This is a genomic window from Streptomyces sp. NPDC059255, assembly GCF_042752355.1.
In the GTDB taxonomy this organism is placed as follows: Bacteria; Actinomycetota; Actinomycetes; order Streptomycetales; family Streptomycetaceae; genus Streptomyces.
In genome coordinates, this window is the sequence record NZ_JBHYZP010000054.1 from 1 (window position 1) to 45694 (window position 45694).

Annotated in this window: 30 protein-coding genes and 2 pseudogenes; 16 read left to right on the forward strand and 16 right to left on the reverse strand. The window is 71.7% G+C overall.

All coding sequences use genetic code 11. From position 1 onward, the window contains the following. Positions 1-184: 184 nt before the first annotated feature. Genes ACFXKG_RS38170 through ACFXKG_RS38190 form a run of 5 tightly spaced genes read right to left on the reverse strand, consistent with a single transcriptional unit; the run spans position 185 to position 5622 of the window. Complete coding sequence (locus ACFXKG_RS38170) at positions 185-1495, reverse strand: DUF58 domain-containing protein (protein WP_384849229.1); 1311 nt, start codon at positions 1493-1495, stop codon at positions 185-187. Between the two features lie 12 nt (positions 1496-1507). Continuing rightward, on the reverse strand, positions 1508-2509 hold the full coding sequence (locus ACFXKG_RS38175; protein ID WP_384849231.1) for an AAA family ATPase: 1002 nt from the start codon (positions 2507-2509) through the stop codon (positions 1508-1510). Next, positions 2506-3741 carry a DUF4350 domain-containing protein gene (locus tag ACFXKG_RS38180; protein WP_384849234.1) on the reverse strand — a complete coding sequence of 412 codons (1236 nt, stop codon included), beginning with the start codon at positions 3739-3741 and terminating at the stop codon, positions 2506-2508. Before ACFXKG_RS38180 ends, ACFXKG_RS38175 begins: the two co-directional genes overlap by 4 nt. Then, positions 3738-4424, reverse strand: coding sequence for a DUF4129 domain-containing protein (locus tag ACFXKG_RS38185; protein ID WP_384849237.1), 687 nt, complete (start codon positions 4422-4424; stop codon positions 3738-3740). The genes ACFXKG_RS38180 and ACFXKG_RS38185 overlap by 4 nt, the downstream gene beginning before the upstream one ends. A 4-nt stretch (positions 4425-4428) precedes the next feature. Then, entirely contained in the window at positions 4429-5622 is a 1194-nt protein-coding gene (locus ACFXKG_RS38190; protein ID WP_384849240.1) for a hypothetical protein, read from the reverse strand. Between the two features lie 476 nt (positions 5623-6098). Between ACFXKG_RS38190 and mtnA the strand changes: the two genes are divergently transcribed. The 7 genes from mtnA to ACFXKG_RS38225 all read left to right on the forward strand — a co-directional run bounded on the left by mtnA (position 6099) and on the right by ACFXKG_RS38225 (position 15674). After that, positions 6099-7244 carry an S-methyl-5-thioribose-1-phosphate isomerase gene (gene mtnA / locus ACFXKG_RS38195; RefSeq protein WP_384849243.1) on the forward strand — a complete coding sequence of 382 codons (1146 nt, stop codon included), beginning with the start codon at positions 6099-6101 and terminating at the stop codon, positions 7242-7244. Positions 7245-8064: 820 nt separating this feature from the next. Beyond that, positions 8065-8742 carry a two-component system response regulator MtrA gene (mtrA, locus tag ACFXKG_RS38200; RefSeq protein WP_329826349.1) on the forward strand — a complete coding sequence of 226 codons (678 nt, stop codon included), beginning with the start codon at positions 8065-8067 and terminating at the stop codon, positions 8740-8742. A gap of 1 nt (position 8743) precedes the next feature. Next, complete coding sequence (gene mtrB / locus ACFXKG_RS38205; protein WP_384849246.1) at positions 8744-10807, forward strand: MtrAB system histidine kinase MtrB; 2064 nt, start codon at positions 8744-8746, stop codon at positions 10805-10807. Between the two features lie 34 nt (positions 10808-10841). Further along, positions 10842-12644: an LpqB family beta-propeller domain-containing protein gene (locus ACFXKG_RS38210; protein WP_384849249.1), complete on the forward strand. Its 1803-nt coding sequence runs from the start codon at positions 10842-10844 to the stop codon at positions 12642-12644. A gap of 176 nt (positions 12645-12820) precedes the next feature. Further along, positions 12821-13543, forward strand: coding sequence for a ComF family protein (locus ACFXKG_RS38215; protein ID WP_384849252.1), 723 nt, complete (start codon positions 12821-12823; stop codon positions 13541-13543). A gap of 313 nt (positions 13544-13856) precedes the next feature. Then, complete coding sequence (gene hpf, locus ACFXKG_RS38220) at positions 13857-14546, forward strand: ribosome hibernation-promoting factor, HPF/YfiA family (RefSeq protein ID WP_384849255.1); 690 nt, start codon at positions 13857-13859, stop codon at positions 14544-14546. A gap of 366 nt (positions 14547-14912) precedes the next feature. Then, positions 14913-15674, forward strand: coding sequence for a response regulator (locus ACFXKG_RS38225; protein WP_384849258.1), 762 nt, complete (start codon positions 14913-14915; stop codon positions 15672-15674). A gap of 20 nt (positions 15675-15694) precedes the next feature. On the opposite strand, the gene ACFXKG_RS38230 is transcribed toward ACFXKG_RS38225, so the two are convergent. Then, entirely contained in the window at positions 15695-16897 is a 1203-nt protein-coding gene (locus ACFXKG_RS38230) for a winged helix-turn-helix domain-containing protein (protein ID WP_384849261.1), read from the reverse strand. A 59-nt stretch (positions 16898-16956) separates the two neighbouring features. Next, positions 16957-17529 carry a GNAT family N-acetyltransferase gene (locus tag ACFXKG_RS38235; RefSeq protein ID WP_384849263.1) on the reverse strand — a complete coding sequence of 191 codons (573 nt, stop codon included), beginning with the start codon at positions 17527-17529 and terminating at the stop codon, positions 16957-16959. Between the two features lie 241 nt (positions 17530-17770). On the opposite strand from ACFXKG_RS38235, the gene secA reads away from it, so the two are divergent. After that, complete coding sequence (gene secA, locus ACFXKG_RS38240; protein ID WP_384849266.1) at positions 17771-20599, forward strand: preprotein translocase subunit SecA; 2829 nt, start codon at positions 17771-17773, stop codon at positions 20597-20599. A 181-nt stretch (positions 20600-20780) separates the two neighbouring features. On the opposite strand, the gene ACFXKG_RS38245 is transcribed toward secA, so the two are convergent. Next, on the reverse strand, positions 20781-21227 hold the full coding sequence (locus ACFXKG_RS38245; RefSeq protein WP_384849269.1) for an Rv3235 family protein: 447 nt from the start codon (positions 21225-21227) through the stop codon (positions 20781-20783). Positions 21228-21507: 280 nt separating this feature from the next. Between ACFXKG_RS38245 and ACFXKG_RS38250 the strand changes: the two genes are divergently transcribed. Further along, positions 21508-22014 (forward strand): DUF6912 family protein, encoded by a 507-nt coding sequence (locus tag ACFXKG_RS38250; protein ID WP_382887322.1) that lies wholly within the window; start codon positions 21508-21510, stop codon positions 22012-22014. A gap of 51 nt (positions 22015-22065) precedes the next feature. Further along, a complete protein-coding gene (locus ACFXKG_RS38255; RefSeq protein WP_384849272.1) occupies positions 22066-22764 on the forward strand; it encodes an HAD family hydrolase in 699 nt (232 codons plus the stop codon). Between the two features lie 75 nt (positions 22765-22839). Here the strand turns inward: ACFXKG_RS38255 and ACFXKG_RS38260 are convergent, their stop codons facing one another. Beyond that, positions 22840-23406: a DJ-1/PfpI family protein gene (locus ACFXKG_RS38260; protein WP_384849275.1), complete on the reverse strand. Its 567-nt coding sequence runs from the start codon at positions 23404-23406 to the stop codon at positions 22840-22842. 490 nt (positions 23407-23896) lie between these two features. Between ACFXKG_RS38260 and ACFXKG_RS38265 the strand changes: the two genes are divergently transcribed. Next, the gene (locus ACFXKG_RS38265) at positions 23897-28927 is read left to right on the forward strand and encodes an NAD-glutamate dehydrogenase (RefSeq protein ID WP_384849277.1); all 5031 of its coding nucleotides are present in this window, start codon (positions 23897-23899) and stop codon (positions 28925-28927) included. A 73-nt stretch (positions 28928-29000) separates the two neighbouring features. Here ACFXKG_RS38265 and ACFXKG_RS38270 read toward each other — a convergent pair whose 3' ends face one another. Further along, positions 29001-29741 (reverse strand): ABC transporter ATP-binding protein, encoded by a 741-nt coding sequence (locus ACFXKG_RS38270; RefSeq protein WP_384849301.1) that lies wholly within the window; start codon positions 29739-29741, stop codon positions 29001-29003. A gap of 112 nt (positions 29742-29853) precedes the next feature. Continuing rightward, positions 29854-30687, reverse strand: a complete 834-nt coding sequence (locus ACFXKG_RS38275) for an ABC transporter permease (RefSeq protein ID WP_384849304.1) — start codon at positions 30685-30687, stop codon at positions 29854-29856. 337 nt (positions 30688-31024) lie between these two features. On the opposite strand from ACFXKG_RS38275, the gene ACFXKG_RS38280 reads away from it, so the two are divergent. Beyond that, positions 31025-31666 (forward strand): TetR/AcrR family transcriptional regulator, encoded by a 642-nt coding sequence (locus ACFXKG_RS38280; protein ID WP_384849280.1) that lies wholly within the window; start codon positions 31025-31027, stop codon positions 31664-31666. 58 nt (positions 31667-31724) lie between these two features. Here ACFXKG_RS38280 and ACFXKG_RS38285 read toward each other — a convergent pair. From ACFXKG_RS38285 to ACFXKG_RS38305, 5 genes and pseudogenes are all read right to left on the reverse strand, one after another. Further along, a pseudogene (locus tag ACFXKG_RS38285) lies at positions 31725-32239 on the reverse strand (cupin domain-containing protein). A gap of 174 nt (positions 32240-32413) precedes the next feature. Further along, complete coding sequence (locus tag ACFXKG_RS38290) at positions 32414-33358, reverse strand: carbohydrate ABC transporter permease (RefSeq protein WP_384849283.1); 945 nt, start codon at positions 33356-33358, stop codon at positions 32414-32416. Continuing rightward, positions 33355-34713 carry a carbohydrate ABC transporter permease gene (locus tag ACFXKG_RS38295; protein WP_384849286.1) on the reverse strand — a complete coding sequence of 453 codons (1359 nt, stop codon included), beginning with the start codon at positions 34711-34713 and terminating at the stop codon, positions 33355-33357. Before ACFXKG_RS38295 ends, ACFXKG_RS38290 begins: the two co-directional genes overlap by 4 nt. Positions 34714-34756: 43 nt before the next feature. Beyond that, entirely contained in the window at positions 34757-36070 is a 1314-nt protein-coding gene (locus ACFXKG_RS38300) for an ABC transporter substrate-binding protein (protein WP_384849306.1), read from the reverse strand. A 348-nt stretch (positions 36071-36418) separates the two neighbouring features. Then, on the reverse strand, positions 36419-40126 hold the full coding sequence (locus ACFXKG_RS38305; protein ID WP_384849289.1) for an FHA domain-containing protein: 3708 nt from the start codon (positions 40124-40126) through the stop codon (positions 36419-36421). 542 nt (positions 40127-40668) lie between these two features. Here ACFXKG_RS38305 and ACFXKG_RS38310 point away from each other — a divergent pair. The 4 genes and pseudogenes from ACFXKG_RS38310 to ACFXKG_RS38325 form a co-directional block, all read left to right on the forward strand. After that, a complete protein-coding gene (locus ACFXKG_RS38310; protein ID WP_384849292.1) occupies positions 40669-42285 on the forward strand; it encodes a protein kinase in 1617 nt (538 codons plus the stop codon). Positions 42286-42506: 221 nt separating this feature from the next. After that, the gene (locus ACFXKG_RS38315; protein WP_384849295.1) at positions 42507-43748 is read left to right on the forward strand and encodes a serine/threonine-protein kinase; all 1242 of its coding nucleotides are present in this window, start codon (positions 42507-42509) and stop codon (positions 43746-43748) included. Between the two features lie 105 nt (positions 43749-43853). Beyond that, complete coding sequence (gene prfB / locus ACFXKG_RS38320) at positions 43854-44960, forward strand: peptide chain release factor 2 (protein ID WP_384849298.1); 1107 nt, start codon at positions 43854-43856, stop codon at positions 44958-44960. A 270-nt stretch (positions 44961-45230) separates the two neighbouring features. Further along, positions 45231-45694, forward strand: a pseudogene (locus ACFXKG_RS38325) (hypothetical protein); the annotation flags it as partial.

Here is a 45694-nt window from a genome sequence, read left to right on the forward strand (position 1 = left end):
GGGGGACCCTGTGGGAGAGTAGGACGCCGCCGAACAATTATTGTGGGAATGCCCCGCACCGTATGGTGCGGGGCATTTCTGCGTTCAGGGGTCATTCAGGGGTGGTGTCGACGGGACAGGGCGCTGTTTTCTCATCCTCCGCCCCGCACCGTCTCACCTCACCTCATCCCTCACTTCGTCTGCCCTAGAGGCGTCCGGCTGTTTTGAGCGCGAGATATGCGTCGGCCAGAGCCGGGGCCAGTTTCTCGGGGGTGGCATCCACGACCGTGACGCCCTTGCTCCGGAGCAGATCTGCCGTACGTCGTCTCTGGGCCTGCGCCTGGGCGCCGGCGGCGGCTTCGTACACCGCGTCCACTGTGCCGCGTGCCGTGCTCATCTTCTCGATATGAGGATCGGCGACCGAGGCGACGATGACGGTGTGGCGCCGGGTGAGCTGCGGCAGGACAGGGAGAAGGCCTTCCTCCACGGGCGCCGTGTCGAGGCTCGTGAGCAGGACGATGAGCGATCGGCGTGGGGCGCCCTTCAGTGTTGCCGCGCTGAGACCGCGTGCGTCTGTTTCGACCAGCTCCGGTTCCAGTGGTGCCAGCGCGTTCACCATGGCCGGCAGGACGTCGCCTGACGAACGGCCCTGGACCTGAGCACGAGTGCGCCGGTCGTAGGCGAGGAGATCAACCCGGTCGCCCGCTCGTGAGGCGAGGGCTGTCAGGAGGAGCGTGGCGTCCATGGCGGCGTCGAGACGCGGGACGTCGCCCACACGGCCCGCCGAGGTGCGGCCGGTGTCGAGGACGATGAGGAGGTGGCGGTCCCGTTCGGGGCGCCATGTGCGTACGGTGACGGTCGACTGGCGCGCGGTGGCCCGCCAGTCGATGGACCGGGTGTCGTCGCCCGTCACGTACTCCCGCAGGCTGTCGAACTCGGTGCCCTCGCCGCGGGTCAGCACGCTGGTGCGGCCGTCGAGCTCTCGCAGCCGGGCGAGTCTGGACGGGAGGTGCTTTCGGCTGGTGAAAGGCGGAAGCACGCGCACGGTCCAGGGGACGCTGTGGCTGCCCTGGCGCGAGGCCAGACCCAGTGGCCCGAACGAGCGCACGGTCACTCGTTCCGCGTGGCGGTCGCCGCGTCGAGTGGGGCGGAGGAGGGTGGTGAGCCGGCGGCGTTCGCCCGGTGGGACGGTCGTCGTGTGCCGTGAGCTCGACTGGTCGGCTCCCGCGGGCCAGCTGCTGGGCGGCCAGGCGTCGCGGAGCTGGGCGCGAAGGCGGCGCCGGGAGGGGTTGGTGACGGTCAGGTGGACTTCGGCGCTCTCGCCGAGTCGAACCGATGTGTCACCGCTTCGAGTGAATTGGAGTGTTCGCACTGGCGTCGCCAGTGCGTAGTCGCACAGAATGGCGATCGAGAGCGGCGCATTGACGGCGAGGATCCCCGCCCAGCTGGGGGCGAAGACACCGACGGGGAGCGAGCCGAGAGCCGCGAGGAGAGCGCTCCGACCGGTGAGGGCCACGGTTTTACCACCTCATCTGGGTACGGGGACATGGGCGAGGATCGCGGTAATGACGGAGTCGGCAGTGACTCCCTCCATCTCTGCTTCGGGCCGGAGTTGGACGCGATGGCGCAGTGTGGGAAGAGCCAGGGCCTTTACGTCGTCGGGGATGACGTAGTCACGGCCGGTGAGCCAGGCCCAGGCACGGGCGGTGGAGAGCAGGGCGGTGGCTCCTCGTGGGGAGACTCCGAGGGAGAGCGAGGGGGATTCACGCGTGGTACGGCAGATATCGACGACATAGCCCGCGATCTCGGGTGAGACAGACGTCTTGGCGACCGCGTCGCGCGCCGCTGCCAGGTCGGCGGGGCCGGCGACGGGCCGTACCCCCGCGGCCTGCAGATCGCGTGGATCGAAGCCTTCCGCATGGCGGGTCAGCACGCTGATCTCGTCGTCGCGTGAGGGCAGCGGAACCGTCAGTTTGAGCAGGAAGCGGTCGAGCTGAGCCTCGGGCAGAGGGTAGGTGCCCTCGTACTCGACCGGGTTCTGGGTCGCGGCGACCAGGAACGGGTCGGGCAGTGGGCGCGCGACACCGTCGACCGTGACCTGGCGTTCCTCCATGGCTTCCAGGAGGGACGACTGGGTCTTGGGCGGGGTGCGGTTGATCTCGTCCGCCAGCAGCAGATGGGTGAAGACCGGGCCGGGCTGAAAGGAGAACTCCGAGGTGCGGGAGTCGTAGACAAGTGAGCCGGTGATGTCGCTCGGCATCAGGTCGGGGGTGAACTGAACGCGCTTCGTGTCGAGTTCGAGGGAGGCGGCGAGGGCCCGGACGAGCAGGGTCTTGGCGACGCCGGGGACTCCTTCGAGGAGGACGTGGCCGCGGCAGAGCAGGGCTACGACGAGCCCGGTGACGGCGGGGTCCTGGCCGACCACTGCCTTCGCTATCTCGGCGCGCAGGGCTTCCAGGGCCGCGCGGGCGTTCTCCGTGTTCCCGGCGGGCCCGGGGGACCCGGCGTTCTGTGCGGTCGGGGCACTCATGAGGTGCGTACCTCTCTTTCGAGGGCGTCGAGTTGGTCCGCCAGGCGGATGAGAGCGGCGTCGCTGCTGGGGGCCGGGCCGAAGAGGAGGGCGGCCGGGGTGTGGTCTGTGTCCGGGAGACGGGCGGAGACCGCGGGGATCAGTGTGTCGGCGCTGTGCGTCTTGGTGGGAGGTACGCCGAGAAGTGGGGCGAGGCGGTCACGGGTGGCCGCGCGCAGAGCTGACGCGGCATGGTCGCGCGCGTTCGCCTTGCGGTAGAGGCCGGCGCGTCCCTCGGTGGACTCGGATGCGCGGATGGCCACGGGGAGGCGTTCGGTCACGAGCGGGCCGAGCCTGCGGGCGCGCCAGACGGCGGCGAGCAGCGCGGCAAGGAAGAGCTGGAAGGCGCCCCAGAGCCAGCCGGAAGGGATCAGTTCGAGGAAGGTTGTGCCGGCGTTGCCCTCGCCACCGTCGGCACCGGAGGCGGAGTCGTCACTGAGGGAAGGGAGGTACCAGACGAGATGAGGCCGGGAGCCGAGGAGTTGAAGGGCCAGCGACGCGTTGCCCTGCTGGTCGAGGCGGTCGTTGTACAGGATGTCGGGGGATCCGAGCAGGACGGTGTCGCCGGCCGTGGTGTCGGTGGACGGCATGCCCGTGGAGCCGGTCATCGGGTCCGGGATCCTGAGGAGGGTCGGCACGCCGTCGCTCGGGTAGCAGGAGTCGGTGCCGGGTGTGTCCGTCTCGTATCGCTTCCCGCCGATGTCTACGCTGCCCGCGCGGACGGCGGCGGGCAGCGAGCACCGGGGGGCGCGTGCCGCGACCGGTCCGGGGGTGTTCGTACGGACTCCGGGTGCCAGGACGCCGAGGGACGGTGGGCCCGGGCCGAGCAGGACGGTGCGGCCGCCCGCGGCGGTGGTTCGGGCGCGCAGGGTGTGCTGCTGGGTAGGTGTCAGCAGGTCGGGGTTGGTGACCAGCAGGGTGGTGTCGGGACCGGCGGCGGCCGTGGCCTTGCGCAGTGTGGTGTGGACGGTGAGGGAGACCCCGCGGTCCCTGAGCAGCTCCGCGGCGGCGCGGCTGCCGTACCGGTCCGCGGAGCGCGGGTCGAGACGGCCGTGCTGGTCGCCGGAGCGCAGGGCGGCCAGGGTGATGCCCGCCGTCAGCAGGACGAGGAGGGCGAGGAGGAGCCCGCGGCCGCGTGTCCAGAGCTGGCGGGTGCTCGGGGCGAGCGAGGTGGGGCTGATGGTGGAGGTCACTCGGTTGTTCCTCCGGTGACGGTGCTCAGGTGCGGCTTCGTTCGTTCGAGGTCGGTGTCGAGGTCGCGCAGCAGCAGATATGCCCGTTCGTCGGCGGTGCGGCCCCCGTATGTGACGTCGTCGAACTCCCGGGCGGCGGTGCGCAGTCGGGCGGCGTGGCCCGGGAGCGCGCCCCCCGCTTCGGAGGCCGCTTCGTCGGCGGTGCGGCCGGGGCGGGGGTCGAGCAGGGCCCGTTCCTCCAGGGAGCGGACGATGGCGCGCATCCGTTCCTGGACGGCCTCCGTCCAGCGGTGGGCCGCCGCGTGTGTCTCCGCCGTGGTGCGGTGTTCCGCGGCGCTGCGGGGGCCGTCGTCGAAGAGGGTGCCCGTCGTGGCGGCCGTACGGCCGGGGGTGCCCAGCCGCCACCACAGGGCGGCGCAGAGGGCCACGACGATGAGGGTGACCACGACGAGTCCGAGCGGTCCGCCGGGCGCGGCGCCGGAGGCGGCGTCGAGGAGTTCGCCGATCCACTCCCTGATGCGGTCGAGGGCGCGTTCCAGGAGGTTGGGGTCGTTCTCGTGGTACATCGGCTTGGACAGTTCCTGCTCCGCCGCCTCGCGGGCGGGGACGCGGGAGGTGTCCACCGGCAGGTCGCCGCTCGTGCGTGTCAGCGAGTGCCTCGTCGTTCCCCCCACGATGGACACCGCATCAGCTCCCGGAGAGGTCTCGGCCCGGCTGTTGGGTGCCGTAGCCCGGTACGCCCGCTGCGCGTGCGAGTTCGAGGTCGAGGGCCTCGCGCCGGATGCGCTGGTCCACGTAGAGGAGGACCGTCACCCCGGCGGAGATCGGGTAGGTGATCGTGGAGGCGATCACGGCGCCGATGCCGGTGACGATGAGGAAGGGCCAGCCGGTGAGGCCGTCACCGTCCACGGCGGTGCCGATGATCGCGAACGGTATGGCGATGACGAGCGAGAGCAGGAAGGAGAGGAGCAGGGTCAGGGCCAGGATGCCGAAGGTGCGCCACCAGGCGCCCGACACGAGCTTGGCGGAGCGGCGCATCGACGGGATGATTCCGCGGCGTTCCAGCATGAGTGCGGGGGAGGTGAGGCTGAAGCGGACCATCAGCCAGATGACGACGACGAAGGCCGCCGTCGCGCCGAGCAGGGAGAGCGCGGCTCCGGCCGTGGATCCGATCAGCAGGCCGGGCAGCATGCCGACGAGCAGTACGAGGGCGCTCATGAGCGGCAGCAGCAGGGTGAAGCCGAGCAGCTTGGGGAGGCGGGGGCGGGCCTCTTGCCACGCGTCCGCGAGGGTGACGGGACGGCCCAGCACGGAGCGGCTGATCACCACGGTGAGTATCGCGGTGGTGAAGAGTGTGCAGATCACCATGATGGCGAGCGAGGGGATGTCGGCGGCGAGCTGCGACTGCGCCGATTCGGTGGTCTGGCTGAGCAGTTCCGACGGTGTCGCGTTCGGGTCGAGCACGACCGGCTCGGGCAGCAGATAACGCCGGAGGAGGATGTCGCCGATCTGGGAGACCACGGAGACGGCGAGGCTGACGCTCAGTACCGTGCGCCAGTGCGCGCGCAGGGTCGACACGGCGCCGTCGAGGATCTCGCCGACGCTGAGCGGGCGGAGCGGGATGACGCCCGGCTTGGCGACAGGCGGTCTGCCCCAGCCGGGGCCGCCGCCCGGGGGCGGGCCGCCCCAGCCCCGCGTGGGTCCGGGGGTGGCGGGGCCGGGGGCGCTCGGCGGGGACCACTGTCCGGCCGGTGGCTGGGCCGCGGACCACTTCGAGGTGGAGCCGGTGTCGTCGGCGGGCGTTGCGGGCCGTGGCACCGTGGTGTCCTGGCCGTCGGACGGGGCGGATCCGGGCGAGGCCCAGCCCGGAGTGTCGTTCACGGTCGTCCACCTCGTGGATTGGTTGAGAGGCCGGCTCGGAGAGTCGGCGCTTCGACGGTGCCCGTCCGCGGAGCGGGGCGGCGGGCCAGGTCGGGTCCGGTGGAGCTGCGTGGCCCGGGCTCCGTCCGCCGCACCGGTGGCGGGAGTCGCCGCCGGTGGCGTGCGCCGCGTGGTGGCGGACCGGTGTCGTCGACGGACCTGGGGTACCGGGGTGACACCGGCACCCCTGCGGGTTGCGGTGCGGGGCGTCGCGGGCCTGTGAAGGTCCGCCGGACACGACCTGGGTCCTGTTTCCCGGATCTCCGTGGATCGGCGGCGCGGTGCCGTGCCGGGAGTTCCGGTCCCACGGAGATCCGGGAAACAGGGCCTGGCAGCCATCGTGCCACGCGTTGCGTCAGGACGGACCGGGGGCTGTGTCTCCTTATCGCTTCCGTTGCTGCCTTCATAGTGTGTGCCGCAGCGGGCAGACTGGGCGGATGGCTGATCAGTACGCACACACCTCGGTCGGCGCGGAGCCGCCGATGCTCCCTTCCCTCCGCTGGGACGAGCCGCCCGAAGGGCCCGTACTGGTCCTTCTGGACCAGACGCGGCTGCCGGTCGAGGAGGCGGAGCTGGTCTGTACGGATGTGCCGGCGCTGGTGGTGGCGATCAGGACGCTGGCGGTCCGGGGAGCGCCGCTGCTGGGGATCGCGGGTGCCTATGGGGTGGCGCTGGCGGCGGCGCGCGGCTTTGACGTCGAGGACGCGGCGGAGCAGTTGGCGGGGGCGCGGCCCACCGCGGTGAATCTGGGGTACGGGGTGCGCCGGGCTCGTGACGCGTACCGTGCGGCGGTCGACCGGGGGGCGGATCCGGTGGAGGCGGCGGCTGCCGCGCTCACCGAGGCGAAGCTGTTGCACCGGGAGGACGCGCAGGCCAGTGCGGAGATGGCGGCGTTCGGGCTCGCGCTCCTCGATGAGCTGCTGCCGGGGGGCGGTCACCGGATCCTGACCCACTGCAACACCGGGGCGCTCGTCTCGGGTGGGGAGGGCACCGCGTTCGCGGTGGCCCGGTCGGCCCACCGTGCGGGTCGGTTGCGACGCCTGTGGGTGGACGAGACCCGTCCGCTTCTCCAGGGGGCGCGGCTGACGGCGTACGAGGCGGCGCGCAACGGGATGGCGTACACGTTGCTGACGGACAACGCGGCGGGTTCGCTCTTCGCCGCGGGGGAGGTGGACGCCGTGCTGATCGGGGCGGACCGGATCGCCGCCGACGGTTCGGTGGCGAACAAGGTGGGGAGCTATCCGCTCGCCGTGCTCGCCAGGTACCACCATGTCCCGTTCATCGTGGTGGCCCCCACGACGACGATCGATCTGGAGACCGCGGACGGGGCGTCGATAGAGGTCGAGCAGCGGCCCGGGCAGGAGGTGACGGAGGTCACGGCTCCGCAGGTGGTGGTGGCGGGGGTGGAGAGCGGTGGGGGGATGCCGGTGGCCCCGCTGGGAACGCAGGCGTTCAACCCGGCCTTCGATGTCACCCCTCCGGAACTGGTGACGGCGATCGTCACCGAACGCGGTGTGCTGTCCCCGGTGACCGGGGAGGGGATCGCGGAGCTGTGCGCCAGGGATAGGCAGGCGGGGGCGTAGGCGGAGACTGCCGCCTTGTCCGGGCGGCCTCGGGCTGGGCGGGGGGCGGTGTCAGTGTCGGCACCCCGTTTTTCATGGCGCCCGAGCAGGCGGCGGGGAGGAGTTGCACGGCGGCGACCGACATCTTGGCTCTCGGCCAGATCGCGGTCTTGCCCGCGACGGGCGCCGCCGCCTTCGGTGAGGGGGCCTCGCACGCGGTCCTCTGCCGGATCGTGCACGCGGACCCGGACGTGCCCCGGCTGGCGGATGGGCTGCGGGAGGTCGTTACCGGCTGCCTCACCAAGGACGCCACGCCGAGGCCGTTCACCGCTCGGATCACCGAGTGGTGCGGCCAGGTGTCGCAGGACCCGGTGCTGCGCCGTCCGGGCTGCCGGGTGTCGTGCCAACACCCGTTACACCACGTCCATTTCGAAGGACACGCTCAGCAAGGGTGCGCGGATCTGCGTGAAGACCGGCTCGGGCCACTACGGCCTGGTCACCGTCCTCGGTTTCGCGCCGAAGGATTCCCCGAGCCAGTTCGTCAGCGTGGACCTCACGGTGTGGCGCAACACGGCCGCCTCCTGAGCGAGCGGACGGACCGTCCGGGGATCGCCGTCCGCTCCACTACCGTGTGGGGGCGATGGGAGGCGGGATGCGGGTGGGGGATGCCGTGGCGGTCGGCCAGGGCTCGGGTCCACCGCAGTGGGTTTGACATCAATGCTTGACATCAACGCCGAGGGACGGCGACGGTCACACAGAGGCATCGGCGCACGTCGGCGCCGGTCAGTGAGACAGGTCACGCGTGTCTACGCAACGGAAATGAAAATGGGATGATGTCGATATGAAGGGACGCGTCCTTGTCGTCGATGACGACACCGCACTGGCCGAGATGCTCGGGATTGTGCTGCGTGGTGAAGGTTTCGAGCCGTCGTTCGTAGCGGACGGTGACAAGGCACTCGCGGCCTTCCGGGAGGCCAAGCCGGATCTGGTGCTGCTCGACCTCATGCTGCCCGGACGGGACGGCATCGAGGTGTGCCGGCTCATCAGGGCCGAGTCCGGGGTGCCCATCGTCATGCTCACGGCCAAGAGCGACACGGTCGATGTGGTGGTGGGGCTGGAGTCGGGGGCCGACGACTACATCGTCAAGCCGTTCAAGCCGAAGGAGCTGGTGGCCCGTATCCGGGCACGGCTGCGCAGGTCGGAGGAGCCGGCGCCGGAGCAGTTGACCATCGGTGACCTGGTCATCGATGTGGCGGGGCACTCCGTGAAGCGGGACGGGCAGTCGATCGCCCTGACCCCGCTGGAGTTCGATCTGCTGGTCGCGCTGGCCCGTAAGCCGTGGCAGGTGTTCACCCGGGAAGTGCTTCTCGAACAGGTGTGGGGTTACCGGCATGCCGCGGACACCCGGCTGGTGAATGTGCATGTGCAGCGGCTGCGCTCCAAGGTTGAGCAGGACCCCGAGCGTCCGGAGATCGTGGTGACCGTCCGTGGTGTCGGTTACAAGGCAGGGCCGAGCTGACATGTCCGGCGGCAGCGCTGCTCCGAAGCCCGGTGAGCCGGGAGTCCGTGCGGGGCGGGCTGCCGGGCCCGGGCGTGCCTTCGCGGGGGTGAGCCGGCTGTTCCAGAGCGGTCGGCTGCTCCAGGACGGCTCACCGGGCGGTCCCGTGCTGCGGCTGCTGGTGCGCTGGGTGCGGCGTCCGCTGCTGCCCGCCGTGCGGCTGTGGCGGCGCAACATCCAGCTCCGGGTCGTCGCGGCGACGCTGCTGATGTCGCTGGGTGTGGTGCTGCTGCTCGGGTTCGTGGTCATCGGGCAGGTCCGCAACGGGCTGCTCGAAGCCAAGGAGAAGGCCGCGCAGAGCCAGGCGGCCGGCGGCTTCACCGTGGCCAAGGAGAAGGCCGACTCCCCGGCGGCGCTCGGCGGCCGGAACGGCGACGAGGAGAGCGGCCGGTCGGGCCGGAACTCCGTCAACTGGCGGTCGGACCTGGTCGAACAGCTCGCCAGTGGCGGTCCCGGGGCCTTCAACGTGGTCGCGCTGAGCCCCGACGGCCAGGACGCGGCATCCACCAGCCGGGCGCCCCGGGTCTCCGGCGGGGTCGACTTCTCCAGCGTTCCCGCCGATCTGCGGACCGCGGTCGCGCAGGGCACCGGAACGTACGAGACGTACGCGCAGATCCGGTACACCCGGGCCACCGAGGACCGGGATCCGGAGCCGGGGCTGATCGTCGGCAAGCGGCTGAACGACGCCAACGGCAACGCGTACGAGCTGTACTACCTCTTCCCGCTGACGCAGGAGGAGCAGTCCCTCAATCTGGTCAAGGGCACGCTCGCCACGGCCGGGCTCTTCGTGGTCGTCCTGCTGGGCGCCATCGCCTGGCTGGTGGTGCGGCAGGTCGTGACCCCCGTACGGATGGCCGCGGGGATCGCCGAGCGGCTCTCCACGGGCCGGCTCCAGGAACGTATGAAGGTCACCGGCGAGGACGACATCGCCCGGCTCGGTGAGGCCTTCAACAAGATGGCGCAGAATCTCCAGCTCAAGATCCAGCAGCTGGAGGAACTCTCCCGGATGCAGCGGCGCTTCGTCTCCGACGTCTCGCACGAACTGCGCACCCCGCTGACGACCGTACGGATGGCCGCCGACGTCATCCACGAGGCGCGCGCCGACTTCGATCCGGTGACCGCGCGCTCCGCCGAACTGCTCGGGGACCAGCTCGACCGCTTCGAGTCGCTGCTCTCCGACCTGCTGGAGATCAGCCGCTTCGACGCGGGCGCGGCGGCCCTGGAGGCCGAGCCGATAGATCTGCGCGAGGTCGTACGCCGGGTGATCGGCGGCGCCGAGCCGCTGGCCGAGCGCAAGGGCAGCCGGATCCGGGTGCTCGGGGACGAACAGCCCGTGGTCGCCGAGGCGGACGCCCGCCGGGTGGAGCGGGTGCTGCGCAATCTGGTCGTCAACGCCGTCGAGCACGGCGAGGGCCGGGATGTCGTCGTACGGCTCGGAGTGGCGGGCGGTGCCGTCGCGGTCGCCGTGCGCGACTACGGGGTGGGGCTCAAGCCGGGCGAGGCCACTCGCGTGTTCAACCGTTTCTGGCGGGCGGACCCGGCCCGTGCCCGGACCACGGGCGGCACCGGGCTCGGGCTGTCGATCGCCGTCGAGGACGCGCGGCTGCACGGCGGCTGGCTCCAGGCGTGGGGCGAGCCCGGCGGGGGCTCCCAGTTCCGGCTGACGCTGCCGCGTACGGCCGACGAGGCGCTGCGCGGCTCCCCCATACCGCTGGAGCCCGAGGACTCGCGGCGCAACCGGGAGAGCGGCGGGGCCCAAGAGCTGAAGGAGAGCGCGCACCGGCTGGCGAGCGTGCCGACGCAGCCGCGGGTGGACCGCTCACCGCTCCAGGCGACGGCGGGACCGCCCGCACCGCCCCGGGCGACCGCCGCGGTGGATCCCGCGGCGCTGCCGGGCAGCGGCGCCCGGGTGGTGGCACGGCCCGCCGGGGAGCGGGCCCCCGAGAACGGTCCCCGGACCACCGAAGAATCCGAAGGATCCGCACCGTCGGCTCCGCAGCGGGAGGACACGATACGTGGGCGCTGACCGCCGTCGGTTCGGGCCGGGGAGGGTGGTGCGGATGCCGGCCGCGCTCGGCGTGCTCGCCGTGTTGCTGGCCGGGTGCGCGTCGATCCCGGACAGCGGGGACGTGGAGCCGGTCAAGGCGTCCCCGCCGGGTGAGTCCCAGGTCCGGGTGTACGCCGTGCCGCCGCGCGAGAAGGCGGGGCCCGCCGAGATCGTCGACGGCTTCCTGGAGGCGATGACCAGTGACGATCCCGATTTCGCGATGGCCAGGAAGTATCTGACGCCGACGGCGTCCCGCTCCTGGCAGCCGGGCGCCGGTACGACGGTGCTGCGCGCCGCGCCGGATCCCGCGGTTCCGCAGGAGGCGTCCGGCTCGGAGAGCGGCGGTCTGACGTATCCGCTGTACGGAGACCGGATCGCCGACATGGACTCCTCGCATGCCTATCAGCCGCTGGAGCCCACGGCGTACAACGGCAGCATCCACCTGGTGCGGCAGAACATCGGCGGCACCAAGGAGTGGCGGATCGACGGTCTGCCGCAGGGGCTGGTGCTCGGTGAGTCGGACTTCCAGCGCAACTACCGGTCGGTCAACAAGTACTACTTCGCCTCCGGGGAGAACTGGCTGGTCGCCGATCCGGTCTACATCCGGCAGCGCATAGACCCCACGACCCGGATGGATCCGGTCACGCAGGCGGTCAAGGTGCTGCTCGACGGGCCGACGAACTGGCTGAAGAGGGTCGTCGACTCCCCGTTCCCCACCGGTACGGCGCTGCAGAAGGGCACCACGTCGCTGGAGTTCGACGACCGGAACGCGCTGAAGGTGCCGCTCAACGAGAAGGCGGCCAAGGCGGGACGCACGCAGTGCCGGAAGATGGCCGCGCAGCTGCTGTTCACGCTGCGGGACCTCACGGCGACACGGGTGGGGCAGGTCGAGCTGCTGGCCGACGGTTCGTCGCTCTGTGTGCTCAGCGGCGACCAGGCGGAGGAGTTCGCGCCGGACCGCACCACCGGCCGGCCCGACAACCCGTACTACGTGGACGACCGGGGGCGCCTGTCGCTGCTCCAGGCGGGCGGCGGCGAGAGCGTGGACCGGTCGCAGGTCATCGGGCCGCTGGGCAAGGGCGATCTGAAGCTGGGCTGGGTCGGGGTGGCGCGCGACGAGAAGCACGCCGCCGGGGTCACCAAGGACGCCCAGTCGTTGTACGTGTCATCGATCCTCGCGGACAGTGAGCCGGGCGACCCGCTGCTGACCAGCAAGGGGCCGGACGACCGGCACCGGCTGTCGGCGCCGAGCTGGGACGGGCGCGGTGATCTGTGGATCGCCGACCGGGACCCGGCGGAGCCGCGTCTGCTGCGGTTCGCGGACGGTGCGGGTGAGCCGCAGACGGTCACGGTCGACGGTCTGGGCGGCGCGCGCATCGAGGGGCTGCGGGTGTCGGCGGACGGGGTACGGATCGCGCTGCTGCTGGCGAAGGACGGCAGGACCACGCTGCAGATCGGCCGGGTGGAGCGGCACGGCGCCGGGGCCGATCCGGTGGTGTCCGTGGCGGAACTCCAGTCGGCGGCCCCGCAGCTGGAGACGGTCACGGCGGTCTCCTGGGCCGGTCCGAGCAGGCTCGTGGTGGTCGGCAAGGAGCAGGGGGGTGTGCAGCAGGTCCGCTACCTCCAGACGGACGGATCGACCTCGGCGTCGAGCGTGCTGCCCGGGCTCAACCAGGTGACGGCGATCGCCGCGGCGGACGACGACCAGCAGCCGGTGGTGGCCGACTCCGAGGACGCGGGGATCGTACGGCTGCCCACGGGGGCGAACTGGCAGACGATGGTCGAAGTGGGGTCGTCGCCCGTCTATCCGGGCTGACGTCCAGGGACTTGTCCGGGCTGACGTCCAGGGTCTTTCGTCCGGATCACGCCGGGCTCGCGCGCGGGGCTGGAAACGGTCGGCCGACGAGGTGGAAACGGCTGGTTGCGGGGTTTGCGGGACCGAGTTGTCCACAGGGGTGGTCCCGTGCCGTCGAGGTTGGCACAGTGTGTCTCATGCGGGCGTGGTGGCGGGAGATCACCGGCCTGGTGCTGCCGGTCGCCTGTGGCGGGTGCGGAAGCCCCAGGACTCCTTTGTGCGAGCCGTGCGGCCGGGCGCTGTACGGGACGTGGCCGTGCCGGGTGCGGCCGGTGCCGGAGCCGGCGGGGCTCCCGGCGGTCCATGCCGCGGCTCCCTACGAGGACGCCGTACGGGCGGTTCTGCTGGCCCACAAGGAGCGCGGGGCGCTGGGGCTCGCCGCGCCGCTGGGGCAGGCTCTGGCGGGCGCTGTGCGGGCCGCCGCGCCGCCCGGCACGGGTGTGGGGCCGCTGCTGCTCGTGCCGGTGCCGTCCACGCGGCGCGCGGTGGGGGCGCGGGGGCACGACGCGGGCCGCAGGGTCGCGCTGGCCGCCGCGGGAGAGCTGCGGCGTTCGGGGCGGGAGTGCCGGGTCCTGCCGGTGCTGCGGCAGCGCCGGCCGGTCGCCGATCAGGCGGGCCTCGGCGCCCGGCAGAGACAGGCGAACCTTTCGGGGGCATTGGAAGTCGCCGTCGGGGGTACGCGGCTGCTGGAGGGCGGCCGGGTGGTCCTGGTCGACGACCTCATGACGACCGGTGCTTCGCTCGCGGAAGGGGCGAGGGCACTGCGTGCCGCCATGGGCCCCGGCATTCCCGGATTCGTACCGGTGAGTGCCGCTGTCGTAGCCGCTCCGCCGCTGTCTTTCGAAATAAATCGGAACTGACGGGGACCGTGCATCGTTGCAGGTGAACAGGGCAGGAAAAACCTGAACAGAGGTACGTGCCGGTAGCGGGTGCCGACACCCGTCCGGGAGGTCTATGTTCGGTTATGAGGAATGGCGCGAGCCGTGACTCGTTGAATGCACTGGTGTGCTCCGGCGCTTTTCAGACCCCCGGAAGTTTTGGGGAGTGGGGATCTCGCCGCTGGGGGAGGAGGAGGTGAAGTCGCCAAGTCCGAGGCTCCGGTGACTACCGGGGTCTGGTGCAACAAGGAGTGACTCCGCAGCGAGGCGGAGTGATCCGGGAACGGAGTTCTGCGTGGACATCGTCGTCAAGGGCCGTAAGACAGAGGTGCCCGAGCGGTTCCGCAAGCACGTGGCGGAGAAGCTGAAGCTGGAGAAGATCCAGAAGCTCGACGCCAAGGTGATCAGCCTCGATGTCGAGGTGTCCAAGGAGCCGAATCCGCGGCAGGCCGACCGCAGTGACCGGGTGGAGATCACCCTTCATTCGCGGGGCCCCGTGATCCGTGCGGAGGCGGCGGCCGCCGATCCGTACGCGGCGCTCGACCTGGCCACGGGCAAGTTGGAGGCGCGGCTGCGCAAGCAGCACGAGAAGCGTCACAACCGGCGGGGCAACGGCCGGTTGTCGGCAGCCGAGGTCGTCGATGTCGTTCCTGGCGTGGCCCAGTTGAACGCGAACGGCGCGACCGCGGCGGAGGAGGCCCGGGACGCGGTGCCGACCACCATGATCGGCACGCTCGAGGTGCAGGGCGAAGGACCGCTGGTGGTCCGTGAGAAGACCCATGTCGCCGCACCGATGACCCTCGATCAGGCGCTCTACGAGATGGAGCTGGTCGGCCACGACTTCTATCTCTTCGTCGATTCCGACACCAAGGAACCCAGCGTCGTCTACCGTCGCCACGCCTACGACTACGGCGTCATTCATCTCCGGACGGACCCGCTGGCCGGCTCGGAGGCGGGCGGCGCCGGCGGCGCTCTCGGCGGCTGAGACCGTCCCGAACGGCTGACACCCGTCCTGAGGGGCTGAGACGTCCCGAACGGCTGACACGTCCTCGACGGCTGACACCGGCGGCCGGAACGGCGGATACACCTGGCGGTACGGCCGGCACACCTGGCGGTACGGCTGGCACACCGGCCGGACCGCTGGAATTCAGCCGGAAAAGAGGCCGGAATTCTACGCTCGATGGTGTCCCCGGGCGCTCGTAGAGCCCCCGGGGGCGCCTTGGTGCGTCCTGAGGACGACCCCTCGGCCGCGCGGGCATGAAATCATGGAGGCGCACGCCAACAAGTGGTCTGCGAACTGCGGTTGGCCGGCTCTCATGAATGCGGGCCCCGGCCTTCAGGGGGAGGAACGATGGCGGACAGCTTCGGACCGGTGCATCACGCCGGTGGGGCCGGCGGCGCGCTCGGCGGCGCCGGGTCCGACACCGACGCGGAGCGGGGCGGCTCGCGGCCGGAGCCGATCCGGGTCCTCGTCGTGGACGACCACGCGCTCTTCCGCCGCGGGCTGGAGATCGTCCTCGCGCAGGAGGAGGACATCCAGGTCGTCGGGGAGGCCGGTGACGGGGCCGAGGCCGTCGACAAGGCCGCGGACCTGCTGCCCGACATCGTGCTGATGGACGTCAGGATGCCCAAGCGCGGCGGCATCGAGGCGTGCACCTCCATCAAGGAGGTGGCCCCCAGCGCCAAGATCATCATGCTGACGATCAGCGACGAGGAGGCCGACCTCTACGACGCGATCAAGGCGGGCGCCACCGGCTATCTCCTCAAGGAGATCTCCACCGACGAGGTCGCCACCGCGATCCGCGCCGTGGCCGACGGCCAGTCGCAGATCAGCCCGTCCATGGCGTCCAAGCTGCTCACCGAGTTCAAGTCGATGATCCAGCGCACCGACGAGCGCAGGCTCGTGCCGGCGCCCCGGCTGACCGAGCGCGAGCTGGAGGTCCTGAAGCTGGTGGCCACGGGCATGAACAACCGGGACATCGCCAAGGAGCTGTTCATCTCGGAGAACACCGTGAAGAACCATGTCCGCAACATCCTGGAGAAGCTCCAGCTCCACTCCAGGATGGAGGCCGTGGTCTACGCGATGCGCGAGAAGATCCTCGAAATCCGCTGACCCCGCGTCCGGCCCGCCCGTCACGCCGCGTCGGTGAGCGCCCGGGCCAGCGGGGCGCGCAGCGCGGGCGGGTCGACGCGCTCCACCCGTACGTCCGAGCAGCCGACCCATTCCGCCGCCTCCCGCAGCGCCGTCGCCATGGGGGAGACGCCCTTCGGGGTGTCCAGGGAGACCTGCTTGGCCACCAGTGTCTTCCCCTCGCGGGCCGGGTCGACCCGGCCGAGCAGCCGGCCACCGGAGAGCAGCGGCATCGCGAAGTAGCCGTATATCCGCTTCGGCTTGGGGACGTACGCCTCCAGCCGGTGGGTGAAGCCGAAGATCCGCTCGGTGCGGGCCCGCTCCCAGATGAGCGAGTCGAACGGCGACAGGAGCGTCGTACGGTGCCGGCCACGCGGGGTGGTGGCCAGCGCCGCCGGGTCCGCCCAGGCGGGCTTCGCCCAGCCCTCGACGCTCACCGGCACCAGCCCCGAATCCGCGATCACCGCGTCGACCTGCTCGCCCTTGAGGCGGTGGTAGTCCGCGATGTCGGCGCGCGTCCCCACCCCCAGCGACCGGCCGGCGAGCGCCACCAGGCGGCGCAGGCACTCCGTGTCGTCCAGGTCGTCATGGAGGAGGGCGGCGGGGACGGCACGCTCCGCGAGGTCGTACACCCGCTTCCAGCTCCGCCGGCCGGTGCACACCACCTCGCCGTACATCAGCGCGCGCTCCACGGCGACCTTCGCCTCGGACCAGTCCCACCACGGCCCGCCGTTCTTGGCGCCGCCCAGCTCCGTGGCGGTCAGCGGGCCCTCCGTGCGCAACTGCTTGATCACCGCGTCGTACGCCCCGTCCGCCAGCTCGTGGTACCACTGCGGGCGGGCGCGGTAGGCACGGCGGCGGAAGGCGAAGTGAGGCCACTCCTCGATGGGCAGCACGCAGGCCGCGTGGGACCAGTACTCGAAGGCGTGCGGCTCGGCCGGCGCCCCTCCGTCGGGCGCGGGCGGAGTCCAGTAGGCGTCCTCGACCGTCCTGCGGCCCACCCCGCCCAGCCGTGCGTACGGAATCAGCTCGTGCGACCGGGCGAGCACCGAGATCGTGTCGAGCTGGACGGCGCCGAGATGGCGCAGCACCCCCCGGACGCCGCCGCGCCGGTCGGGTGCGCCGAGGAATCCCTGGGCGCGCAGCGCGATACGGCGGGCCTCGTCGGCGGACAGCTCGGCGGTGGCGGGCGGCACAGTCGTCATGGTCCGCACGATAGACGGCGGCACTGACAGCCGGTCCTGGAGGCCGGCGGACAGAAGGATCAAGGCCGGGTCGGCAGATACGGGTACGGTCCCGGCAGCCCCAGGTCGGACGGGAGCAGTCCGCCGACCCAGCAGTCCCGCAGGGTTCCCTTGTTGAGCAGTCCCGCGCGCAGCGTGCCCTCCACCACCACACCCGTCTTCTCGGCGACGGCGCGTGAGGCCGCGTTGCCGACCTCGGCACGCCACTCCATCCGCACCGCGCCCAGCGCGGTGAACGACCAGTGGGCCATCGCCGTGATGGCTTCTGCCATGTAGCCGAGGCCCCGGTGCTCCTCGGCAGTCCAGTAGCCGACCTCCCAGGTGCCGGAGCGGGGATGGTGGAGGCTGATCGCGGCGAGCACGGGGCCGCCGTAGCGGGGGCGTACGGCGAGGGCGTACTCGGTGTCCCGGCGCCAGCCGTCCGGGACCATCTGTCCGATGAAATGCTCCGCGTGATGGTGTTCGTACGGAGAGGGGATCGTCGTCCAGCGCTGGATGACGGGATCCTGGCAAGCCGCGTACACGACATCGATGTCGTCCGCGGTGAACGGGCTCAGCAGGAGCCGTTCGGTGGTGAGCGTGACGGGTTCCATAGGCGGATTCTGCTGAGCCGGGCGATCCGGGACGAATGCTTTTCCGGTCGGCACCGGCACCTTCCGCGGGTCCCGCGCGTTCATATATGCGGGCGGCGGCAGACCCGCGTGGCGGCGGCCTCCCGGCGTGGCCGAGTCCTCGCTTACGATGGCCGTTGCGGTGGGGCCCGCCTGCCGTGCCCGCGCCCGTGTCCGATTCCGACCCACGTGCCAGGCCCGACCGGCAAGGAGACCAGCCTCAGTGTCCGTCTTCAACAAGCTCATGCGTGCAGGCGAAGGCAAGATCCTGCGCAAACTGCACCGCATCGCGGACCAGGTCAACTCTATCGAAGAGGACTTCGTCAACCTCTCCGACGCCGAGTTGCGGGCGCTCACCGCCGAGTACAAAGAGCGGTACGCCGATGGCGAGAGCCTGGACGACCTGCTTCCCGAGGCGTTCGCGACCGTCCGTGAGGCGGCCAAGCGCGTCCTCGGCCAGCGTCACTACGACGTACAGCTCATGGGTGGCGCCGCGCTGCACCTCGGCTATGTCGCGGAGATGAAGACCGGTGAGGGCAAGACCCTCGTCGGCACACTGCCCGCGTATCTGAACGCGCTGTCCGGCAAGGGCGTCCACCTGATCACGGTGAACGACTACCTGGCCGAGCGTGACTCCGAGCTGATGGGCCGCGTCCACAACTTCCTGGGCCTCAAGGTCGGCTGCATCATGGCGAACATGTCGCCCGCGCAGCGCCGTGAGCAGTACGCGTGCGACATCACGTACGGCACGAACAACGAGTTCGGCTTCGACTACCTGCGCGACAACATGGCGTGGTCCAAGGAGGAGCTGGTCCAGCGCGGCCACAACTTCGCCGTGGTCGACGAGGTCGACTCGATCCTGGTCGACGAGGCCCGTACGCCGCTGATCATCTCCGGCCCCGCGGACCAGGCCACGAAGTGGTACGGCGACTTCGCCAAGCTGGTCAGGCGCCTCACCAGGGGTGAGGCGGGCAACCCGCTCAAGGGCATCGAGGAGACCGGCGACTACGAGGTCGACGAGAAGAAGCGCACGGTCGCGATCCACGAGCCCGGGGTCGCCAAGGTCGAGGACTGGCTCGGCATCGACAACCTGTACGAGTCGGTGAACACCCCGCTCGTCGGTTATCTGAACAACGCCATCAAGGCCAAGGAACTGTTCAAGAACGACAAGGACTACGTCGTCATGGACGGCGAAGTCATGATCGTTGACGAGCACACCGGCCGTATCCTCGCCGGCCGCCGCTACAACGAGGGCATGCACCAGGCGATCGAGGCGAAGGAAGGGGTGGACATCAAGGACGAGAACCAGACCCTCGCCACGATCACCCTGCAGAACTTCTTCCGCCTCTACGGCAAGCTCTCCGGCATGACCGGTACGGCCATGACCGAGGCCGCCGAGTTCCACCAGATCTACAAGCTGGGCGTCGTGCCGATCCCGACGAACCGGCCGATGGTCCGCATGGACCAGTCCGACCTGATCTACCGCACCGAGGTCGCCAAGTTCGCGGCAGTCGTGGACGACATCGCGGAGAAGCACGAGAAGGGCCAGCCCATCCTGGTCGGCACGACCTCCGTCGAGAAGTCCGAGTACCTCTCGCAGCAGCTCAGCAAGCGCGGTGTGCAGCACGAGGTGCTGAACGCCAAGCAGAACGACCGCGAGGCGACGATCGTCGCCCAGGCGGGCCGCAAGGGCGCCGTCACCGTCGCGACGAACATGGCCGGCCGTGGCACGGACATCAAGCTCGGCGGCAACCCCGACGACCTGGCGGAGGCGGAGCTGCGGCAGCGCGGCCTGGACCCCGTCGAGCACGTCGAGGAGTGGTCGGCGGCGCTGCCCGCCGCGCTGGAGAAGGCCGAGCAGGCCGTCAAGGCGGAGTTCGAGGAGGTCAAGGAGCTGGGCGGGCTCTACGTCCTGGGCACGGAGCGCCATGAGTCGCGCCGTATCGACAACCAGCTCCGCGGCCGCTCCGGCCGTCAGGGCGACCCGGGCGAGTCCCGCTTCTACCTGTCGCTCGGCGACGACCTGATGCGGCTCTTCAAGGCGCAGATGGTCGAGCGTGTGATGTCCATGGCGAACGTGCCGGACGACGTCCCCATCGAGAACAAGATGGTGACGCGCGCCATCGCCTCCGCGCAGTCCCAGGTCGAGCAGCAGAACTTCGAGACCCGTAAGAACGTCCTGAAGTACGACGAGGTCCTGAGCCGGCAGCGCGAGGTCATCTACGGCGAGCGCCGCCGCGTCCTGGAGGGCGAGGACCTGCAGGAGCAGGTGCGCCACTTCATGGACGACACGATCGACGCGTACATCCAGGCGGAGACCGTCGAGGGCTTCGCCGAGGAGTGGGACCTGGACCGGCTGTGGGGCGCCTTCAAGCAGCTCTACCCGACGAAGGTCACCGTCGACGAGCTGGAGGACGCGGCCGGCGACCGTGCCGGGATCACCGCCGAGTTCATCTCGGAGTCCATCAAGGACGACATCTACGCCCAGTACGAGGAGCGGGAGAACCAGCTCGGCTCGGACATCATGCGTGAGCTGGAGCGCCGCGTGGTCCTCTCCGTCCTGGACCGCAAGTGGCGTGAGCACCTCTACGAGATGGACTACCTCCAGGAGGGCATCGGCCTGCGGGCGATGGCCCAGAAGGACCCGCTGGTCGAGTACCAGCGCGAGGGCTTCGACATGTTCAACGCCATGATGGAGGGCATCAAGGAGGAGTCCGTCGGCTACCTGTTCAACCTGGAGGTCCAGGTCGAGCAGCAGGTCGAGGAGGTCCCGGTGCAGGACTCCGCCGAGCGCACGTCGCTCGACAAGAAGGAGGACGCGGTCCCCGCGGGCACCGCGCGTCCGGAGATCCGCGCGAAGGGGCTCGAAGCGCCGCAGCGGCCCGACCGGCTGCACTTCTCCGCCCCCACGGTGGACGGCGAGGGCGGCATCGTCGAGGGCGACTTCCAGAGCGCGGAGGGTCCGACGCGCTCCACGTCGGACGGGATGACGCGGGCCGAGCGCCGCAAGGCGCAGAAGAGCGCGCCCAGCGGACGCCGCCGCAAGAAGTAGGGCGAGGGGCCGGGCCGCCGGCCGGACCGTCGACCGCCGCAGGGGCCGGGGCGCGCACACACGTGGTGCGCGCCCCGGCCTTTCGCTGTCGCGGGAGGTCCGGGCGGTCGAGGGCCGGGGGGTCGCGCTCCGGGTGGTCGCGGCGCGGGTGGTCGCGGGGCGGGTGGTCATGGGCCGGGGCTCACGCGTCGGTGGTGACACGTTCTCCGCCGACCTCGACCGCGGCGCAGCGCCAGCGCAGATCGGTGCTCTGCTCCAGTCGGAAGGCCAGGGCGCGGACCTGCTCGCCCGCGGCGACACTGGCGGACGCCTCGAGAACGCCGGGCCTCGGCTGGGAGTATCGGCAGGTGCGGATCACCGGGCGGACGCCCCTGGCCTTGAGCGGGGTGCCCGGCGCGAGGCGGACGAGCTGTTCGTACGCCTCGCCGACGGTCTGGCCGAGCATCCAGTGCACGGGCCGGTGGCCGCTGAGGACGGCCAGCAGCCGCTCCGCGAACAACTCGTGCGGCGGGACGTGCCGGCGGCGCTGCGGGCGTACGGTGCCGGGCCTGCGCGGATCGCGGCGGCCCGGCGGCCTGGCCCCGGTGTTGATGGCGCTGGAGGGAGTGGAGGAAGTGGTCCTGTTCACGCAGATCGCCCCCGTTCTGCCCGCCCGGTCGGATACCGGTCGGTAACTTCTGTTGGGGGACCTTTTACGGGCCCTTGGGGTGACGCCGCAAGGAGGGGGCGCGGGCGGGACACGGGGTGGTGAAATCACCTATCCGGGTGATCGCCGGGCGGTGCGGGGCCTGGTGGCGCGGGCGCGCACGGTTCCCGGTGGACGTCTGGGAGCCCCATCAGCGTCACCCCGAAGAGGGACGGGTCCACGTATCCTTAGGTGTTCTCCCGTCGACGAAAGCGGCCATGCCATGCGTGTCTACGTCCCCCTGACGCTGCCCGGTCTCGCAGAGGCGCACAAGACGGGTGAGCTGGGGCCCGGGCCGCTGACGGCGTACGCGGTCACCCCGGGGCTGCGGGAGTGGTACGTCTCGGACGACATCGAGGAACTGGAGTACGCCGCGCTCAACCGGGCCGCCGCCGCCTCGTTGCGGCTGATCGCCGCGGACCCGGCCGCGGCCCGCCGCCGGGTGGTCGTCGCGGCGGACGTACCGGACCGGGAGGCCGTGTCCGACCCCGACCTGCGGCTGGACGCCTCCTCGCTCGGCGAGGTGCGGATCGCGGCGGCGATCGCGCTGACGAAGGCGGCGGCCGTGCACGTGGACTCCGACGACGCGGACGCCGATGTGACGGCAGCGGCGGCGGCGCTGGGCGCCGCGGACCACGGGGACGACGACGCGCGGTTCACGGTGGACGGCGCGGAGGACCACGAACTGCTCTGGTTCGGGATCCAGGAGATCCCGAACCTGATCGCCTGATCGCCTGATCGACGAGGGGCGTTGTCAGACCTGCCCGGTACGGTTCTGGGCATGGGGAAGCAGAACACGCACCTGGTGTGGGACTGGAACGGCACGATCCTCGACGACATGCGCGCGGTCATCGGGGCGACCAACGCGGCCTTCGCGGAGATAGGGCTGGCGCCGATCACGCTCGACCGCTATCGGGAGCTGTACTGCGTGCCCATCCCGCGCTTCTACGAGCGGCTCATGGGGCGCCTGCCGAGCGACGCCGAGTGGGTCGTCATGGACGAGTCGTTCCACCGCCACTACACGGAGCGGCGCGACGGGTGCGGGCTGACGCGCGGCGTCGAGGAACTGCTCGCGGGGTGGGCGCTCGCGGGCGGCAGCCAGTCGCTGCTCAGCATGTACGGGCACGAACACCTCGTCCCGACGGTGCGGGGCTTCGGGATCGAGCGCCACTTCCTGCGGGTCGACGGCCGCAGGGGCCCGTCGGGCGGCAGCAAGGCCCTGCATCTGGAGCGCCATCTGACCGCGCTGGCCGAGTCGGGCGTGGGGTCCGAGCCGGGCGTGGGGGCCGGAAGGATATCCGCCGACCGTACGGTGGTGATCGGCGACGCGCTCGACGACGCGGTGGCGGCGGCGCATGTGGGGGCACGCGCCGTGCTCTACACCGGCGGCTGCAACAGCCGGGCCACTCTGGAGTCGGTGGGCGTCCCGGTCGTGGACACCCTGGAGGAGGCGGTGGCGCTCGCCCGGGACCTGGCATAGCCCTCCCGGGCCCGCGCGCGGGACTTCGGAACGGTCGGTCCAGGGTCTGATCCGGCCTGATCCGAACGACAGACCTCAGGCCACCGGGGCCTTCGCGCGCAGCACGGTGAGGAACGCGCGCATCCAGGCCGGGTGGTCGGGCCAGGCGCGGGACGAGATCAGGGTGCCGTCCACCACCGCCTCAGCGTCCTGGAACGTCGCTCCCGCCGACTGCATGTCGATCTCCAGCGCCGGATAGGCCGTGACCCTGCGGCCGGCGAGTTCGCCGATCGCCGCCGTCAGCAGCGGGCCGTGGCAGATCTGCGCCACCGGCTTGTCCGCGTCGAAGAAGGACTTGAGGATCTTGCGCAGCTCCGCGTCGCCGCGCAGGTATTCGGGAGCCCGGCCGCCCGGGATGACCAGGGCCGCGTACTCCGTCGGATCGACCTCGGAGAACGCCAGGTCGGCGGGGAAGGTGTAACCGGGCTTCTCGGTGTAGGTGTCGAAGCCCGGTTCGAAGTCGTGGACCACGAACCGGAGCTTCTTCCGGGAAGGAGCGGCGATATGGACCTCGTACCCCTCCTCGCGCAGGCGCTGGTACGGATAGAGGACTTCGAGGGACTCGGCGGCGTCGCCGGTGACGATCAGGACCTTGGCTGCCATGGCTGCTCCCGGGAAGGATGGGGCGGTCTGTCCGCCTGTCGACCAGTCTGCCCACCCGTGCCGTCCTCGTCCGTGAGACCGCGCGAGAGGTCCGCCCGTGTCCCCCCGGGCCACCCCGTGGGCCTGTCCGAAGTGGCCAATTCGGAGCCTTGCATTTGTACACAAGCGGCTCATGACGGAGCCTGGGTGGAGGGCGATAGCCTTGTGCCCGTGATCAGCGCGATACGCCGTGGGGGCAGCGAAGCCCCCGGCCTGCGCCCGGAGCGCCAGCGCGCCCGGGCGACCGCCGCTCACCCGGGACAGGGACCACGTCGGCGTCGTCCGCCGGTCGCGGCAGCGGACGCGGGACGACTGCCAAAATTGGTCAATAAGGCCCCGGACATCTCTCATCGCGGCATAACGTCGACCCAGACCGGAAACCTCGCGTCGTGGCGTTGTGTCGCTTCCTTCACCTACGTCACGCAACGGCGCGCGACAGGAGCCAGAGGACATGCAGACCAAGCTGGACGAAGCCAAGGCCGAGCTGCTCGAACAGGCGGCCCGGGCCGCTGAGAACAGCCCGGTGGGGGGTGCCGGGGGGCTGGGGGGCGGCCTCCGGAAGGACGCGGCCGCCGCCGGGCCCGACGGCACCGGGCCGGGCGGCGGTCCGGGCGACGCCCGGCACGGGGACGGGGACGGCGCCGACCGCGCCGCGGTCCTCGCGTACCTCCAGCGCTACTACCTGCACACGGCCCCGGAGGACCTCGCCGGCCGCGACTCCACCGATGTCCTCGGCGCCGCGCTCTCGCACTACCGGCTCGCCGGGAACCGCCCGCAGGGGACGGCGAGCGTACGGGTCCACACCCCCACGGTCGAGGAGAACGGCTGGACGTGCAGCCACTCCGTGGTGGAGGTCGTCACCGACGACATGCCCTTCCTCGTGGACTCCGTCACCAACGAACTCTCCCGGCAGGGCCGCGGCATCCATGTCGTGATCCACCCGCAGGTCGTCGTGCGCCGTGATGTCACCGGCAAGCTGATCGAGGTGCTCCCCGAAGGGATCGGAGCCTCGGCCGAGCGCCCCCACGACGCGCTCACCGAGTCCTGGATCCATGTCGAGGTGGACCGCGAGAGCGACCGCGCCGACCTCCGGCAGATGACCGCCGACCTGCTGCGCGTCCTGTCCGACGTCCGAGAGACCGTCGAGGACTGGGAGAAGATGCGCGAGGCCGCGCTGCGCATCGCCGAGGAGCTGCCCGGCGAGCCGACCGCGGACGACCTGCGCGAACAGGAGGTCGAGGAGGCCCGCGAGCTGCTGCGCTGGCTCGCCGCCGACCACTTCACCTTCCTCGGCTACCGCGAGTACCAACTGACGGACAGCGACGCCCTGTCCGCCGTCCCCGGCACCGGACTCGGCGTGCTGCGCTCCGACCCGCACCACGGCGCCGACGACGACCACCCGGTCAGTCCCTCCTTCAGCCGGCTGCCCGCCGACGCCCGGGCCAAGGCCCGCGAGCACAAGCTGCTGATCCTCACCAAGGCCAACAGCCGCGCCACGGTCCACCGGCCCAGCTATCTCGACTACGTCGGGGTGAAGAAGTTCGACGACAAGGGCAACGTCGTCGGCGAGCGCCGCTTCCTCGGGCTGTTCTCCTCGGCCGCGTACACCGAGTCCGTACGCCGGGTCCCGGTGATCCGGCGCAAGGTCGCCGAGGTCCTGGAGGGCGCCGGCTTCTCGCCCAACAGCCACGACGGCCGCGATCTGCTCCAGATCCTGGAGACCTACCCGCGCGACGAGCTGTTCCAGACGCCCGTCGACGAACTGCGCTCCATCGTCACCAGCGTGCTCTACCTCCAGGAGCGCCGCAGGCTGCGGCTCTACCTCCGCCAGGACGAGTACGGGCGCTACTACTCCGCCCTCGTCTACCTGCCCCGCGACCGCTACACCACCGGGGTCCGGCTGCGGCTGGTCGACATCCTCAAGGAGGAACTGGGCGGCACCAGCGTCGACTTCACCGCGTGGAACACAGAATCGATCCTCTCCCGGCTGCACTTCGTCGTCCGGGTCCCCCGGGGCACCGAGCTGGCCAAGCTCACCGACGCCGACACGGACCGGATCGAGGCCCGCCTCGTGGCCGCCGCCCGCTCCTGGGCCGACGCGTTCGGCGAGGCGCTGAACGCCGAGTGCGGCGAGGAGCGCGCCGCCGAACTGCTCCGCAAGTACGGCAGCGCCTTCCCCGAGGGCTACAAGGCCGACCACTCCCCGCGGGCCGCGGTCGCCGACCTGGTCCACCTCGAAGCGCTCGACCAGAAGGAGAAGGACTTCTCCCTCTCCCTGTACGAGCCGGTCGGCGCGGGCCCCGGCGAGCGGCGCTTCAAGATCTACCGCACCGGCGAACAGGTCTCCCTCTCCGCCGTCCTCCCCGTGCTCCAGCGGCTCGGCGTCGAGGTCGTCGACGAGCGGCCGTACGAGCTGCGCTGCACGGACCGTACCCACGCCTGGATCTACGACTTCGGCCTGCGGCTGCCCCAGGGCGGCACCGGCGGCGGCGACTACCTCACCGAGGACGACCGCGAACGCTTCCAGCACGCCTTCGCCGCCGTGTGGACCGGAGCCGCGGAGAACGACGGCTTCAACTCCCTCGTCCTGCGGGCCGGTCTGGACTGGCGCCAGGCGATGGTGCTGCGCGCGTACGCCAAGTACCTGCGCCAGTCGGGATCGACCTTCAGCCAGGAGTACATGGAGGACACCCTCCGCTCCAACGTGCACACCACCCGGCTGCTGATCTCCCTCTTCGAGGCCCGCATGTCGCCCGGCCGCCAGCGCGCCGGCACGGAGCTGACGGAGGCCATGCTGGAGGAGCTGGACGGCGCCCTCGACCAGGTCGCGAGCCTGGACGAGGACCGGATCCTGCGCTCCTTCCTCACCCTCATCAAGGCCACGCTGCGGACCAACTTCTTCCAGCGGACCAGCAGTGGTGAGCAGCACCGCTACGTGTCGATGAAGTTCGACCCCCAGGCCATCCCCGACCTGCCGGCGCCCCGCCCCGCCTACGAGATCTGGGTCTACTCCCCGCGCGTCGAGGGGGTCCACCTGCGCTTCGGCAAGGTCGCCCGCGGCGGGCTGCGCTGGTCGGACCGGCGGGAGGACTTCCGTACGGAGATCCTCGGCCTGGTCAAGGCGCAGATGGTCAAGAACACCGTGATCGTGCCGGTCGGCGCCAAGGGCGGCTTCGTCGCCAAGCAGCTGCCCGACCCGGCCGCCGACCGGGACGCCTGGCTCGCCGAGGGCATCGCCTCGTACAAGATCTTCATCTCGGCGCTGCTCGACATCACGGACAACATGGTCGCGGGCGAGGTCGTGCCGCCCGCCGATGTCGTACGCCACGACGGGGACGACACCTATCTCGTCGTCGCCGCCGACAAGGGCACCGCCAGCTTCTCCGACATCGCCAACGACGTCGCGGTCTCCTACGACTTCTGGCTCGGGGACGCCTTCGCCTCCGGCGGCAGCGCGGGCTACGACCACAAGGGCATGGGCATCACGGCCCGCGGTGCCTGGGAGTCCGTGAAGCGGCACTTCCGCGAGCACGGCCACGACACCCAGACCGAGGACTTCACCGTCGTCGGCGTCGGCGACATGTCCGGTGACGTCTTCGGCAACGGCATGCTGCTCTCCGAGCACATCCGGCTGGTCGCGGCCTTCGACCACCGGCACATCTTCCTCGACCCGCGCCCCGACGCGGCCACCTCGTACGCCGAGCGCCGCCGGCTCTTCGAGCTGCCGCGCTCCTCCTGGGCCGACTACGACAAGGGGCTGCTGTCGCCGGGCGGCGGGATCCACCCCCGTACGGCCAAGTCGATCCCCGTCAACGCGCATGTCCGCGAGGCCCTCGGCATCGAGCCCGGCGTCACCAAGCTGACCCCGGCCGAGCTGATGAAGGCGATCCTCCAGGCCCCGGTCGACCTGCTGTGGAACGGCGGGATCGGTACGTACGTGAAGGCGTCCACCGAGACGGACGCGGACGTCGGCGACAAGGCCAACGACGCGATCCGCGTCAATGGCGAGGACCTGCGGGTCAAGGTCGTCGGCGAGGGCGGCAACCTGGGGCTGACCCAGCTCGGCCGGATCGAGTTCGCCCGGCGCGGCGCGGGCGGCGCGGGCGGCGACGTCAACACCGACGCCATCGACAACAGCGCGGGCGTGGACACCTCCGACCACGAGGTGAACATCAAGATCCTGCTCAACGGTCTCGTCACCGAAGGGGACATGACCGTCAAGCAGCGCAACAAGCTCCTCGCCGAGATGACCGACGAGGTCGGCGCGCTCGTCCTGCGCAACAACTACGCGCAGAACACCGCGCTCGCCAACGCCCAGGCGCAGGCGCCCTCCCTCCTCCACGCCCACCAGCGCTTCATGCGCCGGCTGGTCCGCGACGGACACCTCGACCGGGCGCTGGAATTCCTTCCCGCCGACCGCCAGATCCGGGAACTCCTCAACTCCGGCAAGGGCCTCTCCCAGCCCGAACTCGCCGTGCTGCTCGCCTACACCAAGATCACGGCGGCGGAGGAGCTGATCCACACCGAGCTGCCGGACGACCCGCACCTGCGCGCGCTGCTGTACGCGTACTTCCCGCAGCAGCTCCGCGAGCAGTTCGCCGAGCAGATCGAGGCACACGCGCTGCGCCGCGAGATCATCACGACGGTCCTGGTCAACGACACCGTCAACACCGGCGGTTCGACCTTCCTGCACCGGCTGCGCGAGGAGACCGGCGCGTCGACCGCGGAGATCGTACGGGCGCAGGCCGCGGCCCGGGAGATCTTCGGGCTGAACGGGGTGTGGGACGCCGTCGAGGCGCTGGACAACCAGGTCCCGGCGGACGTCCAGACCCGGATCAGGCTCCACTCGCGCCGGCTCGTCGAGCGCGGCACGCGCTGGCTGCTGGGCAACCGGCCGCAGCCGCTGGAGATCGCGGGGACGATCGAGTTCTTCGCGGCGGGCGTCGAGCGGGTCTGGGCCCAGCTCCCGACGATGCTGCGCGGCCCGGAGCTGGAGTGGTACCAGGCCATCGTCGCGGAGCTGACCGACGCCGGGGTCCCCGAGGAGCTGGCCCTGCGGGTCGCCGGGTTCTCGTCCGTCTTCCCGGCGCTCGACATCGTCGCCATCGCGGACCGTACGGAGCAGGACCCGCTGGCCGTCGCCGAGGTGTACTACGACCTCGGCGACCGGCTGCGGATCAGCCGGCTCATGGACCGGATCGTGGAGCTGCCGCGGGCCGACCGCTGGCAGTCCATGGCCCGCGCCTCGATCCGCGAGGACCTGTACGCGGCGCACGCCGGGCTGACGTCGGACGTCCTGACGGTGGGCGACGGCAGCGCGACGCCCGAGGAGCGGTTCGCGGCATGGGAGCGGAAGAACGCCGCGATCCTGAGCCGCTCCCGTGCCACGCTCGACGAGATCCAGGGCTCGGACGCGTTCGACCTGGCGAACCTCTCGGTCGCGATGCGCACGATGCGGACCCTGCTGCGCACGCACCGCTGACCGCGGGGAGGACAGGATGTGCGAGGGGCGCCCGGCTCGTGGTGAGCCGGGCGCCCCTCGCCGCGCGCCGTGACTACTTCTTCCTGTTCCCGCCGGCGTTCGTGAACTCCTCGTACGCCGCGACGACCTCCCGCGCCGTGCCGTCCATCCGCAGCGTGCCCGACTCCAGCCACAGCGCCCGGTCGCAGGTCTCCAGGATGGACTTGTTGCTGTGGCTGACGAGGAAGACCGTGCCGGCCTCCTCGCGCAGCGCGGTGATGCGCTCCTGGCTGCGCCGCTGGAACCGGGCGTCGCCGGTGGAGAGCGCCTCGTCGATCAGGAGTACGTCATGGCTCTTGGCGGCGGCGATCGAGAAGCGCAGCCGGGCGCCCATGCCCGAGGAGTACGTCCGCATCGGCAGCGAGATGAAGTCGTCCTTCTCGTTGATGCCGGAGAACTCCACGATGTCCTCGTAACGTTCCCGGACCTGCTCGCGCGTCATGCCCATGGCCAGCCCGCCGAGGGTGACGTTGCGTTCGCCGGTCAGGTCGTTCATCAGTGCCGCGTTGACGCCGAGCAGCGAGGGCTGGCCTCGGGTGAAGACCCGGCCCCGGCTGGGCGGCAGCAGGCCCGCGATGGCCTTGAGCAGCGTCGACTTGCCGGAGCCGTTGGAGCCGATGAGACCGATCGCCTCGCCCTTGTACGCGGCGAAGCTGACGCCCCGGACCGCGTGCACCTCGCGCGCGCCGGGGGCGGAGCGCCGGGAGAGGATCCGGCTCAGGGCGGAGGTGGCGCTGCCCTTGCCGCCCTTGGTGCCGTGGACGGTGTAGGTGATGTGGACGCCGTCGACGACGACGGTGGGGACCGGCTCGGGGGCGCCGTTCCGACCGGGAGCGGCGTCCGGGCCGGGAGCGGCGCCCGGCTCCGGGGGGCGTTCCGTGAACGTATCAGCCACGTCCGTACTCCTCTTCGGCCTTCCAGAAGAACAGGAACCCGCCCACTCCGGCCACCAGCGCCCAGCCGGCGGCGAGGGCCCAGACGTGCGGGGGAAGCTGGGCGGAGGTGAAGCTCTCGACGAGCGCGAAGCGCATCAGGTCGATGTAGACGGCGGCGGGATTGCACTGCAGCGCCACCGTGACGAGGTGCGGTACGTTCTCGCCCTTCGTCACCCGGTCCACGCTCCACATCACACCGGAGACGTACATCCAGGTGCGCAGCAGGAAGGGCATGAGCTGGGAGATGTCCGGGGTCCTGGCCGCCAGCCGGGCCAGCACCATCGAGATCCCTGTGTTGAACACGGCCTGGAGGGCGAGGGCGGGCACCGCGAGCAGCCAGCTGAGGCCCGGGTACTCGCCGAAGCAGACCAGGATCACCGCCAGCGCGCCCAGCGAGAAGAGCAGTTGCTGGAGCTGCTGGAGGGCGAGTCCGATCGGCAGGGCGGCGCGCGGGAAGTGCAGGGCCCGTACGAGACCGAGGTTGCCGGAGATGGCGCGGGTGCCCGCCATGATCGAGTTCGAGGTGAAGGTCCAGATGAAGACGCCCGTCACCAGGAACGGGATGAAGTCCGGGATGTTGTGCTTGGTGTCGAGCAGCACCCCGAAGATGAAGTAGTAGACCGTCGCGTTGAGCAGCGGGGTCATGATCTGCCAGATCTGGCCGAGCTTGGCCTGGCTGTACTGGGCGGTCAGCCGCGCCGTCGCGAACGCGGTGATGAAGTGGCGCCGTGACCAGAGCTGCCGCAGGTAGGCGGGGAGCGAGGGGCGGGCGCCGCTCACGGTCAGCCCGTGCCGGCGGGCGAGGGCGCCGAGCTCCGTCTCCCGCGCGGGGCCGGGCGGGACGGCCGGGGAGGCTGCGGCGGCCGGGGCGGCCGGGGCGGTCGGCGGGGTCGGAGAGGCCGATGAGCCTGCTGAGGCCGATGAGTCCGCTGAGGTCGCTGTGATCGTCTGGCGCTGGCTCACAGGTGTCGCTTTCGCCGGTGGCGGGGGCGGTTCTCTCACCCCCGACGACGGAACGATGCCGTATCGTCGCAACGCCAAAGGTAGGCCGGAGATACGTCGCAACGCAACCGTTCCGTCGTCACGTGGCCGGGGCGCCGGGGCCCGGCTATGCTCGGGGCTGATGACTACCGACCCCCGTACCACCACGGGCCCCGCAGCTCCGGCGGGCCCGCGCGCCCCCCGGCGCGTGCCCGCGGGCGCCGCCGTGCTCCGCGAGGACGTGACCGACGCCATCCGCGCCGCCGTCTTCGAGGAACTGGCCGCGGTCGGCTTCGCCCGGATGTCCATCGAGGGCATCGCGCGCCGCGCGGGTGTCGGCAAGACCGCCGTCTACCGCCGCTGGAAGTCGAAGCTGGAACTCGTCCTCGACCTGGTCTCGGCCTTCGCCGCGCAGGGGCTGCCCGCTCCCTCGACCGGCTCGCTCCACGGCGATGTGCGCGCCCTGCTCGAAGTCGCGTCGCACGCCCTGAGCCACCCGGTCGCCTCGCAGGTCATCCCGGATCTGCTGGTGGAGGCGGCGCGTCACCCCGAGATCTCCGACGCGATCAAGGCGGCCCTGCTGGACGGCCAGCGGGGCATCGCCGCCGTGATCGTCCGCGAGGCCGTCGAGCGCGGGGAGCTGCCCGGGGGCGCGGACGCCGACCGGGCGCTCGACCTGATCGTCGGGCCGCTCTACTGGCGGCTGGTCGTCGTCCGCAGCGCACTGCCCCCGGGGTATCTGGACGATCTGGCCGCCTCGGCGGTCGCGGCGCTCAGCCGCTGAGGCCCGTGCCCGGCCGCCCGGCAGTGTTCCGCCTGCGGCTACTCACGCCCGGCCGCGGCTACTCCGTGCCCGGCTCGATGTCCTCCGTGAAGTAGCTGTCGTGCCGCGGAACTGCTTGAGTTCCTCGCCGCCCCGCCGCGACATCTCGGCGACCCGCTCGAAGTACTCCTCGCGCGGGGCGCCCGGGGAGAAGAGCAGCAGCATGGACGTGGGCTCGTCGGTCACGTTCTTGAAGGCGTGCAGACCGCCCACCGGTACGTAAAGGAAGTCACCCGCCCGGCCGGTGACCCACCTCTCGCCGTCGTAGAGCTCCAGTGCGCCGGAGAGGATGTAGAAGGACTCCGACATCGCCTTGTGGAAGTGGGTCCTGGCCCCGGCGGACCGCGCGCCCAGCTCCACCTTGTACAGGCCGAACTCACCGCCGGTCGACGCCTGGGTGGCCAGATAGTGCGTGGAGCCGCCGGGCGAGACGATGTCCGGCGGGGTGGCGGCCGGGCGGAACGTCGCGTTCACTTCGCCCCTCTCGCCGTGGTAGCGGGGCGGCGGGTACGCGAAGTCTTCCGGGTACGACATGATGCGCTCCTCTCGGCAGGTACCCATCAGCATGAGGGCTCCCGCCCCCGGAAGCAGGCATCGCGCCCCGGGCGGCCCCAGCTCTCCCCGTACCCCCGTCGTGGCGAGGGGCCGGCCGCCATCCCCGTGGATGACGGCCGGCCCCTCTCCCCGGCAAGGCCCGCTGCCGCGGTGCTACTTGACGGCTCCCGCCATCACGCCCTGCACGAACTGCCGCTGGAACGCGAAGAACACGGCCAGCGGGATCACCATCGAGACGAACGCGCCGGGCGCCAGTACGTCGATGTTGTTGCCGAACTGCCGTACCTGCTGCTGCAGCGCGACCGTGATCGGCGGGTTCTTCGAGTCCGCGAAGATCAGCGCCACCAGCATGTCGTTCCAGACCCAGAGGAACTGGAAGATGCCGAGCGAGGCGATCGCGGGCCCGCCGAGCGGCATCACGACCCGGGTGAACAGCCGTATCTCGCCCGCGCCGTCGAGCCGCGCCGCCTCCAGCAGCTCCCTCGGGATCTCCGCGAAGAAGTTGCGCAGCAGGAAGATCGCGAAGGGCAGACCGAAGGCGACATGGAAGAGGATCACGCCGAAGGTCGTCTCGAAGATGCCGATGGCGCCGAACAGCTCGGCGACCGGTACGAGGGCGACCTGTACCGGGACCACCAGCAGCCCCACGACCGCCAGGAACCACCAGTCGCGGCCGGGGAAGTCCATCCAGGCGAAGGCGTATCCGGCGAGCGAGCCGATCACCACGACCAGGAGCGTCGAGGGGACGGTGATCAGGATCGTGGAGAGCAGCGAGTTGGTGATGATGTCGTTGTCGAGGAGCCGCGTGTAGTTCTCGGTGGTCAGCTGCGCGGGCGCGGTGAAGACCTGCCACCAGCCGCTCGCGTTGATGTCCGCCGAGTCGCGCAGCGAGGAGAGGAACAGGCCGATCGTCGGCATCAGCCAGAACAGGCCGACCAGGACGAGGAAGACCCGTACCGCGCCGCCGCCCGCGCGCGCCGCTATCCGGCTGCCCAGGGACTCCTTCGCCAGGTCCGTCCGCGCCGCCGCGCCCGGCTTCGCCTTCGCCGGGCCGCCACCGCCGCCGGGGGCCGCGTCCGACGTCGTCGTCGTGGTCATCGTCGCGTCTCCCTTCGCATCCGCCGTACGTTGAACAGCATCACCGGGATCACCAGCAGGAGCAGCAGTACGGCGATGGCGCTGCCGACCCCGAGATCCGCGTCCGTGCCGAACGACGAGCGGTAGAGCTGGAGCGCCAGCACGTTCGCGTCGGCCTGGGACGACCCCGGCGGGATGATGAAGACCAGGTCGAAGATCTTCAGCACGTTGATCATCAGGGTCACCATGACGACCGCGAGGACCGGGGCCAGCAGCGGCACGGTGATCCGGCGGAAGACCTGCCACTCCGTCGCGCCGTCCACCCGGGCCGCTTCCATGAGTTCCCGCGGCACGCTCGCGAGCCCCGCCGCGATCAGCACCATCGCGAACCCGGCCCACATCCACAGATAGCTGCCGATGATGGCCGGTGTGACCAGGGTGGGGCCGAGCCATTCCACCCCGTTGTACGGCTCCTTGAAGTTGGCCGCGGGGAGCCGGAGCTGGGCCCCATCGGCCGCGGCCGGCAGGCTGAACGTGCCGTCGGCGCCCGCGGTCGCGGAGGCCACGACCTTGCCGTCCTTGACCGCCTCGACCTTGAGGCTCCTGAGACCCAGTTCCTTCGGGTCGATGACGTTCGGCTTCCCGCCGCCGCCCGGGGTGAAGTCCAGCCACGCCGTGCCGGTGACCCGGCCGTCCTCCGACTTCGCGGCCTTCGCGGGCTCCGCGTCCGAGGGCATCTTCGCCGGGGCGACGCCGACCAGCGGCAGCAGCACCTCCGTACCCGCCGAGACGGGTTCCTTGGTGACGAACGAGCCGCCGCCCCCCGCCTTCAGCGGATGCACCGGCAGCGGATGCGCCTTGGGGTACCCCGCCGACTCGCTGAACGTGTCGTGGACCCCGACCCAGACCGCGTTGGCCACCCCGCGGGCCGGGTCCTGCTCGTACACCAGCCGGAAGATGATGCCCGCCGCGAGCATCGAGATCGCCATCGGCATGAAGACGATCAGCTTGAACGCCGTTCCCCAGCGCACCCGTTCGGTGAGTACGGCGAAGATCAGGCCCAGCGCGGTGGCGACGGTCGGGGCGACCACCACCCAGATCGCGTTGTTCTTGACGGCGGTCAGGATGGTGGCGTCGGTGAACAGCTCCACGTAGTTGTCGAGCCCGGCGAAGTTCGCGCCGGACTTGTCGAAGAAGGACCGGTAGACCGAGAAGCCGATCGGATACACCACGAGCGCGCCCAGCAGCACCAGCGCGGGCAGCAGGAAGCCCGCCGCGACGAGCTTGCGCGTGCCGGTGACGCTCCTGGGGCCGCCCTTGCGGGACGTACGGGATGTACGGGCCTGGGACGGATCCGCCGGGTCTGTCGTGGACACGGGAGGCGGTGTGCCGCCTCCCGTGTTCGCCGTCGTCACCGCGTCAGCTCTTGTACGCCTTGGCCGCGGCGGCTTCCAGCTCCTGCTGGACCCCGGCCACGTCCTTCGGGTTCTTCAGGAAGTCCTGGAGGGACTTCCACTCGCCCTTGCCGGGCGTACCGCCGAACGACTGCGGCATCTGGTCCGACATGTCGAAGCGGAAGTCGTCGCCCGCGGTGATCAGCGCCTTGGCGATGTCACGCTGCACGTCGTTCGGGTACGAGGCCACGTCGAGCGACTTGTTCGGCGAGATGAAGCCGCCCGACTCCGCCCAGATCCGCGCGGCGTCCGTGGAGGCCAGGAAGGTCAGCAGCGCCTGCGCGCCCTTGGTGTCCTTCAGCGCCACGGCCGCGTCGCCGCCCGTCACCACCGGCGAGTCGCTGCCGACCGCCGGGAACGGGAAGACCTTCGCGTCCGTACCGATCTTCGCGTCCGTCTCCCCGATGTTGACGCCGACGAAGTCCCCTTCGAAGACCATCGCGCCCTTGGGCTGGTCACCGCCGGTGAACGTCTGTGTGACGGAGGCCGGGAACTCCGTCTGGAGCGCGCCGTCCGTGCCGCCCGCTATCAGGTTCGGCTTGCCGAACAGCTCGCCGAGCGTGGTGAGCGCGTCCTTCACTGACGGGTCGGTCCACTTGATCTCGTGCTGGGCGAGTTGGTCGTACTTCTCCGGGCCCGCCTGCGAGAGGTAGATGTTCTCGAACCAGTCGGTGAGGGTCCAGCCGTCCGCGCCGCCCACCGAGACGGGGGTGACACCGGAGGCGGAGATCGTCTCGGCCGTGGCGAGGAATTCCTTCCAGGTCTTCGGGACCGAGGCGCCCGCGTTCTCGAACGCCGCGTTGTTGTACCAGACCAGCGACTTGTTGGCGGCCTTGAAGTACACGCCGTACTGCTCGCCGTCCACCGCGCCGAGGTCCTGCCAGCCCTTGCCGTAGTTCTTGGCGAGCTGCGCCTTGGCCTCCGGGCCGGCGGGCTTGGCCCACTTCTTCTCCACGGCCTGCTGGATGGCGCCGACCTGCGGGAGCATCGCCACATCGGGCGGGCTGCCGCCCGCGATCTTCGTGCCGAGGAAGTTGACGATCGGGTCCTGGGCGGGCACGAAGGTCACCGTCGCCCCGGTCCGCTTCTCGAACTCGGTCAGAACCTTGGTGAAGTTGGCCTGTTCGGCGCCGGTCCAGACGGCGGCGACCTGGATCTTCTCGCCGTCCAGCTTGGGGAGTTCGACCGTCACCGCGGCCGGCTTGCCCGTGCTGTCGCCCGAGCCCTTGCCGTCGTCGTCACCGTCTCCGGAACCGCCGCCGCAGCCGCTGAGGGCCATGGCGCCGACCGCGGCGAGCGCGACGGCGGCCCGGCGGGTCCCGCGGACCGACCGGCCGCCGCTGCGGCCACCGAAGTCGCTGTTGCCAAGCGCCTTGGATGCTCTGCGAGTTGTGCGCATCACTGCCCCGTTTCTCTCCCGTATGCGTACGGATCTACGCGCGTGGGACCCGGGCAACGCGGCATGACGTAGCGGCGCTGCTCTCGTCCCGTGGGCACAGTCCTACGTCGGGTGACGAGGGGCCGCAATAGCCGATGGGGGGTGAACGTCTCTATCGTGATGGGCTCGTGACGTGGCCCCGCGGACCAAAGCGGGCGGTCTGATGATCTTTCGGGATGTCCCCGCGACTCAGGGGTGAGCGGGGGTCAGTGGGGCCAGCGGTACGGCGTCCACGGAGCGGGCGGCCCGCTCCAGCGCGCTCGCGAGAAGCGCCAGGTCAGTGGGCCCGTTGCCCAGTTCGCGGACGGGCCGGCGGGCCGGCGGATCGCCCATCCGCTCCCACTCCACCACCGCGACCGTCGGCCGCTGCGTCGCGGTGCGCGGGATGCGGCCGGTGACCCGGCCGCCCTGGAACGGGGTGACCCGGCCGTCCGGATGGCCGAGCCTGCCCCGGCCGGGTGCGGGATCGTCGGGCGCGGGCGCGGCCGGGGGCGCGTCGAGCACGACGCGCAGCCGCGCGCCCTGGGCCAGTTCCGTGTCGACCGTACGCTCGGGGCGGGCCGAGGCGGCCACGAGATGGACCCCGAGGCGCTCGCCGTCCCGCGCGACGGCCTCCAGGGCGCGTACGACGGAACCGGCCGAGGGGCGGCCGGGGCTGCCGAGGGAGGGCGCGACCAGCGCTTCGTAGTCGTCGACCAGCACGACGAGGCGGGGGAGGGGGGCGGACTCCGCGCTCCGGGCGGAGGTCCGGGGGCGGCTCCGGTCCTGCTCCCGGGGCTGTTCCCGGGTCTGCTCCCGTGACTGGTCCCTGGCCTGGTCCCGTGGCTGTTCCCTGGACTGGTCCCGGCCCTGTTCCCTGGTCTGTGGGTGGCGGAGCCTGAGTGTGCCGCCGCCCAGCGTGTCGTTCGCCCGCTGTTCGGCCGTGCTCGGTCCGCGCTGGCTGACCAGCCGCTCCTGGACCTGCTGCGGGTCCCGTGGGTCCTGTGGTTCGCGCGGGGAGCGCGGATCCTGCGCGTCCCGGTGGTCCCGTACGCCGTCCCGCGCGCCGCTGTGCCACTCCGTGAAGTCCAGCCGCCCCAGCAGCTCCGCCCGGCGCTTCAGCTCGCCGCCCAGCGCCTGCGCGAACTGCCGCATCCGGACCGGGTCCGACGCCACCAGATGCTCGGTCACGTGGGGCAGCTCCGTACAGACCGAGAGCCCCTCGCCGCGCTCGCCCCCGGCGCCGTCGACCAGCAGCAGCCCCAGCCGGTCGGGGCGGGCCCCGGCGGCGAGGGAGGCGGCGATGGAGCGCAGCAGCTCCGTACGGCCGCTGCCCGCCGGGCCCTCGATCAGCAGATGCGGGCCCTCCTCCGTCAGATCGACGCTCACCGGGCCGCGCGGCCCCGCCCCGAGGACCGCCGTGCAGTCCAGGGTGCGGTCGGCGGCCGACGCCCAGCGGGCCATCAGCGAGGCCGGGGTGGCGCGGGCGAGCCCCAGCTCGTCCAGCAGCCTCGCCGAGCGCGGCAGCGCGGCGGCGGGCCTGTTCCGGCCGCTCCCGGCGGCCCGCAGCGGCGCCAGCGCCCGGCCGAACCGCTCGGCCCAGGCGGGTGAGACGGCGTCCACCACGGCGAGCGTGCCGTGCCCGGCGGGCTGTCCGACCGCCGTACGCAGCAGCCGCAGCGTGGTGGCCACATCGCCGCTCAGCAGGGCGACGGCCCCGCACTCGCGGAAGGGCAGCGAGGCGGCGCACGCCGTCTCGTAGGTCGCGGCGATCGGCGAGAGCGGGGAGGCGGACTCCGTCTCGGCGAGACAGAGCAGATGGATCCCCGCGGCGGCGCCGCCGCCCGCGAGCCGTGCCGTCGTCTCGCGCAGCGCGGCGGAACCGGGGTCGCCGTCCACGATCACCAGCGTGTACGGGCCGTCGTGGCGGGCGGCGGCCTCCGTGACCGTCCACGGGTCGGCCGAGGCCCAGCCGGGCCCGAGCGGCCCGTCGTCGAGCCGGCGCGTCAGCTCGTCCGTCCGCGCGGTCGCCTGGTCCGCGTCGTACGCGAGGAGCAGCCGGCACTCCTGGCCGTGGGCCGGCCGGACGTGCGGGAGCCAGCCGAGCCAGCTCCAGTCCTGCTTGCGTTCGGCCAGGCTCCGCGCCCGGTCCGCGCTGATCAGCACGATCTCCAGATCGGCGGGCGCGTGCAGCGCGGCGAGCTGGGCCACCGTCCAGCGGGCCAGCCCCGTCAGCCGCTCCCTGGGGCCCGCGATACCGAGCGATCCGGCCTCGCGCAGCCCGACCGTCACCGGGACGAGCGGCAACGGCCGGGTGCCGTCGGTGGACGGGCGGTCGGCGGTGCCGAGCCGGACGGCGAGCGCCTCGGCGTGCCTGCTGCCCCGCTCCCACAGCCGGGGGCCCGGGCCGAGCGCGGTCAGCAGCACCGTGGCCGGATCGGGCCAGGTCTCGGGGGAGAGGCCGCGTCCGGCGGCGGTGGCGGGACCGGCGGGGCCGGGCGCCGTCTCCGGCAGCTCCTCGCCGCGGCTGCCCGCGAGCCGCCGCGCCCAGGCGCCTATGCCGCCGCGGCGGCGGGCCGCCAGGTCGGGCGGTTCGGTGCCGCGCGGGGGCGTCTCCTGGCGGCGGGAGCCCGGTGTCCTGCTGTGCGGCCGGGGTTCCTCGTACGCCGCGGGACCGGCGCCCGGGTCGGCCGCCGCCGGCCTGCTGTGCCCGCTGTCCCGCGTGGCGCCCGGGGCTTCGGAGTCCACCCCGGGCAGCGGGGTGCGGCCGTAGTGCGTGTCGGCGCTGCGCGGGTCGGGCACGCGCGGGGCGCCGGGGGGATTGCCGTACTGCGAGCCGCCGTACTCGGGGCGGGAGGCGCTGTGGCCGTCGTACCGCCCCGTGTCGTACCGCCCGTCGTGTCCGTCGCGCCTCTCCTGCCCGTCCTGTCCGTCCCGCGGGTCGTGCCCGTCGCGCCGGTCGTGCCCGGCCTGCTCGAACCGCCCGCGGTCGTACTGCGTGCCGGGGATCCGGGTCGAGGCGCCCGCCTGCCCCGCGTCGTACGCGCCGGGCGCCCGGCCGCCGCCCGCGTGGCGGCCGCGGGTGCCGCCGCCGGGCGCGGTGTCCGGCCCCGGACCGCCGCGGCCGGCCGCTCCGCGGTCGTCGGGGTCGCCCGGCGCGTCGCCGTACGGGAGCGCTCCCGGGGCGGAGCCCGCGGCCCGGCCCCCGGTGGGGTACGGATCCCGGCCCGTGTCGGCAGTGCGGTCAGTGCCGAGAGCGCCGTCCGCGCGCCGGGTCTCCGGGCGGGTGATCCGCAGGTGGCCCTCGCCGTCCGCCGCCGTCGCCAGCGCGGCCGTGCGCTCCCCGCCCGTGAGGCGGAGCGCGGACTCGCCGAGCCGCAGCAGCGCGCCGGGCGCCAGCCGGACCGGGCGGGGGCCCACCCGGACGCCCTCCAGCGTCGTCCCGTTCGTCGACTGCAGGTCCGCGACCGTGACCCCGCCGTCCTCCGCGACCGTCACCGCGCAGTGCAGCCGCGAGACGTCCGGGTCGTCCAGCGGCACATCGGCGTCGGCGGAGCGGCCGATCCGGATCTGTCCGCCGTGCAGCAGATGCACCCCGCCCGCGTCCGGGCCCGCGACCACGTGGAGCTGGGCGGGCGCGTCCTCCGTCGGGACCTCCGTCTCGCCCGGGAGCTGGAGCGAGAGCACCGCGCCGTCGATCAGCGGCGGCTCGCCCAGGGCGCAGCGCTGCGCGTCGAGCCGCTCGCGGCCGGAGTAGAGGACGACGGTGCCGGGCGCGTCGGGGCCCGAGACGGCCGTGGCGAGGGCGGCGGCGACGGCGGCCAGCGCCGTGCCCGCCGGGGCGGTGACGAGCACGTCACAGGAGCGCCCGGCGGCATGGCCGCCACGCGGCGCGAGGACGGTCAGCCGGATCTGCATCGCCGTCAGCGGTCCCTTCTGCGCGGGGTGCCCGGCAGAGGGGGAAGCACGGTGATCTCCCCCCACGCCACGCACGGACGCGTCGTCCGGTACAGGTCGGCACGGGGCGGCGAGATTCCCCCACTCCACACGTCACGTGCTTGAGGGCATCTTCGCACCTGCCACTGACAACACGCCCGGGTACCGGCAACAAGTGATCTTGAATAGTCGGCTGTTGGCGTAAAAGTGCCTGCTTGGGCGCTTCTTCGCGGCGGGTTGGGACCGGGTGTGATGTCGTCGGCCGCGCGGTGCGGCAACCAGCCGTACGATGCGTGCGTCTTCCTTTCGAACACGATCCGACCCGGTCCGACCCGATCAAGAAGCAGCATCCAGCCCCACGGCCACCTCTCCGGCCACCTCACCGGCCATCCCCTGACCAGGCCTCTGACCGGCGTCCTGACCGGGGAGCCGACCGGCCGGTTTAAAGTGGGTCGGAGGCCCGGCCCGCCGGGCGATGATGATCACGACCAGCGAGACGACCACGATCAGCAGGGAGCCATGACGTGCGGCCCGTAGGCAGCAAGTACCTGCTCGATGAGCCGATCGGACGCGGCGCCACGGGCACCGTCTGGCGAGCGAGTCAGCGGGAGACGGCGGGGGCCGAGGCGGCCGTCGCCGGCCAGCCCGGCGAGACCGTCGCGATCAAGGTCCTCAAGGAGGAGCTGGCGAACGACGCGGACGTGGTGATGCGCTTCCTGCGCGAGCGCTCCGTCCTGCTCCGCCTGACCCACCCCAACATCGTCCGCACCCGTGACCTGGTGGTCGAGGGCGATCTCCTCGCGCTCGTCATGGACCTGGTGGACGGCCCCGACCTGCACCGGTATCTGCGCGAGAACGGCCCGTTCACCCCGGTCGCCGCCGCGCTGCTGACCGCCCAGATCGCAGACGCCCTCGCCGCCAGCCACGCCGACGGCGTCGTCCACCGCGACCTCAAGCCCGCCAACGTCCTGCTGCGGAACGACGGCGAGCGGCTGCATCCGATGCTCACCGACTTCGGCATCGCGCGCCTCGCGGACTCCCCGGGGCTGACCCGCACCCACGAGTTCGTCGGCACCCCGGCCTATGTCGCGCCGGAGTCCGCCGAGGGCCGCCCGCAGACCTCCGCCGTGGACATCTACGGCGCGGGCATCCTGCTGTACGAACTGGTCACGGGGCAGCCGCCGTTCGCCGGCGCGACCGCCCTCGAAGTGCTCCACCGCCACCTCAGCGAGGAGCCCCGCCGCCCCACCACCGTGCCCGAGCCGCTGTGGACCGTCATCGAGCGCTGCCTGCGCAAGGAACCGGACCAGCGGCCCAGCGCGGAGAACCTGGCCCGCGCCCTGCGGACCGTCGCCGCCGGGGTCGGAGTGCACTCCACGCCCGCCCAGGTCGACGCCGCGCTGGGGGTCGCCGCCCTGCTCGCGCCCGACCCGTCGCCCGCGCCCGTACCCGGCACGGCGGGCGGCGACGCCGAGCCGACGCAGGTCCTGCCGAGCAACGCCGCCTCGTACGACCCGGCCGCGCCCACCAGCGTCATGCCCTCCACCGGACCGGGCGCCGGGCGCGGCCCCGGCGCGGCGGACCCGACCGCGATGATGCCGCCCGTACCGCAGGACCCCGAGGGGCCGCACCCCTGGCAGGGGCAGCTGCAGGCCGCGCGGGACCGCAACGAGCAGACCCAGGTCCAGTACCTCGACCCCAGCCAGGACCCGCTGCGCCGCCGCCCGCAGCGGCCGCAGGGCCCCCGGCAGCAGCCTCCGCCGCCCCAGCAGCGTCAGCCGCAGCAGCGGTACGCGCCGCCTCCGCCGCCCCCGCAGCAACACCAGCCCCAGCAGCAGCGTTACGCCCCGCAGCAACAGCAGTACGCGCCGCCCCAGGCACCGCCGCCCCAGCAGCCCGCGCCCCGTCAGCCGCGCGAGCCGCGCCCGCCCCGGCAGCGCAGCGCCAACCCCATGCACATCCCGGGCCTCGGCTGCCTCAAGGGCTGTCTCTTCACGATCGTCCTGCTGGTCATCGCGGGCTGGCTCGTCTGGGAACTGACCCCGCTCCAGGGCTGGATCGCCGAGGGGCAGAGCTACTGGTCGGCGATCGGCGACGGGATCGCCAAGGTGACGGACTGGTTTTCCCGGATCAGCGACTAGCGCCACGACCGGCAAAGCTTGCCGGGAGGGGCAGCAGCGTGCCAGACCTCGGCTCCGGTCCTGGCCCGGGCCGATGTGCGGCACGGGTGATCCGAGGGGACATATCCGCTCGGATCGCCTCATTGCCCCAGTCGGCGGCGGGAGTTGGCGCCGACCGGGGCACGGAGCGCCCCGACTTCCGCGTACTTTGATGGGCAACGCCAGCCGCTGAGGGAGCAGTCTTGGCACGGAATATCGGCAGCCGGTACACCGCCCATCAGATCCTGGGGCGGGGCAGCGCCGGCACGGTGTGGCTCGGCGAGGGGCCCGACGGCCCGGTCGCCATCAAGCTGCTGCGCGAGGACCTCGCGTCCGACCAGGAGCTGGTCGGACGCTTCGTCCAGGAGCGCACCGCCCTGCTCGGGCTCGACCACCCCCGGGTGGTCGCCGTCCACGACCTCGTCGTGGACGGCAACGACCTCGCGCTCGTGATGGATCTGATCCGCGGTACCGACCTGCGCACCCGCCTCGACCGTGAGCGCAGGCTCGCCCCCGAGGCGGCGGTCGCGATCGTCGCCGACGTCGCGGACGGGCTCGCCGCCGCGCACGCGGCCGGGGTCGTCCACCGCGACGTCAAGCCGGAGAACATCCTGCTCGACATGGAGGGCCCGCTCGGCCCGGGCGGCGCGCACCCCGCGCTGCTCACCGACTTCGGCGTCGCCAAGCTGATCGACACCCCCCGGCGCACCAAGGCCAGCAAGATCATCGGCACCCCCGACTATCTGGCGCCCGAGATCGTCGAGGGCCTGCCGCCGCGCGCTGCCGTCGACATCTACGCGCTGGCCACGGTCCTGTACGAGCTGCTCGCCGGGTTCACCCCGTTCGGCGGCGGCCACCCCGGGGCCGTACTGCGCCGCCATGTCACCGAGACCGTCGTCCCGCTGCCCGGAATCCCCGAGGAGCTGTGGCAGCTCCTCGTCCAGTGCCTGGCGAAGGGCCCGGCGTCCCGGCTGCGCGCCTCGGAACTGGCCGCGCGGCTGCGCGAGCAGCTTCCGCTCCTCGCGGGCATCCCGCCGCTGGACGTGGACGAGCCGGACGCGGAGCCCACGGAGCAGCCGCGCCCCTGGGAATCCGCTCCCGGCACCGCCGCCGAGGAGCCGCGCCGCAGGGGCTCGGTCCCGCTGGTGCCCGGCGCGGCCCCGGACTCCAACCGGGACACGCATACGAGCATGCGCGTCCCGGCCCCGGACGAGCTGGCGGGCGGCGCCCGGGGCACCGCCCGCGCGCCCCGCTCCCCGGGCCAGCGCCGCCCCGGCAGCGCCCGGCACAAGGCGGAGGCGGTCCGTAAGCGCCGGATCGCGCTGGGCGCGGCGGCGGTCCTGCTGATCGCGGCGCTGGGCGTGGGCGGCTGGCTGACCCTCGGCGGCGACGGCACGGGCGGCACCCCGCGGGACTCGAAACAGACCACGTCCCCGGTGCCCTAGGCCCTGGACACGGGGTGACCGGGCCCGGCCGGAGGCCGCTGACGGGCACAGCCGGCGCCCCGGAGGCGAGCCGAGCCCTCAAAAATTAGGGGTTAGGCTGGTGCCGTGGCAGTCGTCGATGTATCCGAAGAGCTGAAGTCCCTCTCCTCGACCATGGGGTCGATCGAGGCCGTCCTGGACCTCGACAGGCTGAGGGCCGACATCGCCGTGCTCGAGGAGCAGGCCGCGGTGCCGTCCCTCTGGGACGACCCCGAGGCGGCGCAGAAGATCACCAGCAAGCTGTCGCACCTCCAGGCCGAGGTCCGCAAGACCGAGGCGCTGCGCGGGCGCATCGACGACCTGGAAGTGATGTTCGAGCTGGCCGAGTCCGAGGACGACGCGGAGGCGCGCGCCGAGGCGGAGGCCGAGCTGGAGTCGGTGCGCAAGGCGCTGGACGAGATGGAGGTCCGTACGCTCCTGTCCGGCGAGTACGACGAGCGCGAGGCGCTGGTCAACATCCGCGCCGAGGCGGGTGGCGTGGACGCCGCCGACTTCGCCGAGCAGCTGCAGCGGATGTATCTGCGCTGGGCGGAGCGGCACGGCTACGGCACCGAGGTCTACGAGACGTCGTACGCGGAGGAGGCCGGCATCAAGTCGACCACCTTCGTCGTGAAGACGCCGTACGCGTACGGGACGCTCTCCGTGGAGCAGGGCACCCACCGCCTGGTCCGTATCTCGCCGTTCGACAACCAGGGCCGCCGCCAGACGTCCTTCGCGGGCGTCGAGGTGCTGCCGGTCGTGGAGTCCAGCGACCATGTCGAGATCGACGAGTCCGAGCTGCGCGTGGACGTGTACCGCGCGTCGGGCCCCGGTGGTCAGGGCGTCAACACCACGGACTCCGCGGTCCGTATCACGCACATCCCGACCGGCATCGTGGTCTCCTGCCAGAACGAGCGCTCGCAGATCCAGAACAAGGCGAGCGCGATGAACGTCCTCCAGGCGAAGCTGCTGGAGCGCCGCCGGCAGGAGGAGCAGGCCAGGATGGACGCTCTGAAGGGCGACGGCGGCAACTCCTGGGGCAACCAGATGCGTTCCTATGTCCTTCACCCGTACCAAATGGTCAAGGACCTGCGGACGGAGTTCGAGGTCGGCAATCCGCAGGGTGTGCTGGACGGGGAGATCGACGGATTCCTGGAAGCTGGAATTCGCTGGCGCAAGCAGCAGGACAAGTAAATTCGCGCTTTGTCGACAAGGGAACTGCCGTCCGGTGGGCGGCAGTTCCCTTTTACGTCACAGTTGCATCCCCGCACGCCGGACAACTCCCGCGATATCGGTCATCGCACGCGCAACGACCTTGACGCGTATATGAAAACCGGGAACTCTGACGCTTGGCATGCGTATATCCGGGGCGCGTGAGACCGGGGGCGGCGAGCACGGCCCCCCAGCGGCCGCGGCCCCGGACGCTGCACCACTGACGTATCAGCTACTGGGGGTAGCAAGCAGATGACCAAAAAGACGCGGATCCGCGTGGCACGTGTGGCGGCCGGTGCGGTTATCGCCGCGGGCGCCTCGCTGACCATCGCGGGCGCCGCCCAGGCCGCCGGTATCGGCGTGTCCGTGGAGACGGGCGTCGTCGATGTCGGCCTCGGCATCAACGACACGTCGGCCGGCACGACCGACGGCGGCGGCGACCCGGGTGGCGTCGACAGCGGCGGCACCTCCGACGGTGGCACGACCGACGGCGGGACCACGGACGGCGGGACCACCGACGGTGGCACGACCGACGGCGGGACCACCGATGGTGGGACCACGGACGGTGGCACGACCGACGGTGGTACGACGGACGGCGGGACCACCGATGGTGGCACCACGGACGGCGGGACCACGGACGGCGGGACCACCGACGGTGGCACGACCGACGGCGGGACCACCGATGGTGGGACCACGGACGGTGGCACGACCGACGG

Bases quoted from the DNA above. Each gene is read 5' to 3' on its own strand.
- ACFXKG_RS38265 (WP_384849277.1), top strand. From the start codon at position 23,897: ATGCAGACCAAGCTGGACGAAGCCAAGGCCGAGCTGCTCGAACAGGCG.
- ACFXKG_RS38235 (WP_384849263.1), bottom strand. From the start codon at position 17,529: ATGGAACCCGTCACGCTCACCACCGAACGGCTCCTGCTGAGCCCGTTC.
- ACFXKG_RS38250 (WP_382887322.1), top strand. From the start codon at position 21,508: ATGCGTGTCTACGTCCCCCTGACGCTGCCCGGTCTCGCAGAGGCGCAC.
- ACFXKG_RS38175 (WP_384849231.1), bottom strand. From the start codon at position 2,509: ATGAGTGCCCCGACCGCACAGAACGCCGGGTCCCCCGGGCCCGCCGGG.
- ACFXKG_RS38255 (WP_384849272.1), top strand. From the start codon at position 22,066: ATGGGGAAGCAGAACACGCACCTGGTGTGGGACTGGAACGGCACGATC.
- ACFXKG_RS38225 (WP_384849258.1), top strand. From the start codon at position 14,913: ATGGCGGACAGCTTCGGACCGGTGCATCACGCCGGTGGGGCCGGCGGC.
- ACFXKG_RS38300 (WP_384849306.1), bottom strand. From the start codon at position 36,070: ATGGCCCTCAGCGGCTGCGGCGGCGGTTCCGGAGACGGTGACGACGAC.
- mtrA (WP_329826349.1), top strand. From the start codon at position 8,065: ATGAAGGGACGCGTCCTTGTCGTCGATGACGACACCGCACTGGCCGAG.
- ACFXKG_RS38260 (WP_384849275.1), bottom strand. From the start codon at position 23,406: ATGGCAGCCAAGGTCCTGATCGTCACCGGCGACGCCGCCGAGTCCCTC.
- mtrB (WP_384849246.1), top strand. From the start codon at position 8,744: ATGTCCGGCGGCAGCGCTGCTCCGAAGCCCGGTGAGCCGGGAGTCCGT.
- ACFXKG_RS38280 (WP_384849280.1), top strand. From the start codon at position 31,025: ATGACTACCGACCCCCGTACCACCACGGGCCCCGCAGCTCCGGCGGGC.
- mtnA (WP_384849243.1), top strand. From the start codon at position 6,099: ATGGCTGATCAGTACGCACACACCTCGGTCGGCGCGGAGCCGCCGATG.
- ACFXKG_RS38230 (WP_384849261.1), bottom strand. From the start codon at position 16,897: ATGACGACTGTGCCGCCCGCCACCGCCGAGCTGTCCGCCGACGAGGCC.
- ACFXKG_RS38290 (WP_384849283.1), bottom strand. From the start codon at position 33,358: ATGACCACGACGACGACGTCGGACGCGGCCCCCGGCGGCGGTGGCGGC.
- ACFXKG_RS38305 (WP_384849289.1), bottom strand. From the start codon at position 40,126: ATGCAGATCCGGCTGACCGTCCTCGCGCCGCGTGGCGGCCATGCCGCC.
- ACFXKG_RS38210 (WP_384849249.1), top strand. From the start codon at position 10,842: ATGCCGGCCGCGCTCGGCGTGCTCGCCGTGTTGCTGGCCGGGTGCGCG.
- ACFXKG_RS38215 (WP_384849252.1), top strand. From the start codon at position 12,821: ATGCGGGCGTGGTGGCGGGAGATCACCGGCCTGGTGCTGCCGGTCGCC.